This is a genomic window from Streptomyces gardneri (assembly GCF_006539185.1).
GTDB lineage: Bacteria > Actinomycetota > Actinomycetes > Streptomycetales > Streptomycetaceae > Streptomyces > Streptomyces gardneri.
This window is the reverse complement of the sequence record NZ_BJMN01000006.1, coordinates 1-57,671: the sequence shown is the minus strand read 5'-3', so window position 1 is coordinate 57,671 and position 57,671 is coordinate 1. Positions and strand designations below refer to the sequence as shown.

38 protein-coding genes and 1 pseudogene (1 of these 39 running past the window's edge) are annotated in these 57,671 nt (G+C 70.4%); 11 read left to right on the top strand and 28 right to left on the bottom strand.

What is annotated here, in order from left to right:
* The 5 genes from SGA01_RS04700 to SGA01_RS04680 form a co-directional block, all read right to left on the bottom strand.
* A protein-coding gene (locus SGA01_RS04700; RefSeq protein WP_141293593.1) for a hypothetical protein crosses the window boundary here: on the bottom strand, positions 1 to 1,057 show its 5' end (the start). It extends 1,310 nt beyond the left edge of the window; 1,057 of the gene's 2,367 nt are visible here — the first part of the coding sequence; the start codon lies at positions 1,055 to 1,057; the stop codon falls past the left edge of the window.
* Positions 1,054 to 1,965, bottom strand: a complete 912-nt coding sequence (locus SGA01_RS04695) for a hypothetical protein (RefSeq protein WP_141293591.1) — start codon at positions 1,963 to 1,965, stop codon at positions 1,054 to 1,056. The genes SGA01_RS04700 and SGA01_RS04695 overlap by 4 nt, the downstream gene beginning before the upstream one ends.
* A 155-nt stretch (positions 1,966 to 2,120) precedes the next feature.
* Positions 2,121 to 2,807: a Crp/Fnr family transcriptional regulator gene (locus SGA01_RS04690; protein ID WP_055640337.1), complete on the bottom strand. Its 687-nt coding sequence runs from the start codon at positions 2,805 to 2,807 to the stop codon at positions 2,121 to 2,123.
* Positions 2,808 to 2,893: 86 nt separating this feature from the next.
* Entirely contained in the window at positions 2,894 to 3,622 is a 729-nt protein-coding gene (locus SGA01_RS04685) for a helix-turn-helix transcriptional regulator (protein WP_141293589.1), read from the bottom strand.
* Between the two features lie 31 nt (positions 3,623 to 3,653).
* A complete protein-coding gene (locus SGA01_RS04680; RefSeq protein ID WP_141293587.1) occupies positions 3,654 to 5,375 on the bottom strand; it encodes an amidohydrolase in 1,722 nt (573 codons plus the stop codon).
* A 293-nt stretch (positions 5,376 to 5,668) separates the two neighbouring features.
* On the opposite strand from SGA01_RS04680, the gene SGA01_RS04675 reads away from it, so the two are divergent.
* Genes SGA01_RS04675 through SGA01_RS04665 form a run of 3 tightly spaced genes read left to right on the top strand, consistent with a single transcriptional unit; the run spans position 5,669 to position 9,265 of the window.
* Complete coding sequence (locus SGA01_RS04675; protein WP_167534011.1) at positions 5,669 to 6,916, top strand: hypothetical protein; 1,248 nt, start codon at positions 5,669 to 5,671, stop codon at positions 6,914 to 6,916.
* Positions 6,913 to 8,526 carry a VWA domain-containing protein gene (locus SGA01_RS04670; RefSeq protein ID WP_229918299.1) on the top strand — a complete coding sequence of 538 codons (1,614 nt, stop codon included), beginning with the start codon at positions 6,913 to 6,915 and terminating at the stop codon, positions 8,524 to 8,526. Before SGA01_RS04675 ends, SGA01_RS04670 begins: the two co-directional genes overlap by 4 nt.
* Positions 8,510 to 9,265 carry a hypothetical protein gene (locus tag SGA01_RS04665; RefSeq protein ID WP_229918298.1) on the top strand — a complete coding sequence of 252 codons (756 nt, stop codon included), beginning with the start codon at positions 8,510 to 8,512 and terminating at the stop codon, positions 9,263 to 9,265. The genes SGA01_RS04670 and SGA01_RS04665 overlap by 17 nt, the downstream gene beginning before the upstream one ends.
* A gap of 33 nt (positions 9,266 to 9,298) precedes the next feature.
* Here the strand turns inward: SGA01_RS04665 and pntB are convergent, their stop codons facing one another.
* The 4 genes from pntB to SGA01_RS04645 form a co-directional block, all read right to left on the bottom strand.
* On the bottom strand, positions 9,299 to 10,717 hold the full coding sequence (gene pntB / locus SGA01_RS04660) for a Re/Si-specific NAD(P)(+) transhydrogenase subunit beta (RefSeq protein WP_141293585.1): 1,419 nt from the start codon (positions 10,715 to 10,717) through the stop codon (positions 9,299 to 9,301).
* Position 10,718: 1 nt separating this feature from the next.
* The gene (locus SGA01_RS04655) at positions 10,719 to 12,245 is read right to left on the bottom strand and encodes a Re/Si-specific NAD(P)(+) transhydrogenase subunit alpha (RefSeq protein WP_141293583.1); all 1,527 of its coding nucleotides are present in this window, start codon (positions 12,243 to 12,245) and stop codon (positions 10,719 to 10,721) included.
* Between the two features lie 201 nt (positions 12,246 to 12,446).
* On the bottom strand, positions 12,447 to 12,887 hold the full coding sequence (locus SGA01_RS04650) for a subtilase-type protease inhibitor (RefSeq protein ID WP_141293581.1): 441 nt from the start codon (positions 12,885 to 12,887) through the stop codon (positions 12,447 to 12,449).
* A gap of 365 nt (positions 12,888 to 13,252) precedes the next feature.
* Entirely contained in the window at positions 13,253 to 14,761 is a 1,509-nt protein-coding gene (locus SGA01_RS04645) for a DUF4246 domain-containing protein (RefSeq protein ID WP_141293579.1), read from the bottom strand.
* 151 nt (positions 14,762 to 14,912) lie between these two features.
* Here SGA01_RS04645 and SGA01_RS04640 point away from each other — a divergent pair, with 151 nt between their 5' ends.
* A complete protein-coding gene (locus SGA01_RS04640) occupies positions 14,913 to 15,893 on the top strand; it encodes a helix-turn-helix transcriptional regulator (protein ID WP_167534010.1) in 981 nt (326 codons plus the stop codon).
* A 95-nt stretch (positions 15,894 to 15,988) separates the two neighbouring features.
* Here the strand turns inward: SGA01_RS04640 and SGA01_RS42550 are convergent, their stop codons facing one another.
* Positions 15,989 to 17,788 carry a S8 family serine peptidase gene (locus tag SGA01_RS42550; protein ID WP_167534009.1) on the bottom strand — a complete coding sequence of 600 codons (1,800 nt, stop codon included), beginning with the start codon at positions 17,786 to 17,788 and terminating at the stop codon, positions 15,989 to 15,991.
* A gap of 246 nt (positions 17,789 to 18,034) precedes the next feature.
* Here SGA01_RS42550 and SGA01_RS04630 point away from each other — a divergent pair, with 246 nt between their 5' ends.
* Entirely contained in the window at positions 18,035 to 19,276 is a 1,242-nt protein-coding gene (locus SGA01_RS04630; protein ID WP_141293573.1) for an NAD(P)/FAD-dependent oxidoreductase, read from the top strand.
* Positions 19,277 to 19,465: 189 nt separating this feature from the next.
* On the opposite strand, the gene SGA01_RS41715 is transcribed toward SGA01_RS04630, so the two are convergent.
* The 11 genes and pseudogenes from SGA01_RS41715 to SGA01_RS04580 form a co-directional block, all read right to left on the bottom strand.
* Complete coding sequence (locus SGA01_RS41715) at positions 19,466 to 20,866, bottom strand: aspartate aminotransferase family protein (protein ID WP_167534013.1); 1,401 nt, start codon at positions 20,864 to 20,866, stop codon at positions 19,466 to 19,468.
* 186 nt (positions 20,867 to 21,052) lie between these two features.
* A pseudogene (locus SGA01_RS41710) lies at positions 21,053 to 22,324 on the bottom strand (methylaspartate mutase); the annotation flags it as partial.
* Positions 22,317 to 22,763 carry a cobalamin-dependent protein gene (locus tag SGA01_RS04620; protein ID WP_141293569.1) on the bottom strand — a complete coding sequence of 149 codons (447 nt, stop codon included), beginning with the start codon at positions 22,761 to 22,763 and terminating at the stop codon, positions 22,317 to 22,319. The pseudogene SGA01_RS41710 and the gene SGA01_RS04620, both read right to left, overlap by 8 nt.
* 50 nt (positions 22,764 to 22,813) lie before the next feature.
* The gene (locus SGA01_RS04615) at positions 22,814 to 24,031 is read right to left on the bottom strand and encodes a fatty acid desaturase (protein WP_218037812.1); all 1,218 of its coding nucleotides are present in this window, start codon (positions 24,029 to 24,031) and stop codon (positions 22,814 to 22,816) included.
* A gap of 46 nt (positions 24,032 to 24,077) precedes the next feature.
* Positions 24,078 to 25,601 carry a pyridoxal phosphate-dependent decarboxylase family protein gene (locus SGA01_RS04610; RefSeq protein ID WP_218037811.1) on the bottom strand — a complete coding sequence of 508 codons (1,524 nt, stop codon included), beginning with the start codon at positions 25,599 to 25,601 and terminating at the stop codon, positions 24,078 to 24,080.
* A 146-nt stretch (positions 25,602 to 25,747) separates the two neighbouring features.
* Positions 25,748 to 27,025 carry an MFS transporter gene (locus SGA01_RS04605; protein WP_167534008.1) on the bottom strand — a complete coding sequence of 426 codons (1,278 nt, stop codon included), beginning with the start codon at positions 27,023 to 27,025 and terminating at the stop codon, positions 25,748 to 25,750.
* A complete protein-coding gene (locus SGA01_RS04600) occupies positions 27,022 to 29,622 on the bottom strand; it encodes an ATP-grasp domain-containing protein (RefSeq protein ID WP_167534007.1) in 2,601 nt (866 codons plus the stop codon). The genes SGA01_RS04605 and SGA01_RS04600 overlap by 4 nt, the downstream gene beginning before the upstream one ends.
* Positions 29,623 to 29,684: 62 nt before the next feature.
* Positions 29,685 to 30,998, bottom strand: a complete 1,314-nt coding sequence (locus tag SGA01_RS04595; protein ID WP_141293563.1) for an ATP-grasp domain-containing protein — start codon at positions 30,996 to 30,998, stop codon at positions 29,685 to 29,687.
* The gene (hypF, locus tag SGA01_RS04590) at positions 30,995 to 33,361 is read right to left on the bottom strand and encodes a carbamoyltransferase HypF (protein WP_218037810.1); all 2,367 of its coding nucleotides are present in this window, start codon (positions 33,359 to 33,361) and stop codon (positions 30,995 to 30,997) included. The genes SGA01_RS04595 and hypF overlap by 4 nt, the downstream gene beginning before the upstream one ends.
* 90 nt (positions 33,362 to 33,451) lie before the next feature.
* Positions 33,452 to 34,477, bottom strand: a complete 1,026-nt coding sequence (gene hypE, locus SGA01_RS04585; RefSeq protein ID WP_141293559.1) for a hydrogenase expression/formation protein HypE — start codon at positions 34,475 to 34,477, stop codon at positions 33,452 to 33,454.
* Positions 34,478 to 34,535: 58 nt separating this feature from the next.
* Entirely contained in the window at positions 34,536 to 35,126 is a 591-nt protein-coding gene (locus SGA01_RS04580; protein WP_055640355.1) for a cysteine hydrolase family protein, read from the bottom strand.
* An 891-nt stretch (positions 35,127 to 36,017) separates the two neighbouring features.
* On the opposite strand from SGA01_RS04580, the gene SGA01_RS04575 reads away from it, so the two are divergent.
* A complete protein-coding gene (locus SGA01_RS04575; RefSeq protein WP_308699036.1) occupies positions 36,018 to 38,606 on the top strand; it encodes a SpoIIE family protein phosphatase in 2,589 nt (862 codons plus the stop codon).
* Between the two features lie 148 nt (positions 38,607 to 38,754).
* Complete coding sequence (locus tag SGA01_RS42660; RefSeq protein ID WP_308699035.1) at positions 38,755 to 39,528, top strand: ABC-three component system protein; 774 nt, start codon at positions 38,755 to 38,757, stop codon at positions 39,526 to 39,528.
* On the opposite strand, the gene SGA01_RS04565 is transcribed toward SGA01_RS42660, so the two are convergent.
* The 4 genes from SGA01_RS04565 to SGA01_RS04550 all read right to left on the bottom strand — a co-directional run bounded on the left by SGA01_RS04565 (position 39,460) and on the right by SGA01_RS04550 (position 47,500).
* Positions 39,460 to 43,098 (bottom strand): ATP-binding protein, encoded by a 3,639-nt coding sequence (locus SGA01_RS04565; RefSeq protein WP_141293554.1) that lies wholly within the window; start codon positions 43,096 to 43,098, stop codon positions 39,460 to 39,462. The two genes, SGA01_RS42660 and SGA01_RS04565, sit on opposite strands and share 69 nt — an antisense overlap.
* 591 nt (positions 43,099 to 43,689) lie before the next feature.
* The gene (locus tag SGA01_RS04560) at positions 43,690 to 44,949 is read right to left on the bottom strand and encodes an acyltransferase family protein (RefSeq protein ID WP_141293552.1); all 1,260 of its coding nucleotides are present in this window, start codon (positions 44,947 to 44,949) and stop codon (positions 43,690 to 43,692) included.
* A 2-nt stretch (positions 44,950 to 44,951) separates the two neighbouring features.
* Complete coding sequence (locus SGA01_RS04555) at positions 44,952 to 47,105, bottom strand: bifunctional polysaccharide deacetylase/glycosyltransferase family 2 protein (RefSeq protein WP_371866000.1); 2,154 nt, start codon at positions 47,103 to 47,105, stop codon at positions 44,952 to 44,954.
* Positions 47,106 to 47,269: 164 nt separating this feature from the next.
* Complete coding sequence (locus tag SGA01_RS04550; RefSeq protein WP_141293550.1) at positions 47,270 to 47,500, bottom strand: hypothetical protein; 231 nt, start codon at positions 47,498 to 47,500, stop codon at positions 47,270 to 47,272.
* A 350-nt stretch (positions 47,501 to 47,850) separates the two neighbouring features.
* Here SGA01_RS04550 and SGA01_RS04545 point away from each other — a divergent pair, with 350 nt between their 5' ends.
* Both SGA01_RS04545 and SGA01_RS04540 read left to right on the top strand, forming a co-directional pair.
* Complete coding sequence (locus SGA01_RS04545; protein WP_141293548.1) at positions 47,851 to 48,801, top strand: glycoside hydrolase family 16 protein; 951 nt, start codon at positions 47,851 to 47,853, stop codon at positions 48,799 to 48,801.
* Between the two features lie 647 nt (positions 48,802 to 49,448).
* Positions 49,449 to 50,432, top strand: coding sequence for a PP2C family protein-serine/threonine phosphatase (locus tag SGA01_RS04540; protein ID WP_229918297.1), 984 nt, complete (start codon positions 49,449 to 49,451; stop codon positions 50,430 to 50,432).
* A gap of 62 nt (positions 50,433 to 50,494) precedes the next feature.
* On the opposite strand, the gene SGA01_RS04535 is transcribed toward SGA01_RS04540, so the two are convergent.
* The 3 genes from SGA01_RS04535 to SGA01_RS04525 all read right to left on the bottom strand — a co-directional run bounded on the left by SGA01_RS04535 (position 50,495) and on the right by SGA01_RS04525 (position 55,045).
* A complete protein-coding gene (locus SGA01_RS04535) occupies positions 50,495 to 51,217 on the bottom strand; it encodes a class F sortase (protein ID WP_503827360.1) in 723 nt (240 codons plus the stop codon).
* Positions 51,218 to 51,326: 109 nt separating this feature from the next.
* Entirely contained in the window at positions 51,327 to 51,896 is a 570-nt protein-coding gene (locus SGA01_RS04530; protein WP_141293542.1) for a hypothetical protein, read from the bottom strand.
* A gap of 596 nt (positions 51,897 to 52,492) precedes the next feature.
* The gene (locus SGA01_RS04525; RefSeq protein ID WP_229918296.1) at positions 52,493 to 55,045 is read right to left on the bottom strand and encodes a galactose oxidase family protein; all 2,553 of its coding nucleotides are present in this window, start codon (positions 55,043 to 55,045) and stop codon (positions 52,493 to 52,495) included.
* 987 nt (positions 55,046 to 56,032) lie between these two features.
* On the opposite strand from SGA01_RS04525, the gene SGA01_RS04520 reads away from it, so the two are divergent.
* Both SGA01_RS04520 and SGA01_RS04515 read left to right on the top strand, forming a co-directional pair.
* A complete protein-coding gene (locus SGA01_RS04520; protein WP_141293540.1) occupies positions 56,033 to 56,770 on the top strand; it encodes an alpha/beta hydrolase in 738 nt (245 codons plus the stop codon).
* A 249-nt stretch (positions 56,771 to 57,019) separates the two neighbouring features.
* The coding region (locus SGA01_RS04515; RefSeq protein ID WP_141293538.1) for an IS5 family transposase at positions 57,020 to 57,671 on the top strand (652 nt) is incomplete at its 3' end.

The window sequence follows — 57,671 nt, the reverse complement described above, 5'->3', positions numbered from 1 at the left end:
CGGCGGCGTAGTGGCCGAACGCGCCGAGCTCGGCGAGGGACACGGTGCCCCGCGCGTGGCCGGCGACGCGTTCGGCGAAGCGGGCCGTGTCGGCGACGGGCCGGTGGTGGGCGAGGACGGCCCGTACCTCGGCGAGGGCGAGGAGTTCGTCGACGCTCCGCCCTGCCAGGTCCTTGTGCCGGAGGTGTCCGGCGAGCAGGGCCGCGGGCTCGGGCGGCTCCCAGGGAACCGGGCTCACGCTGCCGTGGACGACGGGGTGGGGTCCGACGACCACGACGAGATGGCTGCCGGTGGCGTGGAGCCGCTCGCCGAGGGCGCGGATGTGGTGCTCGCGCAGGGGGCGTTCGGCGGTGGTGGCGAAGTCGGCGACGAGGTGTCCGCAGCCTTCGCGGAGCTCTCCGGCGAGCCGGCCCGGCGGGAGGGCCGGGTCGAGGGCCCGGTAGGAGGGGGAGCCGACGGCGCGGAGCAGCATGAGGGCGGCGGCGCGGCGGCCCGTGGTGGCGGGTCCGGAGAGGATGGCGACGCGGTGTTCGCGGAGTCCGGCGAGGGCGAGGGCGAAGGGGCTTCCGGGCTGCCACGGTTCGTGGGGTAAGTCCCCGTCGTGGCCTCCGTCGGCCGGGGCGGCGGCGCTCTCGCGCTCCGCCCCCGCCTCCTCACCGTCCATGGGGTGGACGAAGTTCCGTGCGAGCGCCTCGACTTCGGAGGCGGGGATCTCTCCCGAGCGTTCCTCGGTGTCGCCGCCGAGGTGGTACTCCACCTTGCTGCCGCCGAGGATGACGTCTCCGGTGACCTGGCCGCCGCTGACGCCGTGCTGGTCGCCGCCCACCAGCGAACCGCCGACGCGGGCGGAGTGGCCGAGCATGATGCCGGGGCTGTGCCGGTAGAGGTCCCGGCGGGAGTCCCAGGCGTATTCCGTCTCGTTCTCGGTGCCTGCCGGGTCCTCGGTACCGGTGGCCGCGTCGCCGGATCCCTCAGGGGCGTGCGGGTCCACGGCGGCCCGTTCCGCGTACGGCCCCTGGCCGTCCGGGTTGTCCTGGTGCTCCTGAGGTGTGGTCACGAGCGGCTCCCGTCGGCGGGGTCGTCGGCGGCGGCGCGGGTGCTGCCGAGGACGACGTCTCCGGTGACCTGACCGCCGCTGACGCCGTGCTGGTCGCCGCCGACGAGCGAGCCGTGGATCACGGGCGCCCCGCCGTGGAAGTGGAAGACGGCCCCGGCGGACGGCTGTTGCGGAGCAGGATCGGGAGCAGCAGTCGGGGCGGGAGCGGGAGTCGCGGCGGAAGCCGTGGCAGGGGGCTCGGCGGGAGCCTCCGAGGCCTGAGCCGCCCGACCGGTCCCGGTGGCCCGCGCCGGCGCGGCTGCGGCCTCGGGACCCCGCTCCGGGGCGGCGCCCTGGTGGATCCAGGCGGGCAGCACCCCGTCCTTCACGGTGACGTCCGCCCGCCGGAAGAGCTCCGGCCGTACCCCTCGGTGGCCGTGCCGGACCACGCCCTCGTAGACCGGTGCGCTCACCGCGAGGACGCAGTGCTCGTCCGCGCGCTCGGCGAGGGCGGACCGCAGGACGTCCGCGTCGAGCAGCCGGCAGGCCTGGTTGAGGTCGTGGCCGACGAGTCCGCCGGTCGTCCCGGCGTGCGGGTCGTGGGCGACCTCGCCGGCCGCGAGGACGATCCGCATCCGCATCTGGGCGCTGTCCGAGGCCAACAGATTGTGCTCGTGCAGGAGTTCCGGAGTCGTGGTCAGCAGCGACCGCAGGATCACGGTCTTCGCCACGTCGCCGCTGAGCAGGACGATCAGACCGTCGCCCCGGTCCTCGCGGTACTGCTGGGTGGCCTCGACGCCGGCCGCTTCGAGCGTCTGGTCCACGATCTTGTTGAAGGTGCGCCGCAGGACGGCCTGCACCACGTCGTCGCGCCGGCTGAACCGCTCGACGTCGATCAGCAGGATGGTCCGGTTGACAGGCTCGCGCATGGCCGCCTTCCGCTGGTTGCACGGCCCGCTCGGGGCCTTCTGGACATCAAGAAAGATGCCAGGGGCAGGGGGTTCGAGGCGACGGAACCTAGCACACTCGGAATGTGACCGTGTGCACAGAACGGGCCTCGCGCCGGCCGGTCCGACGGCCCCGGTCAGCCGCCCCCCGAACGCGCCATCTGCCGCAGTACGTCAGGTCGTACGACGACGATCCCGCGCCGCCCGGTCCGCACGATGCCCCGCTCCCGTAACTGCTTGAGCAGGCGCGCGACGGCCTCGCGCGAGGCCCCGACCGAACCCGCGAGCTCGCTCTGGGTGAGCCCGGCCGTGAGCTGGACGCCGTCCTCCGACTCCTCACCGTGGGTGCGGATCAGTTCGAGGAGGAGCAGGGCGAGCCGCTCCTGTACGGCGAGTGAGGCGAACTGCACGCGCCGCCGGTCGCTGTCGCGCGTGCGGTCGGCGGTCAGGGCCAGCAACTTCCGGGCGATGGACGGCCGTTCGTCGAGGAGGGCGCCGAACCGCTCGGCGTCGACGGCGAGCGCCTCGACGGGTTCGAGCGCGATGACGGTGGCGCCGCGCGGCCGCCCGCTGAGGAGGGCCTGTTCGCCGACGATGTCGCCGGGGCCCCGGAGCGCGAGGAGCGCCTCGTACCCGTTGGGCGCCGCCGAGGTCACCTTGGCCCAGCCCGAGAGGATGACGAGGACGTGGGTCGAGGGCTCGTGCTCGCGCAGCAGCACCTGCCGTGCGGGAAAGGCGAGGTGGCCACCGCCCCGGAAGAGCGCGTGCCGGTCCTCGGTGTCCAGGCGGGCCACGAAGGGGACTTGGTCCTCGAACTGCGTCAACTGTCTCTCCCGGCTACCTCTTCGGGTCGCACACGACCGGACGATCAGCGGGGAGGTTAGCGCATCGCCGCGCCGGGCGGACCGTGTCAGTTCGCGGGTTCGATTCCCCAGGCGGCGGCTCGGGCGGCGGCGGCCGCGCGGTTGGGGAGATCGAGCTTGGCGAGGATGTGCTCGATGTGGGTACCCACGGTGCGCGGGGTGATGAACAGCCGTTCGGCGATCTCCCGGTTGGTGCGGCCTGCGGTCAGCTCGGCGAGCACCTGGAGCTCCCGGGGGGAGAGCCCGCCGGGCCGCGGGCGGTCGCGGGCGTCGACGGCCGCGGCGAGGGACTCGGTGAGCAGGGTGACCACGGCGCGCGCCGGATCGGGCGCACGCCGTGGTCCGCGGGTGCTGACGTTGAGCATGCCGACGTACCTGCCGTCGGCGGCGAACAGGCACTGGGCCACGCCGTCCTCGATCCCGAGGGGACTCAGCACCTCCTGGAAGCCCGGTGACGCGGCGAGGAGCTGCCGGGGCACGTCCCTGAGCCAGAGCCCGCCCCGGTCCGGGCCGCGGAGCACGGGGAACACCGGGTCGCGGTGGAGACGGGTCTCGATGTAGGCCGTGGCGTCGTCCGGGTAGCTCCCGGCCAGGGTGGTGTGGCGCCGGCGCAGGGGGTCCCACCGGGCCAGGGAGGCGTGGTCGTACTCCATCACCTCGGACAGGGCCGCCAGCACCGTGTCGATGCCGGTCGCGCCGCTGGTGGCGCTCCTGGCGGCCTCACGGACGTGGACCGCCGCGTCCAGGATGTCCGCCGTGGTCCGTTCCGCTGCCATCCCTCCAGGATGATCATCTGCCCGGAATACGTCAATCGCGAAGGGTGTCGTGCACGACACGTCCGTCCACGACGGTGAGGACGACGGCCATCTCCGGGATGTCGTGCGGGTCGGCGGTGAGCAGGTCCCCGTCGAGCACACAGAGGTCGGCGGCCTTGCCCGGCTCCAGGGAGCCCTTCCAGTCGTCGGCGAAGTCCTGCCAGGCCGCGTCGATCGTGTACGTACGGATCGCCTCGGCCAGACCGATGCGCTGCTCGGGCCCGCTGACCCGGCCGGTGGCCTTCGACTCGCGCAGCATCATGGTGGCGACGCCCTGGCGCCAGTCCGGGTGCGTGACGGGGGCGTCGGAGCCGCTCGCGACCCGCACGCCGGCGTCGAGGGCGTCGCGGTAGGGCCACGCGTACGCGGCGCGTCCGGCGCCGACGAACTCCTCCTCCATGTCGGCGACGGTCCACTTGATGGTGGGGTTCATGTTGACGCCGAAGTCGTGCGCGGCGAGCACCTTCATGCTGTGCGCGGTGAGGAAGTCGCCGTGGATGACGTAGTGCCGGGCGTCGGGCCTCGGGTGCTCGGCCACTGCGGCGGCGAAGGCGTCGACGACTGTGTCGCCGGCCCGGTCGCCGGTGACGTGGACGCCGAGCTGGTACCCGGCGGCGTGGGCGTGCCGGATCATGGCGCCGATCTCGGCGATCCGGTCGGCGTCGGTCTCGCCGCCGACACAGAGGGAGCCGCAGCCGCCGCCGACGTACGGCTCGTGCATCCAGGCCGTCTTGTTGGGGACGATGCCGTCGCCGAAGATCTTGACGCCGTGGATCGCGAGGCGGCGCGGATCGGCTTCGTGGGGGCCTTCGGTGCCTTCGACGGCTCCGAGGGCGTCGAGGCCGCGCGCGAACTCCTCCGCCGTGCTCGCCATTCCGGTGGGCAGGAGCAGGACGCCGACGCGGGCGGTCAGTTCGCCGTCGGCGAGCAGGCGGCGGTAGGCGTCGAGGGTCTCCCCGCCGAGCGCGCCCCGCATGATGCCGTCGCCGCCGGGGCCGAGCCCGGGCTCGGTGTAGCTGGTCACGCCCAGCCGGGCGAGGGTGGCGAGGGTCGACCTGATCGCGTCGGTCCGCTCCTGGCGGCTGAGCGGCGGGAGCGCGTTCTGGACGAGCGCCTGGGCACCCTCGTGGAGCAGCCCGGTCGGCTCCCCCGCCTCGTCCACGACGATGGCCCCGCCGGGCGGCGCGACGGTGTGCCGGTCGATCCCGATGAGCTCCAGCGCCTTGGAGTTGACCCAGGTGGCGTGCCCGGAGAAGGAGTACAGGACGACGGGGTGGTCCGGGCTCACGGCGTCGAGGTCGTGCAGCGAGGGCTGCCGCGACGGGTCGGAAACGCACTCGTCGAGGTAGCCGGTGTCCCAGCCGTGCCCGGTGATCCACTGCCCTGCCCGGACCCGTCCGACGGCCTCCCCGACGACCTCGGCCACGTCCGCGAGGGAGGACACGGTGGGGTGGGCGACATCGAGGGAGAGCGGCGGGCTCGCCATGCCGAAGGCGCATCCGTGCAGGTGGGAGTCGTTGATCCCGGGGAGCAGCGTCGCCCCTCGCAGGTCGACGACGCGGGTGGCGGGCCCGATGAACGGCGCCACGTCGTCCCGTCCGCCGACGGCGCCGATGATCCCGCCGGTCACCGCCAGGGCCGAGGCGACGGAGAACTCCGCGTCGACCGTTACCACCCGTCCACCGACAAACACCAGATCCGCGTACGTGTCCACTGAAGGTCCTTTCCCACCCGGGCGCGCACCACGGCCGCCCGTAAACGATCTCCCGAGGACTATGGCCGCGACCCGGTGACCGGCACATCGGTCATCTCACCGATACGCCGGCGGCGCGGCCGCACGGACCACGCCCACGGACCACACCTGTCGAACCACCGACCCGAACGGCATCAACTCCCTTTATTCACAGCCCAGTTGTTAACCCGGAATTGACCGCACCGCACCGCACCGGCCACCGGGGCGGCGCAGGATGCCACCCCAGGGGGGAACGGACGAGTGGGGGTACGGGTGTGGTCGCCGGGGAGAGATCCGTCGTCGTCGAGGAGCCCCGCCTGACCGTGCGGCGCCGGTCCTCCGGCTCGTGGTCGCGACGGAGTCTGCTGCTCTTCCTCCTTCCCGTACTGGCGACCGTCCTGACGGGACTCGCCACGCTGACGATCTCGGGGAACCTGCTGCTGCCCTTCGAACGGGTCGTCGTCCTGGAGGGCAAGATGGCCTCCAAGCGGGACTTCTTCGAGGACGAGGAGGTCCGGCGGATCCTGCTGAAGCACCACATCAGCGTCCACATCACCAGCTCGGGTTCCCGCGAGGTCGCGATGCGGGACATCGCCGCGTTCGACTTCGTCTTCCCCTCCGGTCAGCCGGCCGGCGATCTGATCACCGGCGTGCGCGCGGCGGACGGCCGGTACGCCAAGGTGCACCGCCCCTTCGTGAGCCCCATCGCGCTCGCGACCTACCGGGAGTACGCCGAGACCCTGCGCGACGCGGGCATCGCCACCCCGCTGCCCTCCGAAGGCGCGGACCGGCCGCTCTACTACTCGCTGGACATGCGGAAGTTCCTCGACAGCATCGACCGGGGGAAGCGCTGGAACGACCTGGGCATCCGTCGGCACGGGATCGCCAACGCCAATCGCATCGTCGCGCAGAGCCCCGACGTCTGCGGCTCCAACTCCGCCGGCACCTACCTCGCCCTCGTCTCCTTCACCTGGCGCGGCGACGGACCCGACGTGCCCACCACCGACCAGGAGGCGAGCAGCCGCGCGCGGTCCGTCAAGCACCTCATGGAGCAGGGCCTGCCCGCCGCGGACGTGTTCCGGACGTACATCTCGCCCGACGGCAAGGGCATCGCGCCCGTGGTCGTGGCGTACGAGCACCAGTACCTCACCTACCAGGTCCGGCACCGCGCCGAGACCGGGCGGCTCGACTCGGAGCGCGTCCTGCTCTACCCCTCCAGCCAGTTCGTCACCCAGCCCCAGTTCATCTCCCTGAACAGCAAGGGCGACCGGCTCGGCGAGCTCGTCACCACGGACCCCGATCTGCGCCGGCGCGCGATGGAGCTGGGCTTCCGGATCCTGGATCCGGCGGGCGAGGTCGCAGGCGACCAGCTGGCGCGCTTCCTGACCGAGCGGAACGTCCCCGTGCCGGCGCTGCGCGGTGACGACACCCGCTCCCCCATGCCCCGGATCCGCTACCTGGAGCGGATGATCTCCATCGTCGGCGACTGTCCGGTCGCCCCGCTCCCGGACCAGGCCCGGTGACGGGGCCCGGCCGTCCCCGGCCGCCTCGCCGGCGCAGGGCGCTGACCGCGCTCGCCCTGGCCTGGCTGGCCGTCCTCGCCACCCTCGCCTCCTGCACCTCGGACAGCCCCGAGCCCGTGACCCTGCGGGTCCTGGCGAGCTCCGAACTCGCCGACATGGAGCCCTTGTTCGACGATCTGCGGCGCGACACGGGCATCACTCTGGAGATGGAGTACCAGGGCACCGTCGAGGCCACCGCCTCCCTGGCAGCCGGCCGGTACCGGCACGATCTCGCCTGGCTCTCCTCCTCCCGCCCCTTCCAGCTCCTCCTGCGGAAGCACGGACGTCAGACGGAGAGCCCGCTGTCGACGAGCACGATGCGCTCCCCCGTCGTCGTCGGCCTGAAGCCCGAGGTGGCGCAGCGGCTGCGCCGGGCGGCCCCCGACGGGCAGCTGTCCTGGGCCGACCTGGCCGACGCCGCGGCGGCCGGCACGCTGAAGTACGCGATGGCCGACCCCCGCAGCTCGAACAGCGGGCTGTCCGCGCTGGTGGGCGTGGCGACCGCCGCCGCGGCCACCGGCGGCGCCCTGCGCCCCGAGGACGTGTCCTGCGACCGGCTGCGCGGCTTCTTCGCCGGGCACAAACTGACCGTGGACTCCTCCGGTGGGCTCGCGGGCGCGTACGCCCGGGCCGAGGGCGGCCTCGACGCGCTGATCACGTACGAGTCCGAGCTGCTCGCGCTGAACCGCGCGGGCACCCTCCGGGCACCCCTGGAGATCGTCTACCCGAAGGACGGCATCGTGCTGTCCGACTACCCCCTGATGCTGCTCGACCCGGCTCGGCGGGACGCGTACGACCGGCTGACGGCGTGGCTCCGGAGCGAAGCCGTACAGCGGAAGATCATGGAACGGACACTGCGCAGGCCGATCACCCCCGACCTGCCCCGCATCCCCAGCCTGCGGACCCCTCTCGGCAACGCCCTGTACTTCCCCGACGACCAGGCGGTCGTCGACCGGCTGCTCGCCGACTACGCCGCCGCGCGCAGCGGCGGCCCCGCGCGGGTCCTCTTCCTGCTCGACTTCTCGACGTCCATGCGGGGCGAACGGATCGCGAACCTCCGAGCCACGTTCGACGGACTCGGCGGCGCGGACGACTCCAGGTCCGGCAAGTTCGCCAGGTTCCACCAGGGCGAGACGCTCACGGTGCTGCGCTTCGGCGGTCGCGTACTGGACGAGCAGAGCGTCACGTACGGGAAGGCGGGCGATCTGGAGCGGCTGCGGGGCTTCGTGGCCGACGACGGCTTCGCCACGAGCACCGCCGTCTGGTCGGCACTCGACCACGCCTACCGGTCGGCGGCCGACGCCCTGGCGAAGGACTCCCGGCAGCGCGTGTCCATCGTGCTCATGACGGACGGGGAGAACAACGCCGGGATGAGCCTCGACACCTTCCTCGGCCGGTATGCGGCCCTGCCGCCGGCCGCCCGCGCGGTCCGTACGTACACCGTCCGCTACGGCGACTCCGATCCACGGGAACTCGACCGCGCGGCCAGGGCCACCGGAGGACACATGGCCGATGCCACCGGACAGTCCCTGCTCAATGCCTTCAAGGAGATCCGTGGGTGTCACGAGTGAAGCGTGGTGGGCCGTGTGGTGGCCCTGGATGCTGCTGTGGACGGTCACGGGAGCGGGGCTGGCCGCGCTCCTGACCGTGACGCTGCTGCGGCTGGTCCGCGCCCGGCGGACCGTCACCCCGGACATCACGGACGGCATCTGCTTCTACCTGCACGACAAGATGGTCATGGACCACTACCAGATGCGCAGTTACACGGCCGCGCTGCGCAAGGAGGTCGAGCAGCGCACCAGTGACAGCAAGGACGGCACCGTGCGCGCGAAGGTCTTCGGCGTGGGCGCGGACGGCGGCCGCAAGGAGAACACCGAGGTCGTCAGCCGCTATCTGGAGGTCGCGGAGCCGATCTCGGTGATCGGTCTGATCATGAAGGTCCTGGAGGAGAAGCGGGTCATCGTCCACGTCGACCTGCCGAGCCGGTCGGTCACCCGGAGCACCGCGCTGCTCCGGACGACCGCCGGTGCGCGGGACGACGTGCGGCTGCGCGACGTCGAGGGCTTCGTCCTGATCCGGGGCCGGTACCGCGCGACGGGCGACGAGGGGCCCTCCACCGTCTTCCTCGCGCCGTACGGAGACCCGGCCGACCCCTCCCAGGGCCCCCGCGTCCGCGTCACCTGCGCCACGGAGGGGCTGCGCACCCAGGTCCCCCAGGGCACCTTCTCCGCCCGGTGCCTGGGCAAGGTCCAGGAATGGAACGCGGCCGAAGGGGTCCTGGAGGTCCAGGCGATGGCGATCTTCCGCTGACCCGGTCGGGCCGGGTCCACCGGCCCGACCGGGTCAGAGTGCTCCGACGATGTCCTCCACCCGGGCCTTCGCGTCGCCGAAGAGCATCGAGGTGTTCTCCTTGAAGAACAGCGGGTTCTGGACGCCCGCGTAGCCGGAGGCCATCGAGCGCTTGAACACGATGACCTTGCCGGCCTCCCAGACCGTGAGGACCGGCATGCCGGCGAGGGGGCTGCCGGGGTCCTCCGCGCCGGCCGGGTTGACCGTGTCGTTGGCGCCGATCACGAGGACGACGTCGGTGGCGGCGAAGTCCTCGTTGATCTCGTCCATCTCCAGGACGATGTCGTACGGCACCTTGGCCTCGGCGAGCAGCACGTTCATGTGGCCGGGGAGGCGGCCGGCGACCGGGTGGATGCCGAACCGTACGTCGACGCCCTTCGCGCGCAGCTTCGAGGTGAGTTCCGCGACCGGGTACTGCGCCTGCGCCACGGCCATGCCGTAGCCGGGCGTGATGACCACGGAGCGGGCCGAGCCGAGCAGCTCGGCGACGCTCACGGCGGTGATCTCCGTGTGCTCGCCGTAGTCGACGTCCGAGCCCGCCGGGGCCTCGATGCCGAAGCCGCCGGCGATGACCGAGAGGAAGGAGCGGTTCATCGCCTTGCACATGATGTAGCTCAGGTAGGCGCCGGAGGAGCCGACGAGGGCGCCGGTGATGATCAGCAGGTCGTTGCCGAGGAGGAAGCCGGAGGCGGCCGCGGCCCAGCCGGAGTAGCTGTTGAGCATGGAGACGACGACCGGCATGTCGCCGCCGCCGATCGAGGCGACGAGGTGCCAGCCGAGCGCCAGTGCCAGGACGGTCACGGTGATCAGCAGCCACAGTTCCGGCGTGATCACGAACCACGCCGTCAGGGCGACGAACAGGCCCAGCGAGCCGAGGTTCAGGACGTTCTTGCCCGGCAGCATCAGCGGCTTGGAGCTGATCTTCGCGGAGAGCTTCAGGTAGGCCACGATGGAACCGGTGAAGGTCACGGCGCCGATGAACAGGCCGATGAACACCTCGCCGTGGTGGATGCCCAGCGTGCCGAGCGCGTCCAGGGCCTGGGCCTCGTGGCCGTCCGGGTGGTTCTCGACCTCCAGGAAACCGTTCCAGCTGACCAGCACGGCCGCCAGACCGACGAAGGAGTGCAGCAGCGCGATCAGTTCGGGCATGCCGGTCATCTCGACGCCGCGCGCCCGCTGCAGACCGATCAGCGCGCCGATCAGCATCGCGAGGCCCATCAGGCCGAGGCCGGCGGTGCTGACGTCGCCGTCCACCGCGAGCACGACCGTCGCGACGAGCGCGACGCCCATGCCGAGCATGCCGAAGGCGTTGCCGAGCCTGGCCGTCTCGTGCTTGGAGAGTCCTGCCAGCGCCAGGATGAACAGCAGCGCGGCAACAAGGTAGGCCGCCTGAGCGGCGATGGTCGCAGACATGTCAGCTCCGGTTGAACATCGCGAGCATGCGACGCGTCACCGCGAAGCCGCCGAAGACATTGATACTTGCCAGCAGGATCGCCACGGCCGACAGCACCGTGACCGCCGTGCTTCCGTGCCCGATCTGCAGCAGCGCGCCGACGACGACGATCCCGGAGATCGCGTTCGTCACCGACATCAGCGGCGTGTGCAGCGCATGGTGCACATGCCCGATCACGTAGTAGCCGATCACGATCGCCAGGACGAAGACCGTCACGTGCGGGAGCAGCGCCGCCGGCGCGAACCCGGCTGCCAGGAACAGCGCCAGGGCGGCGACGGCCACGCCGCCGAACCTCCCCCTCGCCGACATCGGCGGCTTCTTCGGCGCCGGCTCCCGCACGGCCGCCGTGGGTGTGGTGGCCGGGGCCGCCGAGACCTGCACCGGCGGAGGCGGCCAGGCCAGCTCGCCCTTGCGTACGACGGTGATCGAACGCTGCACCGGATCCTCCCAGTCCAGGACGAGGCGAGCGTCCTTGTCGGGGGTCATCAGCTTCAGCAGGTTCACCAGGTTCGTGCCGTACAGCTGCGAGGCCTGCGCCGGCAGCCGGCCCGCCAGGTCGGTGTATCCGATGATCGTCACGCCGTTGGCCGTGACGGTCTTCTCGCCCTTCACCGTGCCCACGACGTTGCCGCCGTTGGCGGCGGCCATGTCGACGATCACCGAGCCCGGCTTCATGCTCGCCACCATCTCCGCCGTGATCAGCGTCGGCGCGGGACGGCCCGGGATCAGGGCGGTGGTGATGACGATGTCGGCCTCGCGGCACTGCGCGGCGTACAGCTCCACCTCGCGCGCCTTGTACTCCTCGCCCATCTCCTTGGCGTAACCGGTCTTGGAGACCTCGACCTCGGCGGACTCGATAGACAGGTACTCGCCGCCCAGCGACCGCACCTGATCGGCCACCTCCGGCCGCGGGTCGGTCGCCCGCACGATCGCACCGAGCGAGCCCGCCGCACCGATCGCCGCGAGACCCGCGACGCCCGCGCCCGCGACGAGCACCCTCGCCGGCGGCACCTTGCCCGCCGCCGTCACCTGGCCGGTGAAGAACCGCCCGAACTCGTGCGCGGCCTCGATCACGGCCCGGTATCCCGCGATGTTCGCCATCGACGACAGGACGTCCATCGACTGCGCCCGGCTGATACGCGGCACGGCGTCCATCGACAGCGCGGTGAACGGCCGACGGCCCAGCTCCTCCACCATCACGGGGTCGAAGGCCGGCGCGAACAGAGCGATCACCGTCGCCGCCGGCCGTACCCGGTCCAGCTGGGACGGGTCCGGGGCGTTGACCCCCAGCACCACGTCCTCGGCCGCAGCGTCGCCGATGGTCGCACCGGCAGCCTCGTAAGCGCTGTCGGTGAAGCCGGCGGCGACGCCCGCGCCCGGGTCGACGACCACGTCGTACCCCAGTTTGCGGATCTGCTCGATCGTGGCCGGCGTCGCCGACACCCGACTCTCACCTGCCCGCGCTTCCTTGAGGACTCCGACATTCACGAGCGTTCTCCGTTCGCTGCTGTTCAGACGAGAAGCGGGTGACTCATTCCACCGCGTCCATGAATTATTCCGCCTTGAACACGGACGCAGCTCGAGCGCACGATTCCCTGCCGAACCGGCAGCGGCCACTCGCCCTCACGGAGAGGACACGATCGCAGAGGCCGGTGGGCGTCCCTGGGGAAGACCGTTCCCGGGGTTCCGTCAGAACGCGAAGACCGTGCCCTCCGCCGTGCGGGCCCGCAGTTCGCACGGGTTGCCGTAGGTCGCCGACCAGCTCACGCGCCGGCCCTGCCAGACGCCGTCACCGGTGACCGTGACCGGGTTCCACTCACGCGTACAGGGGCGGCCTCCCCGTAAGTCAGTCAGGTTCGCGAAGTCGCCCTCCGCGGCGGCCAGTTCCGCGCAGGCCGCTTCCGGTGCGGGGTGGCTGCCGGACGGGGTCGGGGCACAGGTCAGGGTGACCGCGCGGACGACGGTGTCGGACGACGGGTCCGCGCCCGCACCGATGGTCATCACGAGCGCCGACGGAGCGTAGAGGCTCTCGGGCGCCGCCGTGGCGGTGCCGGTGAAGGCGGCGCCGACGAGTGCGAGGCCGGTCGCGGTGGCGAACGCGGTGGCGCCGAGAGTACGGAAGTAGCGCACGGGGGTGTCCCTTCGCGGGGTGACGGGGGTGATGCGAGCCGATCGGCTGCGCACCGGAGTCTTGTCGACGCGGAGGGTGATCGCACACGCGGTCGCAGCTTTCCGGCCGTGGCCCCCGACGGTCCCCTACCGACTGGTCGTTCGGGCAGTTGGGAGGCGGTGCCGCTGCACTACGCCCCGCTCCCCTGGGCGCGGACGCCGCGGGCGGTCCAAGCTCGAACGATCCGTTGACCTGCGCCGTAACGGAAAGATGTTCGAGATTGGACCGCCCGTACCCCCTCATGATCGTCCGGAACCCAAGGCCCCGGTACGGTCCTGCCAGACCCCGGTACGGTCCTGCCGGCCCCCGGCAGGACCGAGGGGGTTCAGTGCTCGCAGAGGGAGAACTCCCGCTCGTAGAGCTGGTCGTTGTGTTCGTCGACGAAGAACTTGCGCTCCTGCATGAGCTGTTCGCGGTAGCCCTTGGCCTGCTCGAGCGTCATGGTCGAGGTGTCGGACCAGGGTTGCTGCGGCGGCACATCGGATGTCGAGACGATCTTCTCCGACGGGTCGACCAGGAAGAACGCGAGGATCTTGCGGTGCCCCGAGCGGGTGGGGTCCGTGAGGCGGAACGAACCGACGCGGTGCTGCAGGACGTTCGGGAACGCCAGGCAGCGCCCCGCCGGGGTCGACGCCGAGCCCAGCAGCTGATTCAGCGCGTCCTCGTTCTCCAGGCCGTAGACCTCACGCAGACCGTTGTCGTCGTTCTGCTCGTAGTCCGGGTCGTCGAGCGCCGCCCGGAAACTCAGCCGGCTCTCGGTGATGTTCTCGCTGTCCCAGTAGTAGATCCCGGTCGACACGATCCGCTCGTTCAACATCCCCTCGACGTGCCAGGAACCGCCGGCGTACTCGGGCTTGTCCGGGGTGAGATGAATGCTCGCGAGCTTGACGATGACCTGGAGACCGCGGCCGCGCAGATCGACCCGGGCGGATGCGTCGGGCAGCTCGGGCGCGGTGAAGGCGGGGGCGTCCGGGACGACCGGGAGGCGGGTCTCCCACCAGTCCTCCAGGGCCGTTTCCCATGCGTCATAGGCTTCCGCGTAGGCGTCGGCATCACTGTAGGAAGCCTTGTCCGGGCGCTCCGGCTCCGAGTCGTACCACCCGTAGGGATCGGCCACGATCCGCAGGGGCCGCGGATGGCGCAGATCGGTGAGCACGTTCTCCAGCAGCGGGCGCATGCGTGCGAACAAGTCCGGCAGCACGGAGGCCAGTTCGTGATGCTTCTCGGGGTGGACGTTGTTGACGTACGAACGGAAGACGACATCGCCTTCGTCACTGACGTCGACGTCCGTGGGCAGCCACTGGAACTTCTCGGAGAACTCGTACTTCGCGTAGCGGTCCGTCGGGTTCCGCCACGCCCGCTCGGGCGCGCCGCTCACCTCTCTCGTCAGGCAGAACAGTGAGGGATGGACGAGATCCAGCACCTGCCCGTCGGATCCGGGATGCCAGTCCCGGTCCGCTTCGGGGACCTCTTCCAGAACCCGGACCGCCGCGCGCAGCCGGGATTCGAGCTTGTCGTCGATCAGCGTGTCCGACTGCCACACCCCGTCGACGGCGGACACCTCGATGCCGGTTCGTTCGTCACGCAGTGCGGCGTAGTGCACGAGTTCGTCGAGCACATGGCGAACCTGTGCTGCGGTGAGGCCCTGGGCGACCGCCTCCCGCGTCCACCTGGCGACGATGTCGGCATCGTTCATCTTGTCGAACCACCCGGGCTTCGCCCGAATGTGCGCGCTGCATTGCATCATCTGGAGTTCCCGCAGCGTTCGGGGCGTCGCGAACGCTATGGAGCGGGAAGTCTGGAAGGGCAGCGGGAAGGCAGACAGGCCGGTCAATTCTCGTGGTCCCTACAGTCGGCGTGCGGTGGCGGGCAGGATAGCCCAGCGGACTGACACGGACAGCGTGCCGCGGTGTCCACGGGCCGCTGATGGAAGTCGAGCCGCCGGAATACCTACGATGTCGGCAAACCGACAGGAGGGGATCGCGGTGGGAACGCTCAAGGCACTGGGGGTCGGCGAGGAGGAGGAGCGCCTGTACCGACTGCTGCTGTCCGGTCCGGATCGGACGCTTGCCGACCTGACGGAGGCGCTGGGCGTCGCACCGGCACCGCTGCGTCGGCGGCTGAGGGTGCTCGAGGACGCCGGGCTCGTCTTCCGTACGCCGACCCGGCCCGTCCGCTACCGTCCCTCGCCTCCGGGACCCGCCGTGGACGTCCTGATCGCCCGTAGGCAGGAGCAGTTGGACCGGACCCGCTCCGAGGCGAAGGAGCTGACCCAGCTCTGGGAGGCGGGGACGGGCCGGGAGCCGGCGGTCGAGGTGGTCCAGGGGGCCGAGGCCAACGTCCAGCTGTTCCTGCAGACGCAGCGCTCCGCCCGCGAGGAGATCCTCACCTTCGACAAACCCCCGTACATCGTCGAGGGGGTCGGCAGGCAGGCCGAGGTCCAGCGCGATCGCATGGCCACGGGGGTGCGCTATCGCACCCTCTACGACCGGGAGTCGCTGCTCGAACCGGAGCAGCACGCTCTCGCCCGTGAGCTCGCCGCCCACGGAGAGCAGGCCCGGGTCCTCGACGGCGTCCCCCTCAAGGCCCTCATCGCCGACGGCACCACGGCTCTCGTCCCGGTCCAGCTCACCGAGGACCGGCACGCGGTGGTTCTGCGCGACTCGCCGCTGCTCGACGCGCTCGTCTCCCTCTTCGAGCTTCTCTGGCAGCGGGCCACGCCCCTGTGGCCGACCGGCCGGCACGAGCAGCCGAGTGGGCTCAGCGACTTCGACAGGCTGCTGCTCGGCTACGCGGCCGTGGGCTGCACGGACGAGGTCACCGCCCGCAAGACGGGTCTCAACCAGCGCACGATCGAACGCCACATGCGCCGCATCATGGACACCCTCGGCGCACGCACCCGCTTCCAGGCCGGTCTCCAGGCCGGTCTGCAGGGCTACCTCGGGGACCGGGAGGACCCCGCGTAGCCCCCGATCCTGGCAGGGGAAAGCCCGGTACGGCCGTGAGCCGTACCGGGCGTCCCGAGAGGGGAACGCCCCTCTCAGGGGTCGCGCGGGGTGGGTCAGCCGATCGAGCAGGTCATGTACCACTGCTGCTTGGTGCAGGTGACCGTGGTGGAGACGGCGCCGGTGCCGCCCTTGTCGTCGGTGACGGTGAGCGTGGTCCGGTAGGTGCCGGAGGCGTTGGAGGGGAACTGGTGGCTGACGTCGGCGCCGGTACCCGTGGTGCCGTCACCGAAGGACCAGCTGTACGAGGCGATGGCGCCGTCCGGGTCGTAGGAGCCGGCGGAGTTCAGCGAGCAGTGTCCGTTGACCGTGCAGAAGCCGTCGATCTTGGCGGTGGGCTTGTCGTTGTGGTTCGGGGCGAGGAGCCGGAAGGTGGTCTGGTTTCGGCCGGTGCGGTTGGAGGAGTCGGTGACCGTCAGCTTGACGGTGTAGGTGCCGTAGGAGGCGTACGTGTGGGTGGGCTTGACGCCGGTGCCCGTCGTGCCGTCGCCGAAGTCCCAGCTGTAGGACAGGCCGCTGCCGCCGGTGAGCGAGGCGTCGAAGGTGCAGGCGCGGGTGGCCCGGTCGCAGGCGGGGACGAACGTCGCCTGCGGTGCGGAGGTTCCGCCGGCCGGGTAGGCCGCGGTGTCTGTCACGTCGAGCAGCGGTTCCTTGGCTCCGTCACCGGAGGTGTCGGTCCAGTTGGCGTTGCCGGTGGCGACGAGGCGGTTGCGGACGGCCAGGACACCGGCCCTGTCGGTGGGCTTGGCGCTGCCGCGGGTGAGCCAGCCGGCGGCGCCGGCGACGTGCGGCGCCGCCTGCGACGTACCGCTGTAGTTGGAGTAGCCGCCGTCCTTGAAGGCGGAGCGGATGCAGTCGCCGGGGGCGGCCAGGTCGACGCCGCGCCCGAAGTTGCTGAAGTTGGAGAGCGTGTCGTCCTTGTTGGTGTTCTTCGCGTTGCACCAGGCGAAGTCGCCGAGACCGCCGGCCTTGCCGTCGGCGTCGCTGAGGGAGGAGACGGTGATGGCGTCGGGGGCGTTGGCGGGGCTCTGCTCGGCGACGTCGCGCTTGTCGTTGCCCGCGGAGACCACGACGACGCTGCCCTTGGCGATGGCCCGGCCGACGGCGTCGTTGACCGCCTGGACCGTGCCGTCGAAGCCGAGGCTCAGGTTGACGACCTCGATCTCGGCGGCGTGCGCGGTCACCCAGTCGATGCCGTTGACGATCTCCTCGGTGCTGCCGCTGCCCTTGCTGTTCAACGACTTGACCGACCAGAGCCGGGCTCCGGGGGCGACGCCGACGTACCCGATGCCGTTGTCGAGGCCGCCGACGATGCCGGCGACGTTGCTGCCGTGCCCGTTGTCGTCCATGCCGGCGTTCTCCACACAGGCGGTGACACCGACGCAGTTCACCCGGCGGACCACGTTGAGGTCCGGGTGCGTGTAGTCGATGCCCGAGTCGATGACGGCGACGTCCACGTCGACGCGTTCGTCCCGCCCGTCGCCGACTCTCAGCCCGGAGTCGGCGGCGGCGCCGGTCCGGGCGGTGCCGTTGGGTGTCGCCTGACCGTGCGCGTGGGCGACCGCGGACTTCTCCACGTACGCGACGTTCGGGTCGTTGCGCAGAGTGGCCACTGCCGCCGGGGTCAGCTCGGCGGAGAACCCGTTGAGCGCCGAGCGGAAGACCGATCCGAGCTCGACGCCCGCGGCGGAACGGGCGACCGAGACCGGGTCGGCGACGGTGCCGTTCTTCAGGACGAGGACGTACCGGGCGCCGTCCTGCGGAGCCGCCTCGACGCCCTGGGCGACGGCCGGAAGAGTGCCGAGCAGCGCGCCGGTTGCCAGCGTGAGGCCCGCGGATATCGCGAACCGCTTCATGCTTCCTCCAAGTGGAGGTGGGGATGTCGGCCCAGACAGTAGGTGCAGCACGAGCGATTGGGTATGCCGGACTTCCGCCTCTGTCGCCATTCCGACAGCCGGAGAAGAAGGGACTGGGAGGCCCCGCGTCCGGAAGGTGTTCTAGCGTGGAAGGAGACGTGCACCGCGCAGCGGCGATGGCTGGGACGTCCGGTTCCGTCCGTCCGGCCGCCCTCTCGTGAGGCGTCCGATCGGCAGGTGAGATCAATGAGCGGAACGGCCGGCGCCGCCGGCGACGGAAACCACCCGTTCGACGTGATCGTCGTCGGCGCACGCTGTGCGGGCGCACCGACCGCGATGCTGCTGGCCCGACGGGGTCACCGGGTCCTCCTGGTCGACCGGGCGACCTTCCCGAGCGACACGATCTCCACGCACCTGATCCATCCGCCCGGGCTGGCCGCGCTGGACCGGTGGGGACTGCTGGAGCGGGTCGTGGCGACCGGGTGTCCCCCCATCGACACCTACGCGTTCGACCTCGGGCCGTTCGCCATCGTGGGGTCCCCGGCCGGAGAGGGCTTCGACGCCTCGTACGCTCCCCGCCGCACGGTCCTCGACAAGATCCTCGTCGACGCCGCCGCGGAGGCCGGTGCCGAGGTACGCGAGGGGTTCACCGTCGAGGAGCTCCTGTTCGACGGGGCCACGGTGACCGGGATCAAGGGCCACCGCAAGGACGGCGGTACCGCCGTCGACCACGCCCGGATCACCGTGGGCGCGGACGGACTCCACTCGTCCGTCGCCAGGGCGACCGGTGCCGCCGACTACGCGGAGAAACCGAAGATCAACGCCTACTACTACGCGTACTGGTCCGGGCTGCCCATGAACGGCACGTACGAGGCGTACGACCGCGGCGACTGCGCCTTCGCCGCGTGGCCCACCAACGAGGACCTGGCGATGGTCATCGCCGGCTGGCCCATGCGCGACTTCGAGGCCAACCGCGGTGACGTCGAGGGCAACTACCACGCCACGATGGCCCGTTCGCCGGCCTTCGCGGAGCGGCTCGCGCAGGCCACCCGGACCGGACGGTTCGTCGGAACGGCCATCCCCAACTACTTCCGTAAGCCCTACGGCCCCGGCTGGGCCCTGGTCGGCGATGCCGGATACCTGAAGGACCCCATCACCGCCCAGGGCATCCAGGACGCCTTCCGGGACGCGGAGCGGTGCAGTGGCGCACTCGACGACGTACTCGCCGGCCGCCGGTCCTTCGACGAAGCGATGCGGGGCGCCCAGGAGGCGAGGGACGCCCAGGTGACGAGCATGTACGAGTTCACGGCCGAGTTCGCGACGATGGAACCGCCACCCCCCGAGATGCGGCAGCTGCTCCTCGCCGTGTCCCAGAGCCCCACGGCATCCGACGAGTTCGTCAGGGTCACGGCGGGCATGACCCCGCCCGAGGAGTTCCTCGGTCACATGCAGGAACGGATGGGCGGCCAGGCGGCCGACGCGGCCTGACGCCCGACCGGCCGAGCGGGGAGGACCGGCCTCTGCGTGACGGTCCGCCGGCAGTAGGCCGACGGACCGTCACGAAACGTGCTGCATGCGTGAACGGCACGGTGACGACGTGGACGAAGATCTTGACGCCTCTGAAACGGCCCCTGACCTCCGACTGTCACACGCCGGGACGACAAGCTCGGGAGGCGGTCAGCCCACGTACTTGTCGGCGGCGTACAGCGCCTGGTCGAGAATGGCCAGGCCCTCGCGGGCCTCGTCGTCGGTGATGGTGCACGGGGGGACGACGTGGATGCGGTTGTAGTTGTACACCGGCCACATGCCGCCCTCCTTGCACGCGGCGACCACCTCGTCGACGGGGCGGGCCAGCTCGCCGCCGGCGGCGTACGGGACGAGCATTTCGCGGGTCTCGCGGTCGCGGACGAGTTCCACGGCCCAGAACACGCCCAGTCCGCGGACCTCGCCGACCGACGGGTGGCGGTCGGCGATCTCCCGCAGCCCCGGGCCGATGATCTCCGCTCCCACGCGGGCGGCGTTCTCGTTCACGCCCTCCTCCCGCATCGCGGTGATGGTGCCCACCGCGGCGGCGCACGCCAGGGGGTGGCCGGAGTAGGTGAGGCCACCGGGGTAGGCCACATCGCGGAAGGTGTCGTGCACGGCGTCGGAGAGGATGACCCCGCCGAGCGGCACGTAACCGGAGTTGACGCCCTTGGCGAAGGTGATCAGGTCCGGAGTGACGCCCCAGTGGTCGACGGCGAACCAGGCGCCCGTGCGGCCGAAGCCGGACATGACCTCGTCCGCGATGTAGAGGATGCCGTAGCGGTCGCAGAGCTCACGGACACCGGCGAGGTAGCCCGGCGGCGGGACCAGGATCCCGGCGGTGCCGACGACCGTCTCCAGCACGATCGCGGCGATCGTGGACGGCCCCTCGAAGGTGATGACCTGCTCGAGGTGGGCGAGGGCGCGCTCGCACTCCTCGGCCTCCGTCGTGGCGTGGAAGTGCGAGCGGTAGAGGTACGGGCCGAAGAAGTGGGCGACGTTCCCGGACGCGCTGCCGGAGTTCTCGTTCGCCCAGCGGCGCGGGTCGCCGGTGAGGCTGATCGCCGTCGCCGTACCGCCGTGGTAGGAGCGGTAGGCGGAGAGGACCTTGGGGCGTCCGGTGTGGATACGGGCCATGCGGACGGCGTGCTCGTTGGCCTCGGCTCCGCCGTTCGTGAAGAACACCCGGTTGAGGTCGCCCGGCGCGATCTCCGCAATCAGTCGGGCGGCCTCACCGCGCCGGTCGTTGGCGAAGGTCGAGGCGATCATGCAGATCCGGTCGGCCTGGTCCTTGATGGCGGCGACGACCTTGGGGTGGGCGTGACCGATGTTCAGGTTGATGAACTGCGAGGAGAAGTCCAGGTAGCGCCTGCCCTCGTAGTCCCAGAAGTAGCGGCCCTCTCCCCCGGCGACCGGCATCGGGTTCACGGCGCCCTGCGCGGCCCAGGAGTGGAACAGGTGGGCCCGGTCGTCGGCGACGACGCGGGCGCCGGCCTCCGGATCGGGCAGACCTGCGGGGACGGGGGCGGAGGAGCCGGAAGCGGAGCTCGACATGGGTACCTCGATCGGTGGTAGGGAGAACGATGTGCGAGAGGGGTCGGGGAGTGGGGGCCGTCGGCGTTCGGAGGGCGTGGCGCCGGGGAGGAACAGGGCCCTTTCCTTGGCGAGGAAGTGGTGGATGTCGTCGTGGACCGCCGCCATCCGGCTGCGCGGCGGGGTGCCCTCGGCCTCGCGCAACAGCGCGGCCTGGCGCCGCAGTACCGGCCCCGAGAAGGGGAGGTTCCCGCTGCTTCCGTACCGGATCGAGCCGTGGGCGTCGCGGCGCGGCACGATCTCGGAACGGGCGTGGATGCTGGCGCTGAAGGGGATGTCGAGCCTGCCGTCCCGGAAGGCCCGCTCGATCCCCTCGAAGAGGACGTCGGCGGCCAGCACCGGCTCGACGAGCTCGGCCACCTCACGCTCGATCCAGTGCTGTTCCTCCGCCACGCGGTCCTCGTCGACCCGGACGAAGTCCAGCAGCTCCGAGGCCCCGAGCGCCGCCGTGCGCAGTCCGGACGCGTTGGCGGCCGCGTCGGGGATCCCCTGGGCCTCCTGGACGGTCTTGGTGATCACCTTGGTGGCACCGCCGAGCCGGGCGGTCAGTCCGCCCAGCAGGATCAGTCCGCCCGCGAACTCGGGGGTGGTGGGGAAGACGCCCATGAACTCGTGGAGGACGGGATAGACCTCCACGTCCGGGCCGAGGTAGCGGCGCGCCAGGGTGCGCGTCGCCCGCAGGGCCGCGATGTCCTGGTGGATCTCCCCGCTCTGGGGATAGGAGATCGACAGACAGCGGACGCCCTCCGCGACGGCGGCGGCGCCTTCGAGGAGCGTCATGGCGAGGCTCACCGACGGCGGGACGAGCACGGCGGTGAGTGTGCCGAAGAGCTCCCGGTCGACGACGACTCCGCTGCGGGCCAGCGTGCCGCACACGGCGTCGACCCGCTGCCACGCGCGCAAGGAGCGGGACAGCGGAACGTCCTTGGAGTAGGGCAGGTTGTAGCCGATGCCGCCGCCCTCGAAGGAGGTGATGCCCGAGGCCAGGGAGACGGCGAACAGCTCGCGCGGGTCGGGCGAGCCGTGGCGTACCTCCAGGGGTACGCCCACCGTCTCGACGAGCTGCCGGCCCCGTCGCCACCCGTGGGTGACCAGCGGATAGCCGTTGAGCTCGGCCGGGTCGCGGAGCAGGACGTCCCGTGCCGCACGGAACTTCCGCAGCCGGGTGTGCGAGTCGATCGTGACGGACAGGATGTCCGGTGCCGCAGCCTCCAGTTCGCGCAGCAAGTGTCTCATCGGCTCGTGGCCGCCCACCCCGCAGCGAGGCTGCACGGCGGGGCGTCCCAGGGCCTCCGCGGCGCGCAGCACGTCGACGACGCGCGGCAGCCGCGGTGAGGCGAGATGGGCCACGACGTCGGACCAGTCGGGCAGGGAGTCCGCGACGTCCGGGGCCAGTTCGAGTGTGTCGAGCTCAGTCATGCTGGAGTTCGGCCGCCTTGCCCGTGCTTCGCAGTCGGTCGAGGAGCAGGACAATCTCGTTGCTGTCGGTCAGGATGTGGTCGATCCCGAGGTCGCGGAGGCGGCGCAGGTCCGCTTCGGTCGTGCGGCTGCCCACGGACAGGTTGCCTCCGACGATCACGGGCGGGCTGAGCCGGCCCGCGGCCCGCAGCGCCGGCAGGTCCCGGAGGTCGTGGTGGGCGTGACCGTTGAGGCTGCCGATGAGCACGGCCTCGGCCTGCGGGTGCGCGTCCACCGCGTCGGCGAAGTCGCCGAGCGGGGTACAGACTCCGAGGTTGACCACGGTGAAGCCGTAGTCCCGCAGTTGGAGGGCGATGAGCTGGTTGGCGACGGCGTGGGCGTCGCTCTCGGCGACGCCGAGGACGACGAGGCGTTCGCCCCGGCCTGGCAGCGCGTGCATCGGCAGCTTCCTCTCGGATTCCGGTGTCCTTCGGACCCGTGTGTGGTCGGTCAGTCTTCGAACGCCATGAAGAGCGCGCGGTGGTTGACCTCGGCGAGGCGCTCGGGGGCGAACTCCTCGGGATCGGCCGTCCGCAACGAGTCGAGGACGTGGTCGATGGCCGGGACGAGCCCCCACACCTCGTGGTACGGGGACCAGCCGGGTGCTCCGCGTCGGTGGTCCTCCTCCCGCGCGAAGAGGTACGAGGCCCACTCCCGGCTCATGGGGTACCGGTGGTGGTAGTCGTGCACCACGGTGTCCCCGGTGAGGACGAGGTAGCGGGTGGGGAAGTGGACGAACAGCATGCGGAACCACCAGCGCGCCCAGGCCGCGTACCGCCGCGCCGCCGGGAGCGCCGGTGAGGGCGCGCGTTCCCCGACGAAGATCGCGTTGGTGAGGCTCGCGAAGTACTCGCGGCCGCGGCGGGGAACCTGGTGGGGCTGCGGGAAGCTGTGCTTCACGCAGAGCCGGAAGACGTTGCTGATCTGGAAGAACAGGGTCATCGGCAGGACCCAGGCGACGAGGACCGGCACCCACAGGCCGAGCACGGTGACGACCGCCGCGAGGAGCACGTACGCCAGGGTGGTGCCGACCCGCCAGGCGGGCGGGGCGTAGGTGTAGTACGAGCGGACCCGGGCGACCAGGAAGCGGGCGTGGAACCAGGGGGAGACGCATACGCCCAGCACCCTGCGCCACATCCGCCCGCGGCTCATGCCGGGCCGCAGCTTCAGTGTCACCAGGAAGGCCTGGACGGTCGGGTCGCGGGTCGTCATGTGGTGCAGGGCGTGGTGGTCGCCGACATGCTCGGTGCTGTAGCGGTCGAAGTCCTGGATCATGAGCGCCGCCGCGATGAGGCGGCCCACCAGTACGTCGGGCTTCCGCTTGCGCCACATGTTCTGGTGGGCGCACTGGTGGTAGATCATCATCCGCAGGTTGCGGGCGGCGTGCAGGGTCGCGGCCCAGCCGGGCACCAGCAGCACCAGCAGCGGGCCGCCGGCCGCCAGCGCGGTCGCGCTGAGGGCCAGGCCGAGGACGCACGAGACGAGGGCGTTCACCAGGTGCCGGGTGGGCGTGTGGCGGACGGGCCGCTGTCCCGCGTACGGCCGGCCGGTCAGCAGGGTGAGCGGCGCGGCGAACACACGCGGCAGCACCTGCATGGATTCGCGTACGGGGTCCGGCTCGCCAGGGCCGGCCGCGGTCACCGTACGCGGGGCATTCACCTCGGACATGTCCGGTCTCTCTTCCTTGGACTCTCCCGGCGCGTGACGCGTGGCGTCACGCGTGCGCTCCGGTCTCCTGCTCCTCGGCGGCGGCGAGCAGGTCGTCCAGGACGTGGTCGAGCTGCTCCGGGGTGGTCTCCGGGTTGAGCAGCATCAGCTTCAGGTAGACACGGCTGACGCCGTCCTCGCCCGTGATGTGCGTGCGGGCGATGAGGGAGCGGCCTTCCTCCATCAGCCGGCGGCGCAGACGTCCGTTGAACGCGTCGGCCTCGGCGTCGCCGCCCTGCGGCGGGACGTAGCGGAAGAGCACCGAGGTGAGCGGCGGCTCGGCGAAGAGCTCCAGCCGCGCCTCGCGGTCGATCCGCTCCGCCGCGTACCGGGCGAGGTCGTGGCAGGTGTCCACCATGGCCGCCATGGTCCTGGCGCCCAGGGTGCGCATGGTGATCGCGATCTTCAGCGCGTCGGACCGGCGGGTGGTCTGCAGGGAGCTGCCCTGCAGGCCGATGAATCCGGCGCAGGTGTCGTCGTCCGCGCTGAGGCAGGTGGTGGGCTGCAGGCCGAAGGACAGCAGCGTCTCGGACCGGCGGACCAGGAGGACGGCCGAAGAGGCCGGGGACCAGCCGAACTTGTGCAGGTCCACCGTGATCGAGTCGGCCTCCGCGAGGCCGTCGAGGAGGCCGCGCAGACGGGGGGAGAAGAGGGCGCCGGCCCCGTACGCCGCGTCGGCGTGCAGCCAGACGCCGTGGCGGCGGGCGACGGCCGCGAGTTCCGGCAGGGGGTCGACGATGCCGAGGTCGGTGGAGCCGGCCACCGCGACCATGGCGACGGCGATCTTGTCCTCGGGGAGTTCGCGGAGGATCCGGTCGGCTTCCTCGGGGATCATCCGTCCGGCCTTGTCCACCGGCACGGTGACGATGTTCTCCTCGCCGATGCCGAGGAGACGCACCGCCCGCTCGATCGAGAAGTGGACACCGACGGGGCAGAGGACCACGGGCTGCCCGGCGCACGCGCGCATCCCGCCCAGGAAGGGGTACACGCCGGTCTTGTCCGCGAGGACGGTGTCCCGGGCCATGGTCATCGCCATGAGGTTGGACACGCTGCCGCCGGGCGTGAGGGTGCCTCCGGCCTCCTCAGGATCGTAGCCGGCCAGCTCGGCCAGCCGGGCGACGACCCAGCGGTCGAGCTCCAGGGCGAACGGGCCGCTCTCCCACGCGTGGAGGGACTGGTTGAGCACCGCGGCGACGAGTTCGGCGACGGCGGCGGCGTCGATCGGGGGCGGCTGCATCCGGGCGAGGGCGGCCGGGTGGGTGAGGTCGGCCGACCACTGCGCGTACGGGCGGACGAGGTCGGCCAGCGCCGTCTCGGGCGCGCTGCCCTCCTCCGGCAGCAGGGGGCCGGTCAGGACCTCCCGGGCCGCGGCCCTGGCGCCCTCGGGCCCGCCGGGCGCCACCGGTCCGGTGCGCTGTGCCGACACGTCCTGGAGGATGTCGAGGGCCGCGTTCATCAGGCTCCGGACGCTCTCCAGACCGGCGACGGTTCCTGCGGTCCGGAACAGGGGTTCGGAATCGGACGTGGACACGGGGGATCTCCTCTGCGATGGGGGGTGTGCCGCGCTCGGGAAGAGGGCGGCGTACGGCGAGGGCGGAGCGCCCGTGAGGGCTTCCGCGAGGGCGGGGCGCCCGGACCGGGCCGGGCGCCACCGCGCGGTAGGAGGAAGGGGGCGGGTCAGGCCCTTTCGTCGACCGGCTCCTCGGCCGGCCGGGTGGGGAAGTCCTTCAGCTGGGGCACCGGCGAGAAGACGATCCACAGCAGTGCGGCGAGGAAGGCGAAGGCCGTCGCGTACAGGGTGTTACGCAGGCCGATCGCGTCGCCGAGGAGTCCGCCGGCCAGGGCGCCGAGCGGCAGCGGCCCCCACGCGATGAACCGGCAGCCCGCGTTCACCCGGCCGAGCAGACGGTCCGGAGTGATCGCCTGGCGCAGGCTCACGACGTGGATGGTCGACATGGTCGAGCCGATGCCGCAGCAGGCGAAGGCCGTCACGTACATCGCGTACGACAGCGGTCCCGTCCCCGGAGCCAGCGGGATGAGGAGCGGGGCCGCGCAGCACAGCACCAGTTCGGCGACCACGGCCCGGCCGAGGCCCAGCCGGTTCTTCAGCCAGGTCGCGGCGACGGCTCCCACCAGCGAACCGATGGCGCCCACGCCCAGGACGAGGCCGATGGTGCCGGGGTTCATCCCCAGCTCCCGGGCCGCGTACAGCACGAAGACGGTCTGCAGCGACATCCAGCAGAAGTTGTAGGTGCCTGCCTCCAGGGCGATGGCCCTGATGGAGCCGTTGCGCACCACCACGCGCAGCCCCTCGGCGATGCTCCGGGCGGTGGAGACCTTCTCCTCGGGGATCTCCGGGGCGGGTTCCGGCCGCCGGATGGCGAGCAGGCTCGCCACGGAGACGGCGTACGAGGAGGCGTTGACGAGCAGAGCGACGGGTGCCGTCAGCCAGCCGACGAGCAGACCGGCGAGGCCGGGTCCGCCGATCTGCGCCAGGGAACTGCTCGCCTGGAGCTTGCTGTTGCCCTCCACCAGGTGCTCCCGTCTGATGAACGAGGGCAGGTAGGACTGGTAGGAGACGTCGAACAGCACGGTCAGCACGCCGACGAGCAGCGCCGTCACGTACAGGTACTCGATCGTCAGCAGGTCGAGGTAGGCGCAGAGGGGGACGCTCCCCACCAGCAGGCCCCGCCCGATGTTGCTCCAGATCATGAGGGGCCTGCGGCGTCGGCGGTCGACCCAGACCCCGATGAACAGGGTCGCCCCGAGGAAAGGGGCGAAGCCGGCCGCGTTGAGCAGCCCCAGCTGGGTGGACGAGGCCTGGAACTGGTAGACCGCCGCCAGCGGGAGCGCCAGCTGGGTGATCTGCGCTCCCATCAGCGAGACCGACTCGCCGCCCCACAGCTTGAGGAACTCGCCGTCCCGCCACAGTCCGCCGGGGCGCACGGCGCTCACGCCTCGCCCCACGGCTCGTCGGTGACGTGGTAGCAGCAGCCGATCTGGGCGCCGTTGGACATGCTGACGATGCCGACGCGCGGGTCGGGCGTACCGCGCACGAGCATGCCCGCGTAGGCCCCGCCGACCATGAGGACGCCGTAGGCGACGACCATGCGCTCGAAGCCGAGGCCGTCCTCGGCCAGGAAGCGTTCGGCGACGGGCAGCACGCGCTCCTGGACGACGAACGGTCCGCCGGCCGCGCCCCGGATGTGCTTCTCCCATTCCTCCTGGCTCACCGACCAGCCCGGTATGACACCGACCCCGCCGTACAGCAGCGTGGGCTTGAGCGCCAGTTCGTCCTTGTGTTCCAGGACGTACGGGAGCAGGTCGACGGTGTCGCCGTCGTGGTGCACGGACTCGTCGCGCAGGAAGCGGGTCCAGGGCAGGATCCGCTCCACCAGGGCGAGTTCGTCGGCGGAGAAGGCTTCGCGGTTCCGCTCGTCGCTGAGCATGGCGAGGCTGCCCTTGTTGCCGTACAGCTCGCAGTCCAGTCCGGCGAACAGGAAGGTGTGTCCGGCGTGGACCGCGTCGAGCAGGGGGTCGACGAGGTCGCGGCTGCGCTGCTCGTCGGCCATCTCCCCGGGGAGGAAGATGCGGTACACGACGTCCACCTTGCGTCCGTGGACGTGGGGAACGCCGTCGCGGTAGTCGAACTCGGCGAGGCTGCAGACCACGGTGTCGAAGCCGTGACGGAGCCAGTCGGGGACCACGAAGTCGAGCCACGGCTTGGTGTAGGTGAACCCGTCGGGCCATTCGGTGAGGGCGAGGACGGGGCGGGCCGGCAGCTCGAAGCCCGCGTCGGCGGCCTCGCCGCGCAGCACGTCGGCGATCCGCCCGATCGGGTCCGGATGGGTCAGGCGCTCCTCGTGGGCGAAGTCCTGGAACGCCCTGTTGCGGAAGGCCGGGCGGGAGAACTCGCCCATCTGCCAACCGCCGAGGGAGCTGCCGGTGTTGAGCTCCATCAGCTTGAAGCCGCCGGGCTCGCGGTACATGTCCGCCCGGGACATGGCGGGCATCCGGCGGCCCGCCCCTCGCATCACCAGGTCGACCTGGGTGTCCGTCATGCCGACGGCGCGGGCGAAGGCACGGCGGTCACCGCCGAAGAGACGGTCGGGGATGGTGGTGAGCAGCTCGAAGAGGCCGTTGAGGTCGGCTTCGAGCCGGACGCGGTCGGTGGCGTCGAGGAAGACCGGGCGGTTGAGCGCCTTGCCGCCGCCCGCTCCGTAGCTGTTCCAGTCGTTGCGCAGCTCGGGGACGACGAGGTGCGCCGCCTCCCGCTCCGTCGACAGGTAGCGCCGGGTGACCGGGTTCTCCATGAGCGCGCCGAGGCCGTCGAGGGGGGAGCCGCCGAGGACCGGCCGGATCTCCGCCTCCGCGCGGTCGAGCGCCGTGGTGCAGGCGCGCTCGTCCTCGCCGACCGCGATCAGGGCGGCGGTCCGCGGGGTGAGCGCCTGCGGCGGCAGCAGCAGTTCGTCTCCCGGGCCGGCGAGCGGCACGACGTCCGTCACCCCGGGGACCTCCGCGGCGTGCCCGAGGTCGAGCCGCTCCAGGACGCCGTCGTGGGGCGGGTAGAGGAAGCGCACCTCGGCGTACCGGTCGTGCCGGGGCGTGAGGTCCGGCGTGCGGCCGGAGGCCAGGGCGGCCCCGGCCAGGGTGAGGTCGATCCCCCGGGCGAGCGTGCCGACGTACGGGATGAGGTCACCGCCGAGGCGCCCGTTGAGCTCGATGAGGCGGCAGCCGGAGGGCGTCAGGCGGATCTCGGTGTGGGTGATGCCCCGGTCGATGCCCAGGGCGCGGTGAGCCGCCCTGACGAGGGTGTCGACCTCGTCGGCCCAGGGCTCGTGCCGCCAGGGGCCGAGCAGATGGCCGACCTCCTCGAAGGCCGGGTCGAAGCCGAGACGCTTGCGGGCGACGAACACCGGCTCCGCCTCGCCGTCGACCACGCAGCTGTCCACGCTGATCTCGGGCCCGGTCAGGTACTCCTCGACCAGCACGCCCCGCTCCGTCCGGATACCGGGAAGCGTGGTGCCCGCCACCAGCGCGTAGGCGTCGGCGAGTTCGGACGCGGCCCGCACGAGCGTCACGCCCATGCTCCCGGCGAGGGAGCGGGGCTTGAGCACGACCGGGTAGCCGATCTCGGCCGCGCCGGCGGCCGCCTCCTCCGCGCTGTGCACGAGCCGGTGCCGGACGCCGGGCAGACCGGCCCGGTCCAGGAGGGACCGGGTGGTGTACTTGTCCCGGCAGGCCTCGGCGGCCGCGGCGGAGAGGTGGGGCAGTCCGAGCTCCTCGGCGACCGCGGCCGTGGCGATCAGCGAGAGCTCGTCCCAGGTGAACAGACCGGCCGGGGAGCCGGACCCGTCGGCCTCCGCCGCTTCCGCGTGCAGCTCCTCGACCGCCCCGCGCAGGGTCTCCGCCCGGGTGGTGTCGGCGATCCGGAAGGCGGAGACGTAGGGCTTCTCCCAGGTGAGGTCCTGGGAGGTCACCAGGGAGATCTCGTACTCACGGGCCAGGGAGGCCATCGCGTACTCGCGGTAGGCCTTCAGTCGGCTTCCCACGACCACGAGTCGGGGGCGGCGCTCTTGCATGCGAAGTTCACACTTTCTGTCGTGGGGGGAGTTCAGCAGGGCCGGGGCCGGCAGCTCATGACGAAGGACTCCGCGGTCTTGAGGATCGCGGCCTCGACCGAGCTGCTGGACGCTCCGCGGAAGCGGAACCGCGCGGCGACGTGTTCGTAGCCGCCCACGGCGGGGATCACGTGGCCCGGCCCTGGCACCAACTGCACGTACGGGCCGCGTTCGCCGGCCTCCGTGGCCCAGCTGACCGCCGTGACCTCGCACGGGGGCGGAACGGGGAGCGGCAGCAACAGCCAGCCCGCGGTCGTGTGCCCGTCGGCGGGCGTCGTCCCTCCCGTGGGCGCGGCGGCCGTTCCGGCGGCGGGCTCCCGGTCGACCGCGGGTACGGCCGGCCGGCGCCCCAGCTGGATGTCCGCGGCCGCGGACATCAGGTCGAGGCCGTGCACCTCTCGCCACACGAACGGGATCTCCCCTCCCCCGACCCTGGCCCCGGCCTCCAGGAAGACCGGCCGGGGGGTGCCGTCGGACTCCCTGCCCAGGAAGACCTCCATGTGGAAGACCCAGGGGCGGCCGTCACCGAGCGCCTCGGCCGCCGCGGCGGTGAAGTCGGCCAGCGGTCCGAGGACCTCCGGATCGTCGATTTCGACCGATCCCAGGTAGGTGCCCTTGGTGAACTCCTCGCAGTTGTTCACGTACCGCGAGACGCGCCAGGCGCCGAGCGCGTCACCGGTCCAGAGCCCGTCCACGTGCAGGACGGGATCCGCCACGAAGGACTGCACGATGCGCGGCTCGTGCCGGTCGGACAGGAAGATCCCGGCGTGGGCGTCGAGTTCCTCCTCCGCGTGCAGCAGCACCACTCCCCTGCTGGCCGTGCCGCGCCGTGGCTTGACCACGACCGGCCAGCCGTGGCGCTCGGCGAAGGCCCGTACGTCGTCGGCCGTGTCGGCGTCCGCGTACTCCGGCACCCGGACTCCGGCGGCGTCGACCAGGCGCACCATGGTCAGCTTGTCGCGGAAGCGCTCCAGCTCCTCCGGAGTCTGGCCCGGCAGCCCGAGGGCGACGCGCAGCGCGGCCGCGTTGTCGAGGTCTCCCTCGTTGAGCGCCATCAGCCGGCTCGCCGGGCCGAACCGCCCGATCAGCTCGTCGACCGCGGTCCGCGTCTCGACGGGGTCGTCGGTGGCGCCGACGACCCGTACCCCGGCCGCGTCCTCGGGAACGGAGGTCAGGCCCAGTTCCGTCGTGACGTAGGTGACCCGGTGGGCTCGGTGGTCCAGGTAGGCGGCGTACCGGGCGTGGTCGCCCCGCCACCGGTGCAGGACCACGATGTGCTCCGGTTCCGTGCCCTCGCATCCGTTCATCCGCGCTGCTCCTCGTCGGACGCCGCGAGCCGGGCGTGGGCCACCATGATCTGCCCCAGCGCGATGCCCCCGTCGTTGGTGGGCACCTGCTGCTGGCAATACGCGCGGAACCCGGCGCGGCGCAGCTCCACCAGGCAGTTCACGAGCAGGAACTCGTTGAGGAAGACCCCGCCGGAGAGGACCACCTGCTCGAAGGCGTCCGCGCCCTGGTTCTCGCGGACGGCCAGGGTGCGCTCGACGACCATGTCGACGACGCCCGAGTGGAACCGCCTGCTGATCTCCGCGCGGTCCACGCCGTCGGCGAGGTCACGGGCCAGGGCCCGCACGACGGGCCTGGGGTCGATCTCGGCGGTCGACGACGTGGTGGTGGTGCTGTCGATCGCGAAGCGGTAGCGCTGCTCCGGGGCCGTCATGGAGAGGTCCCTCGCGAGGAGGCCTTCCAGCTCGATCGGCCCCTGCGCCTCGTACTCGGCATGGGTGGTGACGTCCAGCAGTGCGGCGACGCCGTCGAACAGCCGGCCCATGCTGGAGGCGTGCGGGGCGTTGACCCCCCGCCGGGCCATGGTGGCGAAGACGTGCAGCTGCTGCTCGTCCCACCGGCCGAGCACCGGGAAGGCGGTCACCGCCGCCTCCGGTTCGCCCAGGGCGTCCAGGGCCAGCGCGAAGCCGGTCCTGACCGGTTCCTTCACGGCGCGGTCGCCGCCGAGCAGGGGAACGGTACGCAGGTGGGCGACCCGGTGGGCCTCCCGATAGTCCCCCAGCAGGAACTCGCCGCCCCAGGTGGTGCCGTCCGGGCCGTAGCCGGCCCCGTCGAACACGACGCCCAGGGTGGGGCCGGTCAGACGGTTCTCGGCCATGCAGGACGCCATGTGCGCGTGGTGGTGCTGCACTTGGACGACACGGTCGTAGCCGGCGCCCTCCTCCTTCAGCGCCAGCCGCGTGGCCCGGAACTGCGGATGCAGGTCGACGGCCGCGTTCCGGGGCGTCAGCTCGTGCAGTGCGGCCAGATGGCGCGCCGTCTGCTGGTGGGACTCCCAGGTCTCGTCGTTCTTCAGGTCGCCGATGTGCTGGCTCAGATAGACGCGGGTGCCCCGGGAGAGCGCCACGGTGGTCTTCAGCTCGGCGCCGAAGGCGACCATGGGGGCCAGCTCGACATTGACCTCGACGGGGTAGGGGGCGTAGCCGCGGGCCCTGCGCAGGAAGCTGACCAGCGGACCGTCGAGTTCCGGGTGGGCGGAGACCCGTACGAGCGAGTCGTCGACCCTCGTCTCGATGTCGCGGTCGTTGTACAGCACCAGCTCCGCGATGGCGAAGAGCTGCTCCAACGCGTCCTCGTTGCGGTACGCGATCGGGTACCCGGAAATGTTTCCGCTGGTCATGACCAGCGTGTCCAGTCCCTCCTCGGCCAGCAGCAGATGGTGCTGGGGCGCGGAGGGCAGCATCACGCCGATGTTCGGGTTGCGGGGCGCGATCGCCTCGGGCAGCCCGCCCGGCTTCTTCCGGGCGAGCACGATGGGCCGCGAGGACGAGACGAGCAGCTCCTCCTCGGCCGGCCCGATCTCGGCGAAGCCGGCCGCGGTCTCCAGGTCGCGGGACATCACGGCGAAGGGCTTGGAGTCGCGGCGCTTGCCCGCTCTCAGGCCGCGCACGGCCGCCTCGTCGCGGGCGTCGACGGCCAGGTGGAAGCCTCCGACGCTCTTGACGGCGACGATCCTCCCCCCGCGCAGTGCCGCCACCGCCGCGTTCAGCGCCTCCTCGCCCTGCAGGGTGTTCCCGGAGGCGTCGGCCGACAGGAGTCGCGGGCCGCAGTCCGGGCAGGCGTTCGGCTGGGCGTGGTAGCGGCGGTCGAGCGGATCTCCGTACTCGCCCGCGCAGGTGCCGCACATGGTGAAGTCCGCCATGGTGGTCTGCGCCCGGTCGTACGGCAGTGCCTGCACGATCGAGTAACGCGGCCCGCAGTTGGTGCAGTTGATGAAGGGGTAGCGGTACCGCCGGTCCGCCGGGTCACGCAGCTCGGCGAGGCAGTCCGCGCACACGTGGCCGTCGGCGGGGACGATGGTGTCCTTGCTGCCCGTGTGCACGCTCGTCCGGATGACGAACTCGGCCGACGGGTCGGCCGGCACGGGCAGTTCCTCGACGTGCACCCCGGTGACCCGCGCCTGCGGCGGGGCCTGGTCGGTGAGCTCCGCGAGGAAGGCCTCCACGGCGGCGAGCGGGCCGGTGACCTCGGTGAGCACACCTTCCGGGTCGTTGAGGACCCATCCGGTCAGTCCGTGCGCGAGTGCCGCCTTGTAGACGAAGGGCCGGTATCCGACACCCTGGACCACTCCGGTGACACGGGCGAGGCGGCGTACGGGCGTCACACCGGGGTCTCCGGCGGTCCCGCTCGCGGTCGTGGCGGATTCGCCCCGTGCAGGGCCCCCGCTCACATCCTGTTCGGTGGCGGTCATGGGTCAGCAGAGCCGCGGGAGTTCGGCGCCCAGCAGTTCCTCGACCACGGAGTCGCGGCCCTCGGCGTCCCGCATCAGGACGAGCGCGCCGTCCTGCTCGGTGACCTCGCCGATGACGACCGCGCCGGTTCCGTGCTTGTGGGCGCGCAGGGCGTCCAGGACCTTCTGCTCCGCGGAGGGGTCGACGAACAGACAGACGCAGCCCTCGTTGGCGGAGTGGATCGGGTCGATGCCCAGCATGTCCGTGGCCATGAGGGTCTCGAACTGGATCGGGAGCGCCTCCTTGTCGATGCGGATGGTCCGCTCGACCGCCCCGGCGTACTCGTGCAGGACCGCGGCGAGGCCACCCCGCGTGACGTCGCGCACGGAGCGCACGTCGCCCTCGTCGACGGCGGCGAAGAGCTCGTCGAGCATGCCGTTGATCGGGGCGCAGTCGCTCAGGACGCGCTGCTCGAAGCCCAGTCCCTCACGGATCGAGAGGAGGTGCACGGTGTGGTTGCCGATCGGACCGCTGAGGATCACCCGGTCGCCCGGCCGGACGTTGCGCATCCTCAGCGGCGTCCGCTCGAACACGCCCACGCCCGCGGTGTTGAGGTAGATCTGGTCCGCTTCGCCCTTGCGGACGACCTTGGTGTCGCCGCAGACGATCTGGACGCCGGCCTCCCGCGCCGTCTCCCGGATCGAGGTGAGGACCTGCACCAGACGGGCGATCGGCAGGCCCGTCTCCAGGATCATGCCCAGGGTGAGATAGAGCGGCTTGGCGCCCACCACGGCAAGGTCGTTGACGGTTCCGCAGACCGCGATCTTGCCGATGTCACCGTTGCCGAAGAAGGGCGGGTCGACGACGAACGAGTCGGTGGTCATGGCTATCTGCCCGGCGGCGATGGGCAGCATCGCGCTGTCCTCCATCTCGCCGATGTAGACATCGCCGAGAGTCTCCACGATCAGCGCGAGCAGTTCGTGACTGAGCTGGGTGCCACTGCCGTGGTCGAGGACGACTTCACCGAGTTCGGCTGCGGGGGTTGTCATCGGGGTTTCCCTTCGGGGCGTTGGGGGGTGGGCGCGGTCGCGCGGTGGAAGGGAGGTGTTACGGAAGGATCTTGACGACCTTGCGCGCCAGCTCGCCGTCGCTGTCCAGCGTGGCGAGGATCTCCTCGGAGGTCGCGACGGTGGCGCAGTAGCCGCTGAGCCACTCGAGCGAACGGTCGCGGGCCTCGGGGTCGCCGGACACCACGCAGTCGGAGGGGACCCAGATGTTGTAGCCGCGGAAGAAGGCGTCGGCGGCGGTCGTCTGGACGCAGATCTGCGTCTGCAGGCCGGTGACCAGGACGGTGTCCACACCGTTCTTCTGGAGCAGGTCGTGCAGCTCGGTCTCGTAGAAACCGCTGTCCTTGTTCTTCTCGACGACATTGTCGGAGGGGTCGAGGAAGTCGCCCAGGATGGCCGCGCCCTCGCTGCCGCGCTGCAGCGGCAGGGTTCCGTCGAAGTCCCGCTCCACGTTGGGGTCGTCGGGGAGGTTCACCAGCTGGAGGTGGTAGATGCCGTGCCCACGGCGGCGCATCTCCTCCAGGAAGTGGACGAAGCGGGGCTGCGCCTCGGCCATGGCGGCGGTCCGCTCGGGCGTCTTGTGGACGACGTCGGCCTGCAGGTCGTTGGTGAGTACGGCGATCTTGCCCATGCGAATCCTCGTGTGGTTCGGAGCACAGCTGAACACGGCCCATGGCTCCACGGGTGGTGGAAGGCAGGCCGAAGCAGCGGTGAATGCTGGTAGCAGACGGGGAGGGTGACGCTCGGTCAAGAGCGGCCCGGACACTACTGGTTGAGAGGGGCAGCCCTTCCCGGCGCAAAGTGGTGGTCGGTCACGTGCGGCCCGGGGCGGAGTGTCGGAGATCCCCAGGCGGGGCAGAGATTCCCATATCCTCCGTGAACGCGTCAACAGCGCCACTCAGTTGGGGGTCCTGTGAAGAGTTCGTGAGCGCTTCGGGGTCGGCGTCGCGGCCGTGGGGGACAAGGGCACGGCCCTGCCGCAGCCTGCTCGCACCGAGGGGCGGGCACCGAAGGTCGCCGCCCAGGGCCTTGACCTGGGGACCTGGGCGCGTGATGATCTCGATCGGTTCGCGCGAGTCGTCTCCGTCCCGCCGCGAACACGCACAGTGAAAGCCCCCCACCACCGGAAAGCCATCCACGCGCGTGTTACCTGCTCCGGGCGAGTCGTCGCTCACGACTCCTCCCGCCACCTGACATGCTCAGCGCACGCCGGATACACGCCGGCGCCCGTCACTCGCCCGCCCGGCGCCGCGCCCGTGCCGCCCCCACCGGCCCGGCCGCCAGTGGCTGCCGAGCTCGGCGGCCACGGAATCATGGATCAACACTCCCCGACCCCGCCCTGCGGCTACGGGCACGCTCCGCGACACCCCGGACGCACGCCGTGCCGACCGGAGGCCCTGCTCGCGGGAAGTGCTACAACTGGGATTGTGAGCCCGACCCTTCTCTCGTGCCCGGCGTACCGGTGCGATCGAACCTAGGCAGAAGATTCGGAAGCGTCGCCGGACAGGTCTTCGTCCTTCAGGTGGCGATCGTGGTGCTGCTCGCCGCCGCGGCCCTTCTGGCCCTGGTCCTGCAGTCGCGGCACGACATCGAGCGTGAGGCCCGCAACCGGTCGGTTGCCGTGGCGGAGACCTTCGCGAACTCCCTGGGCCTGCAGGACGCGCTGAACGCGCCGGACCCGTCGGCCGTCCTGCAGCCCCTCGCCGAGAAGACGCGCAAGGCCGCGCGGGTGGACTTCATCGTGGTGATGGACACCCACGGCATCCGCTACAGCCACCCCGACCCCGACCTCATCGGCGAACGGTTCGTCGGCACGATCGGGCCCTCGCTCGCCGGCCAGGTGCTCACCGAGAGTGTGCAGGGACCGCTCGGCAAGGAGATCCAGGCCATCGTGCCGGTCACCTCGCCCGACGGCGATGTCGTCGCCCTCGTCTCGGCGGGTCTGACCGTGGAGAACGTGACGGGCATCGCCGACCGACAACTACCGGTCATCCTCATGGCCATCGCCACCGGTCTGGCTCTGGCCACCGCCGGCACGGCGCTGATCAGCCGAAGACTGCGCCGTCAGACCCACGGGCTCGGCACCCAGGAGATGACCCGCATGTACGAGCACCACGACGCGGTGCTCCACGCCGTCCGCGAAGGGGTGCTGATCACCGACGGTGAAGGACGGCTGCTCCTGGCGAACGACGAGGCCGGACGGCTGCTCGATCTGCCGGACGACGCCGAGGGACGCCCCGTCGACGAGGTCGGCATGGATCGCCGCATGACGGAACTGCTGCGGTCCGGCCGGGTGGCCACCGACGAGGTGGTGGAGGCCGGCGACCGGCTGCTCGTGGTCAACCAACGGCCCACCCACCCCGGGGGCCGCCCGCAGGGCTCGGCGGTCACCATCCGTGACTCCACCGAGATGCGGCTCCTGAGCAGCCGGGCGGAGACGGCCCGCAAGAGGCTCAAGCTGCTCTACGACGCCGGGGGCGACATCGGCACCACCCTCGACGTGGTGCGCACCGCGCAGGAACTGGCCGACGTCGCCGCGCCCCGGTTCGCCGACTTCGTCACGGTCGACCTGGCCGACCCCGTACTGAAGGGCGAGGAGCCCGGCCCGGGCGCCGACATGCGGCGCACGGCGGTCAGCGGCATCCGCACCGATCACCCGCTCTATCCGCTCGGCACACTGATCGACTTCCTGCCGTCCACACCGCAGGCCCGCGGGTACGGCACGGGCAGGGCCGAACTCGTGCCCGATCTCCATGACGCGCCCGGATGGCAGGCCCAGGACGTCGCGCGGACATCGGAGATCGTCGAATACGGGATCCACTCGCTCATCGCGGCTCCGTTGAACGCCAGGGGCGCCGTACTCGGGGTGGTCAACTTCTGGCGGTCGGAGAAGCCGGAGCCGTTCGACGAGGACGACCTGTCCCTGGCCGAGGAGCTGGTCGGCCGCGCCGCGGTCACCATGGACAACGCCCGCCGCTACACCCGCGAACACCATCTCGCCGTGACGCTGCAGCGCAGCCTGCTGCCACAGGACCTGCCCGAGCAGAGCGCCGTGGACGTCGCGCACTTCTACCAGCCCGCGCAGTCCGGAGTGGGCGGGGACTGGTTCGACGTGATCCCGCTACCGGGCAGCCGCGTCGGACTCGTCGTCGGCGACGTCGTCGGGCACGGCCTGCACGCCGCGGCCACGATGGGCCGGCTGCGGACGGCCGTGCACACCTTCTCCTCCCTGGACCTGCCGCCCGACGAACTCCTCGCCCGTCTCGACAACCTCGTCCAGCGCATGGACGAGGAAGGCGACAGCGCCGCCCGGAACAGCGGCATCCTGGGCGCGACCTGTCTGTACGCCGTCTACGACCCGGTGTCCCAGAACTGCACCATGGCGCGGGCAGGACACATGCCACCGCTCGTCGTCGCCCCGGACGGCACGACGACGATCTCGGAACTGCCGGCCGGCCCTCCGCTGGGGCTGGGCGGCATGCCGTTCGAGACCACGGAGCTGCACCTGGCGGAAGGCAGTCAGCTCGTCCTGTACACCGACGGGCTGGTCGAGGAGCGGAGCCGGGACATCGCGGAAGGCATGGAGAAGCTGCGCACGGCACTGAGCCATCCCGACCGGGACCCGCAGGCCAGCCGCCGCGCCGTACTGGACGCCCTGCTCCCCGGCAAACCGGCCGACGACGTCGCGCTGCTCATCGCCCGGACCCGGACGCTGGGCCCCGACCGGGTCGCACAGTGGGACGTGCCGTTCGACCCGAGCGAGGTCGGCGCCACGCGCGACCGCGCGAGCCGGCAGCTCGAGGAGTGGAACCTGCAGGAACTCGCCTTCACCACGGAACTGATCCTCAGCGAGCTCGTCACCAACGCCCTGCGGTACGGCGCCGCGCCGGTTCGCGTCCGTCTGTTGCACGATCGCACCCTGACCTGCGAGGTGTGGGACGGCACCAGTACCGCCCCGCACCTGCGGTACGCCGCCACCACGGACGAGGGTGGCCGCGGCCTGTTCCTGGTGGCACAGCTCAGCGAACACTGGGGCACCCGGTACACACCGCAAGGCAAGGTCATCTGGGCCGACCAGGTCCTGCCCACCACCGACGGCGCCCCCTCGTAGCGCCCGGTCTCCCGGCCCGCGGCGCGGGCGGACAGGGCGGCGGGTCACCACGCGCCGCCGCGGGCGCTGTTCGCCGGTCGGACGGCCACCGGCGGCTGCTTCGGCGAGATCTCCGGGCAGTGGCACGGCGGAGTTCCCCAGTAGCGACATGGCGGAGATCCGTGTCGCCGATGCCGCAGTCAAGCCATCACCGCCACGTGGAACGCCAACACCATGGAGACGAACGCAGACCCCATCGGCGCAAGCGACGGCATCATCGTCGGTTTCGGCCCCGCCGAGAACGCCGCATACATATGGACTGATGATCCCAACGAGCGCTTCACCAGCCGGGCCTCGCAGGCACAGTGGAGGAAGCCGTCTGCCGCAAACTCATGGAAGAGTTCAACAGCAACAGAAGCTGGAAATCCACTCGCTGGGCCGTCGCGGTGAGCGACAGCTGCACCAACGGACTCCAATTCATCGGATCAGGCACCTGCAGCATCTTGAGTCCCACGGCCCCGGTTTCGCTCTCGACGCCAGATCTAGCCGACAGATTCTGCGAACCGCCGGGCAACGGCAGCACGCTGACCTGCTATGGGGGACATTCTGCGCTCGGTCCAGCGCGCAAGGCCGCGATCACCTCAACCGCCAGCGTGAAGCGTTCTACAGCGCCGAGGCCCTGCGCGTGTTCACCCGCGACGCCACTCCTGAGGGCCACTTCGAAGCCGTCCTCGACGACATTCACGCCATCATCGTCGAGGTAGCCTGCGGCCGACACTCCAGCGCCCTGGACCGGCTCCAAGCCGTCCTCGTCACGGTCGGCCAAGTGGTACTCACTACTACCCAGCATCTCGAACTCCCTCACGAGAGCCACCTAGCGGTCGTAGGCAACACGGTTAGGCATGCGGGGGCCTCGCCAGATCTCCTCGATGGACTGGAGTGAACTCAGCAGTCTCGCATCCTGAACCGCAAGTCGCAGTGCGTCAACATCGGTAGCCCGCAGTAGCCCCAACTCGTTTGGGTCCAGCGCTTGCAGGAGCGACTCAGCGTGTTCGCCGAACCATTCCTCCTCACCTAGTTCACGGGCCAGTCGGAGTAGGCCGATCACCACCTCCGGAGAACGCTTGTCAGCGGGGATGCGATAGAGGAGCGCGAGTCCCTCGTCCAGCACTTCCCGCCCCGACCCGTGATCCACCCCAGCCCAAACGTGGCTACTTCCGGCCGCCCTGAGTATCTGCATCAACCGATCCTGCGGTTCAGTGAACAGGCCCGCATACCGGTGGAGGTGTCCCACCAAAACCTGCTGCTCTCGGTCCGCGAGGTCCTTCCGACGCATTTCACGGACTACGTACACCTCCACCGCGGACCACAAACCTGCCCATCGGGTTCCACCACTTGCCGATGCGAGCCGGATCAACTCGACCAGAAGGGCCTGTGTTAACTTCGCCGGCAGCAAGTCCACGTCCTGGACGATGTGTCGCACCAGCACGTTTGCCACCAGCGGACGATCTGTGTCGGGAAGATTTCGCATGATCTCCAACACATCGAGGTAGCACGCGGCCAAATGTGCTGGCTCTCGCCTGTCGCAGCACACTAGGGCCACAATCGCATGCGCACCTGATACAGCCTGCTGCTCTTCGTCGACGCGGTAGGTCCGCAGCGTATTTGGCAAAGCATTGAGCAGGGGCGCGAGGGCGTGTAGCAATTGCTGTGTGTCGGCGTCGCACAGTAGGGCGAGTCGTTGGATGAGTTCGCTGGCGTCCACCCCTCTGGCATCGAGGTAAGCCGCCGGGCCCCGCACCCTGTGGCGCAGTGTCCAAGCCAGATCGTCCACAGACGGGACAGCACTGCCAAGGCTAATCCAGAGGTCGCCAGCGTTCTCAGGGCTCTGGCCGCCAGAACGCCGCTCCACCGACACCGTGCGGGCGAACGACTCCCACGATGCCTCACCAAACTGCGAGCGCCAGAATTGCGCCCGCCGCCACCAGCGCTCAACAGGAGCAGAGCTAGCCAGGAGCTCTGAGGCATGCACTCCGTCCTCGGCGAGCAGGATGAGGAGGAGGAGATTCGCGCCGTAGGCGGCCTCCTGCTCGGTGCGATTGCCGGCAGCTGGGCGGTACGGCAGATCTGCCCGCTGATCCCCATCTCGGTCACCGCCTCGGAAGAGCCTGCGCAGCAGCATCGTTTGCGATCCGTTCCAGCGCTTGCCACCGGGACCCAACAGCTCCCCGATGTTGTACAGAACCTCGGCGCGATCGGTGAGTGGAACGGTCGACAACAGTGCGTAAAGCACGCTGTCGTCGATCGGTGCCGCCTCGGTCTGCTCCCAACGGTCGAGGACCCGCCGCGCCTCGTTGCAGACCAGCCGGGCCACCAAGTACTCCCCGAAAGTTGCGTGCAGGAACTCGTACGACCTGAGGTGCCCCTCAGCGACCATGGCCTGTGCTTCATGTACGAAGAAGAATCGTCCGAAGAGCAGCGTGGACCCACCCTCGCCAAGCAGAACCTCGAGATCGCTGTCCGCCTCGTCGGCTGTCAGACTTTGACTACGGCGGTTGAACATTCCGACCGCGATCACGCTCAGTCGTCGAAGTTCGTTCTCGATCGCATCAGCTTCTGCCGACGGCGGGAGCGGGCCCTCACGCTTGACGACCTGCCGATGGGCAAACTCCACGAGCAGGCGCTCGTAGAGATCCACGCGGCGAATGTCTCGACCGTCGAGTCGTCGCAGTGGATTCCCGACCGCATCGTAGAGCGCCAGCATGAGCAGCAACAGGGAGTGGCGCGCCAGATCCTGATACGGCCGAATGAGCTCCCAGGTAAGCGGCTCAACGTCCTCGCTGGCGAAGTATCGCCGGTTCGTTGCATTCCATACTTCGAGCCAACAGCCAATACGCGTATCGTCAAATGGCTCCAGCCGCAGGACAGTCGTGGTCGGAGGGGTCAGTACCTGGTCGGCAACCACCGTGCGGCTCGTCACGATGAAGATGACTGGACGCCCTCGTGCGAACTCCCGCTGTTGGAACTGTTCGATACTTTGCAGATACCGCCACTGCGCACCCATGTCCAGTCGGCCTGCTCCCGCCTGGATCAGTTCGTCGAGACCATCCACGAGAATGACCCGGACGGCATCATGTGCGGGGTGCGCATCCGGCCAGTCACTCCGGCGCCCAGTCGAGCGGAACGCTGCTTCTTCAAGTTGCTGCTGAAGGTCGAGCTCGGCGGGAACGTGCCTGAGCTCGACATGAAGGCACGAGAACTCCGCTGCCGGTAATCGGGCAGCAATCAACCTGGCGAGGAGGGACTTCCCGGAGCCGGGATGCCCGAGGACAAGCAACGGAGCATGCACGGCTTTGTAGCTGAGCAGATGCGCTGCAAGAAATCCCGCTATGTCCTCCCGGAGCGGCCGAGACTCCCACCAGTCGTCGGACGCAAGCTGCCAGGCTGCCGGAGGTCCAGCCGATCGAAAGGATGGATTCACATAACCCGCGGCGAGGGAGGGAATTGTTGGCCCCGACCCCTCGGCCGGAGCAATCGGTGCCCGAAGCCGCTCTCGCTGTTCTGGCGATACCGGATCTCCATTCGCGAACTCTCGGAGCAGGAGTCCGAGTTCGATGAGGCCCACCCGGTCCGCAGTACCCTGCTGGCGCCCTTCTTCCTGGTCAGGATCGAATGTCTCTGAAGTGAGTCGCAACTCTGGACACTCCCAGGTGACCTTCGAGAGTAGTTCCCCGTAGCGCCGTTGGGCCAGCCCTGCAAGCTCGTCCGGCGAGCCTCCTGCGAAGCCGCCGAAGTGCATGACATCGGCCGCGGCTGCGTACGCGATGGCGATCTCTTCCCTGAGCTCCACCGAGTCCCGAGCCCGCGCTGAACCGAGCACCACCCTTCCAAGCTCCTCTAGAACTTGCGTTGCAAGATCGATGGGCGACACAACGGCCTCAGCGTCGCGTACAGCCCCAAGTCTGGCGACCGCGTCACAGAAGCCGGCGACAAGGAGAACAATGTCCGCCGCACAGAGCAGAGATGTTCTCGCCATGCCACGGCACGACCTCACTCGGGTGGCGAACCCGTCGAACAGCCCTCGCAGCTCGACGGGTGCAGCACCAGCAAGCCCCAGTGGCTCCAGGACTTGCACTTCCAGGTCTACGAATCCCTCCCTGCCGCCCACAAGAGTCTCTACAGCAGAGCTGAAATCGAAGGCGATGGGCTCTACCGGCACGACGGGCAGCGCCCCCTGGACGTACCGCGGCTTTGGGCGACGTTGCACTTCCGCCGTGCCCTCCAGCTCGGCCAGGCGGGTGCGCCACCAAGCCGGATCCAGAACCAGACCCGGAGGGGGCTGTTCTCCGCATTTGTCCCGGCAGTGGTTCACGATCGCAAGGATTTCGTCGAACTGCGGAGGCTTGGCACGTCGTCCGTTCAGCAATGCAGAGACAGCCGCGTCACTACGGTGCAGCACGCGTGCAAGTTCGGCTTGCGAGACACCACATCCACGGACGGTACGGCGCAGCATGGCGCAGAAGTCAGCGACAGCCCCCATTGCGTCCCCCACAACGCCCCCTCAGGCTTCACGTCTCTTCAGGAACCAACCGCTTAAGGGTAGGACGTGACCTGCATCAATACCTCCGTTCTTCGGCCTTCTTCAGCGGTCGAGACGAAGCCAACCACCGCAGCCGCAGACTCGGCCCACGGACCGCACCGGCGGTCACTCAGGGAGGGACGCTCCATGCAGTCATTGGCCATGAACTCGATCGCACTGCTCCCGTTGCTCCTGGCCGGCTTCTTCGTCGGCGTCGTACTCCCCGCGGTGTGGTCCTCGGTCCCCGCCCGCCGGAGGGCGGCGGCGGCAGTGCTCAAACAGGTTCTGAGAGCCCTTCGGCGTCGAAGGTGAGGCAGCGCGTCCTGGCACTCCCCTACTCGCACCGTGGCAAGACGAACCGGACCGAACGCTGACCGCGCTACATGAAGCGGCACCTTGACCGAGTCAAGGTGCGCTACCAGCCAGTTCTGGTCCCCGCATGGTCCCCAGCCAGACGTCATGCCCAGGAGGCCCATGCGAGGTTCGCGCACATCGAGTGCGCCTCGAACGCCTGCCCCCCCGAAGTCAGGCGCCTGCCCGGCGCCTGCCCCGTACGCGGCGCGGGTACGGGAAGAGCCGCGGGGAGCGCTTCGCGGCCACGTCCTCGACCCAGCCGAAGGTCAGCACCAGCAGTCCGGTCAGGGGGATCGCCACCAGCAGCGGGAACCATGGGCTCATCAGCAGCCACTGGAGGTGCTCGTAGAAGAAGCCGACGGACCAGAGGGGGTCGATCAGCGGGATGGCGGCCACCAACGCGACCTGGTGCCAGAGGTAGACGCTGACCGCTCGTGAGTTGAGCAGGCTGATCAGACCGTTCCAGCGTTCCAGCGGTCGGGGCCAGTGTTCCCAGGAGGGACTGACGTGGAGCAGGATGGCGACGAAGCCGAAGGACCACAGGGCCTGGGCGATCGGCCAGCTCTCGATGTCGGTGTGCACGGTCGGGTCGTCCGGTCGGGTCTGCAGGTACCACCAGCCGGCCACCATGATCAGCGGCGCGACGGACGGCACGACGTACTGCGGGATCTTCTTGAGCAGGCCCTCCTGGTGGGCCATGCCGAGGATCCAGCAGGAGCCGAACATGGCGAAGTCGCTGAGGTTCTCCCAGACGCGGCCGTAGAGGAACTCCTGGTCGATGAAGAACGTGTTCAGCACGACCGTCAGCACGATCGGCACGGACAGCGTCACCACCGGCATCCGCCGCAGCGCCCACAGCAGCAGCGGTGAGAGCAGGACGTACCAGAGGTACGCGCGGAGGTACCAGAGCGGGACGACGACCTGCACGGCCCAGCCCTGCCCCACGAGATGGTCGAAACCGTTCAGTGATTCGGCGTACGGCGGAGTGCTCAGCGGCACGAGCCAGAACAGCAGCTTGCCCCACCACCAGTTGGGATGCCCCTCGGCGTCGGGCCCCCAGCCGTCGACGATCTCGAGGGTGAGGATGACCGCGCCGAACAGCCACATCGGCGGCAGCAGTCGGCGCAGACGGCCCCGGATGACGCCGAGGGCGGGCCGGCTGAGGGAACGGGCCATCAGCGACCCGGCCAGCGCGAACATCACGCCCATCGACGGGAAGACGACGGGCAGCCAGAACCAGCCGAAGTTGTGGTAGATCACCACACGGACCAGTGCCAGCGCGCGGAGCAGGTCGAGATAGAGGTCTCGGCCGCCCTTGCGCGGGGACGGTGTCGACGGCTCCGCCTCCGGCTGGGACTCCCGTCGCAGAGCGGCGGGGATCCTCAGCCGGACGGTGTCCTGGGTGCCCCCGAACTCGAAGGATGCGGTCATGGTCAGGCCTCCACCGGTGCGGCCGCGACCTCGCCGGTGCGCCGGAGCTTCTGCCAGCGCAGTCGGCCACCGGTCAGCGCCGTGATCGTGGACTGCAACAGGACGATGTACATCAGCTGCCGGTAGACCAGCTGCTGGATCGGCAGGCTGATCAGATGCAGGGGCTTCTCGCCGTCGAGCCGGAAGGCGTACCAGGACAGCACGGCCTGGAGCAGGATGAAGCCGCCCCAGCTGGCGAGGGTGATCGGGGCGTCCGCGAACAGCACGCCGTACAGCAGGAACATGTCGACCAGCGGCGCGAGCAGCGGGGCGACCACGCCGAACATCACGACGAGGGGCAGCCCGAGCCGGCCGAAGCGTCCGGCCGGACCCCGGGAGGTCACGGCGCGGCGGTGCTTCCACATCGCCTGCATGCTGCCGTAGCTCCAGCGGTACCGCTGGGACCAGAGCTGCTGGAGGCTGGCGGGGGCCTCGGTCCAGGCGCGGGCGCGCTCGGCGTAGACGATCCGCCAGCCGTCGCAGAGCACCGCCATGGTGATGTCGGTGTCCTCGGCGAGGGTGTCGTCGCTCATCCCGCCGACCCGCCGCAGGGCCTCCTTGCGGAAGGCGCCGACCGCGCCGGGGATGGTCGGGATGACGTTGAGCATGTCGTACATCCGGCGGTCCAGGTTGTGGCCGAGGACGTACTCGATGTGCTGCCAGGCGCCGATCAGGCTGTCGCGGTTGCCGACCTTGGCGTTGCCCGCGACCGCGCCGATCCGCCGGTCGCCGAAGGGCTGGACCAGTTCGCGCACGGTGGACGGCTCGAAGACGGTGTCGCCGTCCATCATCACGACGATGTCGTACGACGCGGCCGCGATACCGGTGTTGAGCGCGGTGGACTTGCCGCCGTTGGCCTGGCGGATCAGCCGGACGAACGGCAGATTCATCTCCTCGACGATGTCCGCGGTGCCGTCCGTGGAGCCGTCGTCGATGACGATCACTTCGATCGGATGGTCACTGGCGATCAGGGAGTTGAGGGTGTTCGCGATGCACTCGCGCTCGTTGTAGGCCGGTACGAGGACGGTGACCGGCTCGGTGACGGGTGGTCCCCACGCGTTCCGCCGCTTGGAGCGCCGGGCGTGGAGCGGTGCGAGGACGAGCATCAGCGCGAACCGGCCGAAGTTGAGGAAGCCGACGACGGCCAGCAGCGCGACCAGCACCGGCAGGGTGAGCACGGCGGCCTTGCTGGCCCAGATGAAGCACTTGCCCGCCCACAGCTGGTAGCCGTGCACCGGCACGGTGGCGTCGGTGGCGCCGAGCGCTTCGGAGACGGTGGCGAAGCGGTACCCCTCGCCCTTCAGCTTCACGATGATCTGCTCGAGCGCGGCAAGGGTCTCGGTACGGTCGCCGCCCGCGTCGTGGAGCAGGATCAGCTCGCCGGCGCCGGGCTTGCGCGGCATCGCCGCCTTGACGATCGCGTCGACGCCGGGACGCTTCCAGTCGTGGGTGTCCCGGTCGATGAACGCGGTGAGGTAGCCGTGGGAACCCACGTACTTGATCACCGGGTAGTTCCAGTCGTCGAGCGCCGAGGCGTCGGAGGAGTACGGCGGTCGGAACAGCGCGCTGTGGACGCCCGCGACGCCGGCCAGCGCCAGCTGCGTCTGCGCCAGCTCCCAGCTGATCCGGGCTTCGGACTGATACACCAGATCGGGGTGGGTGAAGCTGTGCACGCCGATCTCGTGGCCGCCCGCGACGATCTGCCGGATCAGCTCCGGGTGGCGCGTGGTCATCGCGCCGGTCACGAAGAAGTCCGCGCGGACGTCGTGGGCCGCGAGCACGTCCAGGATCTTCGGGGTCCACTCCGGCGAGGGGCCGTCGTCGAAGCTCAGGACCACGGTGTGGTCGGGGATCCGGTAGCTCACGGGGCGCTCGTTCTTGTCGCCGCGCGCGTCGATGACCGGGCCGCCCTTGAGCAGGTTCTCCGGCACGGTCGTCTTGTCGACCGAGGTCGCGATCCGGGTGTCGTGGAACGCCTCGTTGGTGGCGAGGCCGCGGAGGACGAGGAGCGCGAGCAAGCAGGCCAGCAGGGACAGCGGCATGAAGAAGCGCAGCGGCGGCGCAGCCAGTCGGCGTGGTCTCAGCAGGGACTGCCGACGACGCTGGTGGCGGGACAAGGGCGCTCCTGGATCTGGGTGGTGCGGACGATCAGCCACGCTCGGCCGGCCCGCCGGCGTTGCTTTGGGCGCCACGATGGCCGCGTTATGTCAGGGAATGTCGCGATGTTCGGCGTGATGGCCGAACTTTCCGGGTGCGGCGTCGCAGACCGCGCCCTCCAGGGTCAGGAGGGCGTCAAGGGTCCCCTGGCGGGCAGGTACGCGGGCTTCGGCGGTATCTCCATCGCCGGGGCTTCCGACTGCATACCGATCAGGCTGCCGCCCATGGCGGCCGCCAGGATCGCGCCGACCACGGAGACCGGCCAGCCGAAGCGCCGCAGCAGACGGCTGCGCAGACCCGACTGGTCGACGAACACCGGTGCCGGAGCAGGCTCCCACTGACGGGATTCGGCCACGTCAGGCTGTGCCGAGTGGACCGATTCGCGCCCGGAGAATGTGGCGACTTGGCGCATGAATGTGGCCTTTTTGTGCAAGGTGTGGAGACCGCTGAGGCGTAGAGCGGACCGTAGCGCATGACCAGAATCGATTGGTGTGCGATGTCCATATTTGACATGGCTCGATCGATTGTCGTAACCGGATCGGTACATCAACGGGCGCCTCCTGACGCCTGAATGACCGGGTCGCGAACACGAGGCGTGATGGCTTGAATCCTTCGCTAGGATGACCGCTCGATTCACGCGATCAGCGAGTGATCCGCATGCAACGGGCGTGTCCAGTCACCGCCTCTACGCCCCAAGGAGCCTGTGTGAGCCAGCCCCGCCGCACCTCTCGTCGCCGAGCCTGGACCGCGCTCACGCTGCCCGCCCTCCTGTGCGCACTCGCCGCGTGTTCCGCCGACCCCGCGACCGGCGGAGGCACCGACGCCGCAAAGCCCGCGCGGGAAGCCTCGCCGACACCCACGGGACCGCCGGGAACCCTGTTCGACGACTTCGACTACACCGGCGCCGACGACCCTTCCCTCGCCGCGCACGGCTGGGAGATCCGTACCGGCGGGGGCGGCCCGGGGATCAAGGACACCTGGAGCGCCGACGGCGCCGCCTTCCCCTCCGACCCGGCGGCCGAGGGGGGCAAGGTCCTACGACTTCGCTCCTCCACCGACGGCACCCGGTCGGGCACCACGCAGGTCGAGGTGCAGACCACGAGCCGGAACTTCTTCACGGGAACCTTCGCCGCCCGGGTCCACCTCAGCGACAAGCCCGCGAGCGGACGCGACGGCGACCACGTCGTCCAGACCTTCTTCCCGATCTCCTCCTCGGACTCCTCGGAGAACTACAGCGAACTCGACTTCGAGTACCTGCCGAACGGCGGCTGGGGTTCGGTGGGTCCGCAGCTCGACAACGTCAGCTGGTACAGGGCCGATCCGCCGGACCGGGTGCACCACACCGTCAAGCGGCGCCTCGGTGGCTGGCACACCATGATGATCACCGCCATGGACGGCAAGGTCGTCTACTCCCTGGACGGCAAGAAGCTCTTCACCAGTTCCGGCAAGTACGTCCCGCGCGAGCAGATGGACATCCACTTCAGCAACTGGCTCATCGACCTCCCCTTCACCGGTGGCCCGCGCAGCTGGGACATGAAGGTCGACTGGGTCTACTACAAGGCCGACAAGGCCGTCTCCCAGGCGGACGTCCAGAAGACGGTGGACGGCTTCCACAGCACCGGCACCGACTACATCAACACGGTCCCGAAGTCCTGACCCCCACGCCCCCCCGGAGCGCAACGTGACCCAGTCGCAGGGCTGCTCGGGTGGCGTTGTCGCGGCGGGTGGCGGTGAGACCCGGGCCGGGTGGCACTCCAAGGCATGGTTGGTCATGACCTACGGAGCGGTGTGGTGTGAGACGACTCTTCCCGGCCTTGAAATCCGACGCGACGGGAACGCGGTGCTCGGAGTCCGGCTCCTCGGATGGTGCGAGGCGGTCCCGCGAGCGCTGACGGCCGCTTTCCTCGGCGACGGCGCCCCCTCTCCGCAGAGCCTGATCACCGGGTGCGAGGTCGAGGCGGCGAAAGGAGTCGTGCCGTGCTGACGGAGGGCGACGGACCTGTGGTGGGCACCGGTGGGTACGGAAGCGCCTCTGCGAGCGCTCGCCGGCGCCGTCATCCGTCGCACTGGTCGCCCGACCGATGGTTGTACGGCCCTGGGGTACGCCCGTGACTCACGAGACCTCATCGCCGCGCCGCCGGCTGCGCTTTCACGGGCGCGGTTGGCTGTGGTGGACGCCCTTCGTGGGGGTGGGCCTGGCATTGATCGCGGAGGGGGTTCTGGGCGGAAGGGAGCCCGTCAGCTTCGTCCTCACGGGTGTCCCTCCCCTGGTCGCCGCGACGCGTGGGCCGAAGGGGACGGCCGTGTCGACCGTGGTGTGTCTGGCCCTGCAGATGCTGTTGGCGTGGCGGCGGCCGGGGCACTTCGACGAGCAGCACCATGTCGCGCTGTACGTCGCGACACTGCTGATCGGGGCAGTGAGCATCCTGCTCGCCCGGCAGCGCGAACGAGCGCGGGGGCACCTGGTTCGGGCGAATTCGGTGGCCGAGGTCATGCAGCGAACCCTGCTGCGGCCCGTACCGCCTCTGATCGGAAGTCTGCGAGCGGCGGCCTGCTACACCGCAGGGGAGGGCGGCACCCTGGTCGGCGGCGATCTGTACGACGTATGCGAAACGCCGTTCGGCGTACGGGCGATCATCGGAGATGTGCGGGGCAAGGGCCTGGACGCGGTCCAGGCGGTGTCCGCGGTTCTGGGGAGTTTCCGCGTCTCCGCCCACGAATGGCGGGACCTGCCCGTACTGGCGGACCGGCTGGAGCTGAGCATCGACCGCAACGGCCCGCGCGGGTCCGCAGGCGACCAGGAACTCTTCGTCACCGCTCTCGTCATGGAACTCACCGGCGACACCGTACGCATCGTGGACCGCGGCCACCCGCCACCGATCGCCGTCGGACCTCATGGCGCCCGCCTCCTGGAGACCTCTCCCTCACTCCCTCTCGGCCTCGGCGGCCTCTCCTCGGCCCCGGCCCGGACGACCGAGCACACCCTGCGGCCGGGTGAGGTGCTCGTCGCCTACACGGACGGCATCAGCGAGAGCCGCAACGCGGAGGGCGCGTTCTACCCCGTCCTTGAGCGCCTGACGGAGCACTTTCGAGCCGGCCGGACCGCGGCTCCAGACGCCGTCGTCTCGTTCCTGAAGGCCGACACCGAGCGCTGGTCGGCCATGTCAGAGGAGGACGACCAGGCCGTTCTCGCCTTGGCCCGCGTAGACAACGACCCAGCAGAAGGCCACGCCTCTCCCGCTCCTGATCCTTGGGCGGACGGACCTGCCTCTCCGGGCACGCTCTGAGAGCTGTCCGGCCCCATTCCACCGAACAGGCCTGCCGTGGTGACTGCCGATGCGGCTCCGGGTCAGCCGGTGGGATCCAGCTGGGCGAAGACGACGAGGTTCTCGGTGTAGTCCTTCGCCTTGCGGTCGTATGTGCCCGCGCACGTGATGAGCCGGACGAGCGCGTCGGGGGTGTCCCCGTAGACGCGCTGATCCGGGAAGTCGTCCTTGTGGAAATCCTCCACGGAATCGATGAGGAAGGCAGCGGTGGTGCCGTCGGCGCGAGTCACCTCGAAGGTGTCTCCGGCCTCGAGTTCGTTGAGCCGGGCGAAGACGGCGGGGCCGGTGGCCGTGTCCAGGTGGCCCGCGATGATCGAGGTCCCCCGTTCACCGGGAGAGATTCCGGACGCCTGCCAGCCCACCAGGTTCGTGTTGTCGGCCGGGGGCGGGTCGAGCGCGCCGGAGGGGCCGATCTTCAGGTCGATGAAGGGCGCGTCCACTCCGAGCTTGGGAATCTTCAGACGGACGGGAGCCGACCTCGGCATCGCCGGACCGGCCGCCGGGACGGCACTCGGCGAGGCGTGGCGCGAAGCGCCGGGACGGGACGACTGGGCGGGGGCCGAAGCGCGACCGGACTCGGCGGCAGCCGCGGGTCGGGCAGGCGCTTCCGTGTCCTGGTCGGACATCCCCGGACGGAGGACGAGCAGAAGCACAGCAAGAACCAGCGTCCAGAACACGGCGGGGACCACCCACCGCGGGACACGCCGGGGCGCTCCCACGTCAGCGGGATCCGGTCGGGTCGTCACCAGGGGCTCCTTCGGACTCGGGCGGAAGATCCGGGATGGGGGTACGGAGGTGTGGCCGGCCGGACGTAGGGGCCGCCGGCCGGGAGGCGGCCCCTGCGTCCGTTCTTCCTCACGTAGCCGCGCCGGCGGCCTTCCTGCGGCGGTGGAGGACGAACGCGGCGAGTCCGACCGCCACCAAGGCCGCTCCGGTCACGTTCGTGGTGCCGCTCGCGAGGCCGCCTCCGCCCGTGTGCATGCCGCCCTTCGGCTTCTCCGGCTTGTAGCCGCTCTCTTCCTTCGGCTTGTCCTTCTGCGTGTCCTTGGTCCAGTCCTTCTGCTTGTCCTTCTCCGCGTCCTTGGGCCACTCGTCGGCGTTGACGAGGGACAGGGCGCCGGAACCGGTGTGCATGCCGCCCTTCGGCTTCTCGTGCTCCTTCTGCCACCCGCCCTTGTCGTGTTCCTTCTCGGCCTTCTCGGCCTTCCCGCCCTTGTCGTGCTCCTTGGACCACTCGTCGCCACTGACGAGCGACAGAGCGCCGGAACCGGTGTGCATGCCGCCCTTCGGCTTGTCGTGGTCACGCTCCTGGCTGTGGGAGGTGCTGTCCCAGTCACCGGCGGTGATCGCGTAGGCGCCGGGTGCGGCAAGCGCCAGGGTGCCGGCGGCGGCGGCCGCGGCGAAGAGAATGCGGGCAGAGCGCATCGCTGAACTTCCTTCCGTACACCGCGTCAGCTGACCCACTGTCGGCTCTCCGTACACGGCGACATGGCTCACCGTCAGCTGCCGCCGAAGCGCCCGCCACTTGAGATGGTGCATACGGGCTCAACGCGAACGGCCGTAGGCCTCGCGCACCGCACCTTCCCGGGCTTCGCCGCCGGGTGAAGGAGGAGATGGCGCCGGTGGTGACGAAGCCCGGATCCGCAGAGCGGAACGCTGTGGGAATGAGAACGCAGCACCCAGCGAATTCCCGTGGTTCACCGGGCCCGCGAGCGACAGCTGCTCCGGGTGGACGCGGAGTCGTCCGCGCTCCGCCTACGTAGGGCCCACTGCCCGGTTCCTTGTGCCCGTCCGGTCGTCAGGCAGATTGCTCTCCGTCACTCCTAGGAGTGAGTGACCGTCGTGCGCGGAGCATGCCGCGGAAGCGCTCGGAGAGTCCATCCACCACGGGGGGGAACGGACGGCACATCTGCCGGCGGTACCTGCGGGCTGTACGTGTCGGCTCCGTACTGCCCCGGGAGCGATCGAGGTGCCGTTTCAGATCACTCTGAAACGGCACCTCGGATGTCGCTGTCGTGCCGTCAGGAGACGGTGATGAACCGGGCGATGCTCGGCACCCCTTGGGCGTCCAGGGCGAAGAGCATGTAGGTGCCCGGCAGGACCACACCCTTGTCGGCGGGGATGGACACCGTGTACGTGCCGGGCGCCGCAGCCGTGGATGCCAGCGGGACCCGCCGTTGGTCGTTGTCCGTGGAGTGGGTCGCGGCCGCGGCCCGCATCAGGACGAACGAGGCCACCGGCCCCTCGGTGCGGACGGTGAGCGAGGTGCCGGCGGCGGCCCGGGGCGGTACGCCGCCGGTGATGACGGGACGCGGCTTGGGCGAGCCGTCCGCGTTGAGCAGGTACGGCGGTGTGAACACGGACCCGTCGGCGTGGTTGGTGGCACAGTCACCGCACAGGCCGCCGCCGCCGGAGAAGATCCGCCCGTCGGGCAGCAGGTTCGCCACGCTGTGGTAGTTGCGCGGGATGGCCATGCTGGCGAGCGGGGTGAAGCGTCCGGTCGCCGGGTCCCACAGCTCGGGGGTCAGCACGGACGTGGCGTCGCTGAACGGCACGGGGTACGCCTGCCCGCCGAACACCGCGACCTTGCCGTCGGGCAGGACGACGCTGTTGCCGAAGGCGCGGGCGTTGTCCATGTCGCCCGTACGCGCGGACCGGACCTGACCACCGTCGATGCTCACGGTGTACGCGCGCCGGGTGGCGGGCGACTTCTCGTACGCGGGCGAGCCGCCCAGGGTGAGCAGCTTGCCGATGTCGTACGCGACGGCGTTGCCGGTCATGGCGTCCTGGCTGTCGGCCCGGGTGCCGGCGGGGGTGATGCTCCCGTTCCCGCCGGTCGCGATCCAGTTCATCTGCTTGCTCGGGCCCAGCTGGAGCACCTTGCCGCCCGAGGTGGCGTACAGCCACATGTGATTGTCGGCGCGGTAGGCGCCGGCCGGGTCGGCCGTCAGGGCCGGGGCGGCGGGGACTCCGGGGAGCTTGCGCCAGGTGCGGGTGTCCGGGGACCAGACCTCGCCTGCCTTGTCGCCCGCGGCTCCGCTCCAGGAGCCGCCGAGGACGAAGGCCTCGCCGGTGGAGAGCAGGGTCATGGACTGGTAGCCGCGGGCGATGTTCATGTCGGTGGTCGCGGACCAGGTATCGGTGGCCGGGTCGTAGATGCTCGCCTTCTCCGCGTTGCTGCCGCCGGTGACGAGGACCCGTCCGTCGGCGAGCATCGCTATGCCCGGGCAGAACATGTCGTGGCCGGTGTTGTCGACGCGTCGCTGGGTGACCTTGCCCGTCTTCAGGTCGAGGATCGCGGTCTGGGTGTAGCCGTTGCTGCCGCCGAAGCGGTCGACCGCGTACGCCGACCAGGCCAGGAGTTTGTCGCCCGGCAGGACGGCGGTGGCCACCGGGACCAGGGGGAAGCCGGTGATCCGGCTCCAGGTGCCGTGGGTGGCCGGTTTGGCCGGTCCGCTCAGGCGTATCTCGGCGGCGGAGGTCCAGGGCCCGCGGTTGCCGGCCTCGCGGGTCACCGTCAGGCGTACGTAGCGGGCCTTGGCGGCGCGGGTGAAGGTCGCGGTCTTGACGGTGTCGTCGTCGCGCCAGGTGCCCGTGGCGACCGGTGCGCCGAAGTGGGTCCCGTCAGTGCTGACGGTGATGGTGTACGCGCCCGCACGCCCGTTGGCGACGTCCCTGCGGGGCTGGTAGACCAGTGCGGAGACAGCCGCCCTGCGGTGCATGTCGATCGTGATGCTGTGCGGCAGCGGAGCCGGGGTCCCGGACCACCTGCTGTGCCAGATCGTTGCGGGGTCACCGTCGAGGACGTTGGCCGCCCGGCCGTTCTCCCTGGCGGTCTCCTCGTCGCTCGCCGTGGCGGTCCATCCGGTCCGGGGCAGGTCGACGGTGGCCGCCGGGGTTCCGGGGTCGCCGAGGAGGTTGATCTCCGCGGCAGAGCTCCACGGGCCGCGGTTGCCGGCCTCGGTGACGGCGGTGAGCCGGACGAACCGCGCACCCTGCGGGGCGAATCCGAGGGTCTTGGCGCCGGCATCGTCCGCGAGAGTCCCGGTGGCGACCGGACTCCCCCAGTTCCGGCCGTCGGCGCTCACGCTGATGCTGTACTCACCGACGCGCCCGTTCGCCCCGACGGTGCGGGGCTGGTAGACGAGCGCCGAGACCACCGTCGTGCGGTGCATGTCGACGGTGATGCTGTGCGGCAGCGGGGCCGGGGTCCCGGACCACCTGCTGTGCCAGATGGTGGCGGCGTCGCCGTCGAGGACGTTGGCCGCGCGGCCGTTCTCGCCGACGGTCTCCTCGTCGCTCGCCGTGGCGGTCCATCCGGTCCGAGCGAGCACGGGAGCCGTGGGCTCCATCGCGTTCGCCGGAGCCACGCCATGGTGCGGCGACACCTTCGCCGCCTGCTGCTCAAAGGCCCCCGGCACCGGCCGAGGTGTCGGACCACGGCCGCCCGGCCCCGTGCTCGCCACTCCGAGCCAGGGGGTCAGCCCGACGAGCAGCGAGCCCAGGGCGAAGGCTATGAGCAGAGGGGAGCGGCGGATTGCTCCGGCAAGAGCGCGGATGCGTCTGGGCTGCAATCGGACCTCCTGGGCGAGTTCGTGAACCGCTGGCGTCCCCTAGAACATAGGTCAGATCGGGTCAACTCGACTGCAAAACAGAGGAGTTGACACCCATCCTGCGCCGGCCGCACCTGGACCCGCCTCCTCCGCCGGACCCGGCGGTCGCGACTCACCACCTTGGATCCGGGTCCGGACGCCGGCAGGCCACCCCTGCCCCGGGCGTGCTCGCCAACGAGGCCACCAAGGCCGAGCGGAAGATCACCGACGCCGGGCAAGAAGCGCACCTTGACCGAGTCAAGGTGCGCTTCAGATCAGTCAAGTGCGCTGGTCCCAAATGGGTCCCCAGGAACGATCAAGCGGGCGTTTCGGATTGCTCTGAAACGGCCGCTGATCTGCGACTTCGAAAAGTCGGGACGACAGGATTTGCCTTGTATGGCGGAGAAGACCTCAACCGGGCGGCGTGGAGCGTATGTCTTTCCGCTGGCACCCCTCACGACCTCGTGGTCCAGCTCATAGATGCCGCAGCCGGCCTCGCCGCCCCCGCTCAGGCATCAGCAACTCCTCGACAGCGCATGCCGCCCTCCCAGCAACTCCCCGCACCCATACGTCGCCCGAGCCCGCGTCGCGTCCGCTGACCCGCCCTGCGGGCGGCGTAACTCGGCATGACCGGATGCCTCCTGGCACGTTTACCAGTCCGCCACGGGGCGAAATGCCTGTGCGTCCGAGGTACGGGCTAGGCCGTGTTTTAGATCTGTGACTGAGCGCTTCAGTTGTAGTTGAGTTGGCGGGTTGAGCGTGACCGCCTTCGCGGTGGGCCCAGGCGCCTCCGCGAAAACCTGTTGGCGGACCACGGCGACCACTGCTACTTTCCCGGAGGCCGTGCGAGAGAACGAGGAGGTGGTACCCGTGAACGCAGTATCGACATGGGTGCTCCCCTCCGGGGTCGCGGTCGGGCGATAGGTCGTCCGGGAGCGCCGTTCACGAGCACTCCCGAAAGGCACGACCATGCGATTCACTTCTGAGCAGCGCCTCGACGACGGCGTCCTCGAACGCGAGTTCACCCTCGGTGAGATCCCCGGCATCCTGTGGACGCCCGCGTCCGCATCCGCACCGGTGCCACTGATCCTGATCAGCCCCCCGCCCCTCGGCCTGCGCAAGATGTACCCCCGGCTGGCGGGGCGGGCCCGGTACTACGCGGCGAAATACGGCTTCGCCGCGGCCACCATCGAGCTCCCCGGGAGCGGTGACCGGCCCCGATGGGCCGCCGCCGAGCAGGCCCGCGCCGACCTGCGGCGGGCCGTGGAGGCCGGCGAACCGGTCGGCGACGAGATCATCGACGCCCTCGTCCTCCCGCTCGTCGAAAAGTCGGTCCCGGAATGGCAGGCCACCCTGGACGCCCTCCTGTCGCTGCCCGTGATCGGCGGCCCGGTCGGATACGAGGGGGGAGTGATCTCCATCGGCGTCCGGCTGGCGGTGGTCGAGCCGCGTATCTCGGCCGCCGGCTTCTTCGCCGGGAGTTTCGTGCCTCGCTCCATGTTCGAGGAGGCCCGCCAGGTCAGCATTCCGCTGCAGGTCCTGCTGCAATGGGACGACGAAGGGAACGACAGGCAGGCGGCCCTGGACCTGTTCGACGCCTTCGGCTCCAAGGAGAAGACGCTGCACGCCAACATGGGCGGGCACACCGGCGTCCCGCAGTTCGAGCTCGACGCCGGGGCCCGGTTCTTCGCCCGGCACCTGAAGTGAGGCCAGGCCACCGCCATCGAGGACAGGCCCCGGCCATCCTCGATGCCGGTGGCCAGCAGATGCGCAACCGCCCCGATCGCGGCAGTACCGGCCATCGGCGGTACCGGCCGGTCGGGGCGGCAACGATCACGGGTCCGGCCCGGTCACGACGGTGTCGTGACCGGTAGGCAGACACCCAACTCGCCAACTGAAGTGCTCAGTCACAAGATCGGTGTTCCATCCCGCGCCTCATGCAGTGATGATCACGGTGTGGGGCGTGGGGATCTTTCTGATGAGCAGTGGTCGGTGCTGGAGTCGTTGCTGCCTGCGGCAGGCGTGAGCCGCAGGTCCGGGCGCCGGCGGCGGTTGATCAATGGGGTTCGGTGGCGGGTTCGGACCGGTGTTCCGTGGCGGGATCTGCCGCACGAGTACGGGCCTTGGCAGACCGTGTACGGACTCTTTCGCCGATGGCAGCGCGAGGGTGTCTGGGCCCGGATCCTCACCTTGTTGCAGGCCAGGGCTGATGCGGCCGGGCTGATCACCTGGGAGGTGAACGTCGACTCCACGGTCTGCCGGGCCCACCAGCACGCGGCCGGTGCCCGCCGCGACGGCGCCGCGCAGAACGAACCGCCCGGCGGGCTCGGGACGGAGCCCGACGATCACGGGCTGGGCCGGTCGCGGGGTGGGTTCTCCACGAAGATCCATCTGGCCTGCGAGCAGGGTCAGAAGCCGCTGTCGTTGCTGGTCACGGCAGGTCAGCGGGGTGACAGCCCGCAGTTCGAGCCGGTCCTCGAAGCGATCCGGGTGCCCAAGGTCGGCGGTGGCCGTCCGAGGCGCAAGCCGCTGCGGGTGCGTGGTGACAAGACATCCCACGCGGTTAAGCGTCAAGCTGCTGCTGCCTTGAGGCCCCGTGGGAAGGCGA

Bases quoted from the DNA above. Each gene is read 5' to 3' on its own strand.
- SGA01_RS04695 (WP_141293591.1), bottom strand. From the start codon at position 1,965: ATGCGCGAGCCTGTCAACCGGACCATCCTGCTGATCGACGTCGAGCGG.
- SGA01_RS04685 (WP_141293589.1), bottom strand. From the start codon at position 3,622: ATGGCAGCGGAACGGACCACGGCGGACATCCTGGACGCGGCGGTCCAC.
- pntB (WP_141293585.1), bottom strand. From the start codon at position 10,717: ATGTCTGCGACCATCGCCGCTCAGGCGGCCTACCTTGTTGCCGCGCTG.
- SGA01_RS42550 (WP_167534009.1), bottom strand. From the start codon at position 17,788: ATGAAGCGGTTCGCGATATCCGCGGGCCTCACGCTGGCAACCGGCGCG.
- SGA01_RS04630 (WP_141293573.1), top strand. From the start codon at position 18,035: ATGAGCGGAACGGCCGGCGCCGCCGGCGACGGAAACCACCCGTTCGAC.
- SGA01_RS41715 (WP_167534013.1), bottom strand. From the start codon at position 20,866: ATGTCGAGCTCCGCTTCCGGCTCCTCCGCCCCCGTCCCCGCAGGTCTG.
- SGA01_RS04620 (WP_141293569.1), bottom strand. From the start codon at position 22,763: ATGCACGCGCTGCCAGGCCGGGGCGAACGCCTCGTCGTCCTCGGCGTC.
- SGA01_RS04615 (WP_218037812.1), bottom strand. From the start codon at position 24,031: ATGTCCGAGGTGAATGCCCCGCGTACGGTGACCGCGGCCGGCCCTGGC.
- SGA01_RS04595 (WP_141293563.1), bottom strand. From the start codon at position 30,998: ATGAACGGATGCGAGGGCACGGAACCGGAGCACATCGTGGTCCTGCAC.
- hypE (WP_141293559.1), bottom strand. From the start codon at position 34,477: ATGACAACCCCCGCAGCCGAACTCGGTGAAGTCGTCCTCGACCACGGC.
- SGA01_RS04580 (WP_055640355.1), bottom strand. From the start codon at position 35,126: ATGGGCAAGATCGCCGTACTCACCAACGACCTGCAGGCCGACGTCGTC.
- SGA01_RS42660 (WP_308699035.1), top strand. From the start codon at position 38,755: ATGGCGGAGATCCGTGTCGCCGATGCCGCAGTCAAGCCATCACCGCCA.
- SGA01_RS04565 (WP_141293554.1), bottom strand. From the start codon at position 43,098: ATGCTGCGCCGTACCGTCCGTGGATGTGGTGTCTCGCAAGCCGAACTT.
- SGA01_RS04560 (WP_141293552.1), bottom strand. From the start codon at position 44,949: ATGACCGCATCCTTCGAGTTCGGGGGCACCCAGGACACCGTCCGGCTG.
- SGA01_RS04530 (WP_141293542.1), bottom strand. From the start codon at position 51,896: ATGCGCTCTGCCCGCATTCTCTTCGCCGCGGCCGCCGCCGCCGGCACC.
- SGA01_RS04520 (WP_141293540.1), top strand. From the start codon at position 56,033: ATGCGATTCACTTCTGAGCAGCGCCTCGACGACGGCGTCCTCGAACGC.